The following is a 47,968-nucleotide window of genomic DNA, read 5'->3' as shown; positions in this document are numbered from 1 at the left end:
GAGGTGGCGTATATTACGCTTTCCTCTTTCAGAGTCAACCCTAATTTTCAGGATTTTTTCTCTTTCTTCCCGGCCGCTGTGTGAAGTGAATCACTTGCGCCGTGTCGATGGAGGCGCATTATAGGGAGCCGGTTCAGAATGACAAGCGATAATATGCATTTTTTATCTGACCGCTCACTATTCATTCGTAACGCCTATTAAACCCGCTTTTTGATGGCTTCAGGCAGGTCCGCCAGGCTATTTAGCACCCAATCGGCCAGCTTTTCGCCCTGCTCCGTCACCGGCTTGCCGGTACGCACCAGCACCTTGGTGCCGACGCCGGCCGCGATCGCCGCCTGCATATCTTCCGGTTTATCGCCCACCATATAAGAAGCGGCCATATCGATGTTCAATTCCTGCTGCGCTTGCAGCAGCATGCCCGGCTGCGGTTTACGGCAGTCACACACCTGACGATACTCTTCTACTACCGCCTCCGGATGGTGCGGGCAGAAATAGATGCCGTCGAAGTCAACGTCGCGATCGGCCAGCGACCAGTCCATCCACTCGGTCAGGTACATGAATTGGTCTTCGCTGAACTTGCCGCGCGCAATGCCGGACTGGTTGGTCACCATTACCAGCGCGAAGCCCATCTTTTTGAGTTCGCGACAGGCGTCAATCACGCCGTCAATAAAGTGGAAGTTGTCGATTTCATGGACATAGCCATGGTCAACGTTAATCGTACCGTCACGATCGAGAAAAATTGCTGGAACGCTTTGTGTCACCGCTTTGCTCCTGAGGGCCTGTATACGCTGACAGTATCGCATGTTTTACCCCGCACTGAGAACGCCGGAGAACGTCGCAGGCCGTTGACTTGGACGTCTAGACGCCTTAACATCTGATCCATACCTTGGTTCCACGCCGAGGTTTACTTTTATCTAGCCACGGGCAACCACGCTAAAATAAGAAGAATATGATTAAACTTTCTAACATCACTAAAGTGTTCCAGCAGGGTTCGCGCACCATTACCGCGCTCTCTGACGTGACCCTTCACGTCCCTGCCGGGCAAATCTATGGCGTCATCGGTTCCTCCGGCGCCGGTAAAAGCACGCTGATTCGCTGCGCCAACATGCTGGAGCGCCCAACGTCCGGCCAGGTGCTGGTCGATGGTCAGGATCTGACCTCGCTGTCGGAAAGCGAACTGACGCGCGCCCGTCGCCAAATCGGCATGATCTTCCAGCACTTCAACCTGCTCTCTTCCCGCACGGTGTTCGGTAACGTGGCGTTGCCGCTGGAGCTGGACAATACGCCGCGCGCCGAGATCAAAAAGCGCGTGACCGAACTGCTGGAGCTGGTCGGCCTGGCGGACAAGCACGACGCCTACCCGGCCAATCTGTCCGGCGGCCAGAAACAGCGCGTGGCGATCGCCCGCGCGCTGGCCAGCAATCCTAAAGTGCTGCTGTGCGATGAAGCCACCAGCGCGTTGGATCCGGCCACCACCCGTTCCATCCTGGAACTGCTGAAAGACATCAACCGCCGGCTGGGCCTGACCATTCTGCTGATCACCCATGAAATGGACGTGGTGAAACGCATCTGCGACCAGGTCGCGGTCATCAGCCAGGGGCAACTGATCGAAAAAGACAGCGTCAGCGAAGTATTCTCGCACCCAAAAACCCCACTGGCCCAGCAGTTCATTCAGTCCACGCTCCATCTGGATATCCCGGACGACTACGCCGCGCGCCTGTCGCCGGAGCGTCAGGGCGACCGCCAACCGCTGCTGCGCCTGGAGTTCACAGGCCAGTCGGTCGATGCGCCGCTGCTGTCTGAAGCCGCTCGCCGCTTCAACGTGAACAACAACATTATCAGCGCCCAGATGGATTATGCCGGCGGCGTGAAATTCGGCGTGATGCTGGCGGAGCTGCACGGCAGCGACGAAGACGCGCTGGCGACGATTAAGTTCCTGCAGGAAAATCAGGTAAAAGTAGAGGTTCTGGGTTATGTCTGAGGCAATGATGTGGTTGATGGCGCGTGGCGTGTGGGAAACCGTCATGATGACCTTTGTCTCCGGCTTCTTCGGTTTCGTGCTCGGCCTGCCGGTAGGCGTGCTGTTGTATGTCACCCGCCCGGGGCAGATCATCGCCAACAACTCGCTGTATAAAATCCTGTCCGGGCTGGTGAACATCTTCCGTTCTATCCCGTTCATTATCCTGCTGGTTTGGATGATTCCATTTACCCGCATGATCGTCGGCACCTCTATCGGTCTGCAGGCGGCCATCGTGCCGTTGACCGTGGGCGCCGCGCCGTTCATCGCGCGCATGGTGGAAAACGCCCTGCTGGAGATCCCGTCCGGTCTGGTGGAAGCGGCGCGCGCCATGGGCGCCACGCCGATGCAGATCATCAAGAAAGTGTTGCTGCCGGAAGCCCTGCCGGGCCTGGTCAACGCCGCGACCATCACGCTGATCACCCTGGTGGGCTACTCCGCCATGGGCGGCGCAGTCGGCGCCGGCGGTCTGGGCCAAATCGGTTACCAATACGGTTATATCGGTTATAACGCCACAGTGATGAATACCGTATTAGTATTACTGGTAGTTTTGGTTTATCTGATCCAGTTCTGCGGCGATCGCATCGTCAAAGCCGTTACCCATAAATAGTTTCACAGCATGTTAATGCGAGTCTAATGAGGAAGGGATATGTCGTTAAAATTTAAATCCATCGCGGCAATTGGCGCACTGATCGGCTCTCTGGCTCTGGCGGGCTGCGGCCAGGATGAAAAGAATCCGAACCACATCAAGGTCGGCGTGATCGTCGGCGCTGAGCAGCAAGTGGCCGAAGTGGCTCAGAAAGTGGCAAAAGAGAAATACGGTCTGGACGTTGAACTGGTCACTTTCAACGACTACGTGCTGCCTAACGAAGCGCTGAGCAAAGGCGATATCGATCTGAACGCCTTCCAGCACAAGCCATACCTGGATCAGCAGATCAAAGATCGCGGCTACAAGCTGGTGCCGGTCGGCAACACCTTTGTTTACCCGATCGCCGGTTACTCCAAGAAAATCAAATCGCTGGACGAGCTGAAAGAGGGTTCTCAGATCGCACTGCCTAACGATCCGACCAACCTGGGCCGTTCGCTGCTGCTGCTGCAGAAAGTCGGCCTGATCAAACTGAAAGACGGCGTTGGCCTGCTGCCGACCGTGTTGGACGTGACCGAGAACCCGAAAAACCTGAAGCTGGTTGAGCTGGAAGCGCCTCAGCTGCCGCGTTCTCTGGACGATCAGCAGATCGCGCTGGCGGTGATCAACACCACCTACGCCAGCCAGATCGGTCTGACGCCGGCGAAAGACGGCCTGTTCGTGGAAGATAAAGACTCGCCTTACGTCAACCTGCTGGTTGCGCGCGAAGATAACAAAGATGCGGAAAACGTGAAGAAATTCGTGCAGGCCTATCAGTCTGACGAAGTGGACGCCGCCGCCAACAAAATCTTCAACGGCGGTGCGGTGAAAGGCTGGTAAGCGCTTATTCGTCAATTTTATTCCTATAATTGCAAGACGGGCCAAGGCCCGTCTTGTTATTTCCGCCATAGATTGCTTCAATAGCGCCACTTTCATTAAGGCAGAGGAATCTCAATGCGTGTTTTACCTCTCTGTTTGTTAGCGCTCGCGCTGGCCGGATGTTCATCGCAACGTATCGCGCCGTCCTCAACAAACAGCACCAGCAAGCCGACCACTACCGCCCCGGCCAAGACCACGCCGGCCGCCCGCCCCGCTCCGGTAAAACTGTACAAAAGTGCAGAAGAGCTCGTGGGCAAGCCATTCCGCGATCTGGGTGAAGTGTCCGGCGAATCGTGCCAAACCACCGTACAAGACTCCCCACCGAATCTGGCTACCGCCCGTAAACGCATGCAGATCCGCGCGTCTTACATGAAGGCCAACGCCGTGCTGCTGCACGACTGCCAGATTGTCAGCGGCGTCGCCGGTTGTTACCAGCAGGCCGTCTGCCAGGGCTCGGCGCTTAACGTCTCGTCCAAATGACCGAATTCGTTTTCGAGCAGATCGGCGTGATCCGCTCGCCATATAAAGAAAAATTCGCCGTTCCCCGCCAGCCGGGGCTGGTCGAAGACGGTGGCGGCGAACTGCTGCTGCTGCCACCTTACAACCAGGCGGAGGCGGTACGCGGCCTCAGCGATTTCAGCCATCTGTGGGTGATGTTCATTTTCCATCAAACCCTGGAAGGCGGCTGGCGGCCGACGGTGCGCCCGCCGCGTTTAGGCGGCAATGCCCGCATGGGCGTATTCGCCACCCGCTCCACCTTCCGCCCCAACCCGCTCGGCATGTCCCTCATTGAGCTGAAAGGCGTGCGGGTGAAAAACGGCGAAGTGGTGCTGGAGCTGGGCAGCCTCGATCTGGTCGACGGCACCCCGGTGGTAGACATCAAGCCTTATCTGCCGTTCGCCGAGAGCCAACCGCAGGCCCGCGCCGGTTTTGCCCAGGCCGCGCCCGCCGGCGATATGCCGGTGCGTTTCGCGCCTCAGGCCGAGCAGCAGCTGCAGCAACATCAGGCGCGTTATCCGCAATTAAGGCGTTTTATCAGCCAGGTGCTGGCGCAAGATCCCCGTCCCGCCTATCGTAAAGGAGAGGACGTCGAACGGGATTACGCCGTCTGGCTGCTGGATTTCAACGTGCGCTGGCGCGTCGTGGACGGTCATACCGAAGTGTTGGCGCTCGACCCGCGTTAAAATTCCGCCGCCTCTCTTTTGGCGACCCGCTCGCGCTGGTAAACTAAACCACTTTTGTCACTTTTGGCCGCCACTCTGGCAGCCCGATGCAATTTGCAGTTCTAACGGAACCAAAACACCATGCGTACTAGCCAATATCTGCTCTCCACACTGAAGGAGACACCCGCCGACGCCGAAGTGATCAGCCACCAGCTGATGCTGCGCGCCGGGATGATCCGCAAGCTGGCCTCCGGTCTTTACACCTGGCTGCCGACCGGCCTGCGCGTTCTGAAAAAGGTTGAAAACATCGTTCGCGAAGAAATGAACAATGCTAACGCGATCGAAGTGTCCATGCCGGTGGTTCAGCCTGCCGATCTGTGGCAGGAAAGCGGCCGTTGGGAGCAATACGGCCCCGAGCTGCTGCGCTTCGTCGACCGCGGCGATCGTCCGTTCGTGCTGGGCCCGACGCATGAAGAAGTGATCACCGATCTGATCCGCAACGAGATCAGCTCGTACAAACAGCTGCCGCTGAACTTCTTCCAGATCCAGACCAAGTTCCGTGATGAAGTGCGCCCGCGTTTCGGCGTAATGCGTTCCCGTGAGTTCCTGATGAAGGATGCCTACTCCTTCCATACCTCGCAGGAGTCTCTGCAAGAGACTTACGACGCGATGTACGAAGCGTACAGCAAAATCTTCAGCCGCATGGGTCTGGATTTCCGCCCGGTGCAGGCCGATACCGGCTCGATCGGCGGCAGCGCCTCGCACGAATTCCAGGTGCTGGCAGACAGCGGTGAAGACGATATCGTGTTCTCCACCGGTTCCGACTTCGCCGCCAACATCGAGCTGGCGGAAGCGGTCGCGCCGGCGGCGCCTCGCGCGGCGGCCGGCGAAGAATTGCGTCTGGTGGATACGCCGAACGCCAAAACCATCGTTGAGCTGGTCGATCAGTTCCAGCTGCCGGTGGAAAAAACCGTGAAGACGCTGATGGTGCGCGCCACCGAAGAGAGCGGCCACAAGCTGGTTGCCCTGCTGGTGCGCGGCGATCACGAGCTGAACGAAGTCAAGGCCGAGAAGCTGGCGCAGGTTGCCACGCCGCTGACCTTCGCCACTGAAGAAGAAATTCGCGCCATCGTCGGCGCCGGCCCGGGTTCACTCGGCCCGGTCAACCTGCCGATGCCGGTGGTTGCCGACCGCAGCGTGGCGGCGATGAGCGACTTTGGCGCCGGCGCCAACGTCGACGGCAAACACTACTTCGGCATCAACTGGGAGCGCGATCTGCCGCTGCCGCAGGTGGCCGATATCCGTAACGTGGTGGACGGCGACGCCAGCCCGGACGGTCAGGGCACGCTGCTGATCAAACGCGGCATCGAAGTGGGCCATATCTTCCAGCTCGGCACCAAGTACTCGGAAGCGATGAAAGCGACCGTGCAGGGCGAAGACGGCCGCAACCAGGTGCTGACCATGGGTTGCTACGGCATCGGGGTCACGCGCGTCGTGGCCGCCGCCATCGAGCAGAATCACGACGAACGCGGCATCATCTGGCCGGACGCCATCGCGCCGTTCCAGGTCGCTATCCTGCCGATGAACATGCACAAGTCGTTCCGCGTGCAGGCGCTGGCCGAAGAGCTGTACAACACCCTGCGCTCCCACGGCATCGACGTGATCCTCGATGACCGCAAAGAGCGCCCGGGCGTGATGTTCGCGGATATGGAACTGATCGGCGTGCCGCACTCTATCGTTATCGGCGACCGCAATCTCGACAACGAAGAGATCGAGTACAAGAACCGCCGCGTCGGCGAGAAACAAATGATCAAAACCGGCGAAATCGTTGATTTCCTGCTGGGCCAGATCAAACGCTAAGCGACGAATACCAGAAAGTAAAAAACCCGCCTAGGCGGGTTTTTTTATATCCGAAATCGCTTATTTGCTGCTGCAGTTCTTGCTGCGGTCAAACACGATTTTGCCGTCCGGCACCAGCGCCTTCTCGGTCAGACCTTCCTCCATCGACGGCTGCACGCTGAAGTGCGCGCTGAACGTCAGGAATACCGGCTCGCCGGCGGTCTTGTATGCTTTGGCGTAACCTTGCTCCAGCGCGATGTTATTGTCCACCGGGAAGGTTTTGCCGGTAGCGCAGTCCTTGAAGACCGCCGCGTCCGCCATATAGGTGTAGCTGCCTTTCAGCGTCATCGGCGTTTTAGGCAACGGCTTCTCAACCGGATCCAGACGGTAATTCAGCTTGGACTCGATCGGCACGCCGCTGCGATCCAGCATTTCCAGGCTCTTGCCCACCGGGCGGAAATAGCGTTTTTCGCCGTTGCTGTCGGTCAGCACCAGCTTATCCGCGGTGCGCGCCCATTTGCCGTAGTCGGCAAAGGTCTGATCGCCGTCTTTGGTGCCGCGATAGGTTTCCTGCAGCACGAAGGTGCCATCCTCATCCAGGAACAGCGCCGTCTCCAGACCGCCGCAATCGGCGCAAGGCAACACCCCTTGATAGCTCTGCGGCATCGGCTGCAGCGGTTGTTCCTTCGGCTGATAATGATTGTTGCATCCCAACAACGAGAGTGCGCCTGCCGCGAGGAACAGGGCTACCGTAATTTTTTTCACAGTTATTCTCCTACTGTGTTCATGTATTCCTAAGTGCGAACCTTGCCACGCAGCGCCTTGGTGGCGCCTTTACGCGCCTTGCCTTCCAGGCGACGCAGTTTGGCCCCTTTTGTGGGCTTGGTCGCCTTGCGCGTTTTTTCCACCACCATCGCCTGCCGAATCAGCGCGGCCAGCCTGGCCAACGCCGCTTCGCGATTCAATTCCTGACTGCGATACTCTTGCGCCTTGATAATCACCACGCCATCGGCGGTAATGAGATGATGATTCAGCGCCAGCAGCCGTTCCTTATAATACTCTGGCAGGCTGGATGCCCGGATGTCAAAGCGCAAATGGATCGCCGTTGAGGTTTTGTTCACGTGCTGGCCGCCCGCGCCCTGCGCGCGGATCGCCGTCAATTCCAGCTCATTATCCGGTATGGCGACGTTTCTTGACAGTTCCAGCACCGGTCACACCTGCGCCAGCTGCCACTCGGCGAACTGGATTTCCAGACTATTCTGAGCATCGGATAGCCAAATAGTTCCCTCCTGCAACGTCGCCTGCAGCGTCATGGTGCGGCTGGCCAGCGCCGTCAGGCGCGCCAGCTGTTCGTCGTCGAGGAAACGCACGCTCAGGTTCTTGTAGCCGGCCACCTTGCCCTGCATTCCCTGCCACCACACGTGCGCGGCGCGCTCGCCGTAGGCGTACAGCACCACGCGCGGCGACTGGTTGCAGGCCTTGCGGATACGTTTTTCGTCGGGCAACCCCATCTCGATCCACATTTCCAGCCCATTGTGGTCGTTGCGCTGCCAGATCTCCGGCTCGTCGTCGGCGCTCAGCCCTTTGGTGAACACCAGCCGCTCGTCGGCATGGCAGATCCAGGCCAACAGGCGCAGCATCATGCGCTGCTCGTTTTCGGACGGGTGTTGCGCCAGCGTCAGCGTGGCGTCGTGGTAGAAGTGACGATCCATATCAGCGATATTGACCGCGGCTTTATAAATGGTTGCTTTCAGCGCCATGGGTGACCTCGTTATTATCCGGCGACAGTGTACTTGATCAGGGCCGAACGCCGCCAGCGCGGCCCGGCCGCGGCAGTGCGAAAGGCGTGCCGGGGTGCTGATAACTCCATAACAGCTGTGCTATAGTCGTCTGGGATAGGATAAAACTCCAAGAGCCTGCGCCTCATCGCGATAGTAGTCTTGATGATGCAGAGGTTCTTAAGGGAGGAAACTGTGCAACAATACTGTGAGTTAGTACGCCGTACTTACGCCGAGATTGGCAGTGGAGATCTTGGCTACGTGCCCGATGCGCTGGCTTGTGCGTTAAAGGCATTGGACGATGTCGCAGCGAACGATGCGCTACCGTCCTCCGTTAGGGAACAGGCGGCCTTTGCCGCCGCTAACTTATTGGTGAGCGACTATGTTGATGAATGATGAGTACCAACCCATCAATTGCGATGACTACGACAACCTGGAACTCGCCTGTCAGCATAAACTTATTCTGAAGCTGGAGTTACGCGACGGAGAAGTGATCGAGGCCAAGGCGATCGACCTGCTGCAAAAGAAACGCGTTGAGTATCTGACCATCGAACAGAACGGCCAGCAGCGCGACCTGCGTCTGGACCATATCAGCAGTTTCAGTCATCCGGAAATCGGTACCGTGGTCGTCAGTCTGTCGGACTGAGCAGCGGTAACCCCATCCCAACAGGGCAGCCCAACGGCTGCCCTCGTCATTTACGGCTTCAGGCTGGCGTAAAAGGCCGCCAGATCGGCGATATCGTCATCCGACAGCCCCGAGACGTAGGCCTTCATCACCTCGGCCTGGCCGCCGTTGCGCTCCCCTTTCTTGTACGCCTGCAGCGCGTGCTGCAGGTACATGGCGTTCTGCCCGGCCAGATTCGGGTACATCGGCACCGTCACCTTGCCCTGCGCGCCGTGGCACGCAGCACAGGCGGCGGCTTTCGCCTGGCCGGCCACCGCATCCCCCGCCGCCAACGCCGGCAGGCTGAACAGGCCGGCGGCCAACAGCGTGATCCCCACAAACTTCATTATTGCTCCTCTCGATTATGATTTTTTTCCCAGCGCAGCCGCCACGGACGTTCGCCTTCCGGCACCTGCCCCGCCTCACAGACGAATACGCCCAGCGCGGCGATCAGCTGCTCATCATAATAAATCAACGGGATGCGTTCACGCTGCCAGGGCGGGATCCCCAGCTCCTGCCACAATTTTTTTATCGGCCGCGAATGGGCGCGCCCCACGATGCGCACCGCGCCCTGCACGCCGCCGAAACGAATGCTGATCCGCTGCGACGGCTGCGGCGCGCGCAGCGCCAGCTCGCCCTCACCCGCGACAAGCCGCCCCAGCCCGTCCGGCAGCGCCAGCGGCTCGTCAGGCTGCCAGGGCAGATGCACATCGCGCAGCGCCGCCAGCGGCGGCAACAGGTGCAACCGGCCGCGGAAACGGCGAATCTGATAGGCGCCGAGCTGCAGCTGCGGTTCGGCATCCTCCCGGCTGAGCGCCACCTCCTCCCACAGGCGCTGAAGCTGCTCACGCGCCGGCATGGTGACGTTAAACAACGCGATCCAGCGCCGCAGCAAGGCGAAGCGCCGCACCGGCGAACAGTCCGTCAGGCCGTCGATCGCCAATGAGCGATCCGCCGCCAACAGGCTTTGCAGCGGTTCCGCCAGCAGTTCGTCCAGCAGCTGCTCCTGCTCGGCGCACAGGCCGGCGCTGCGCGCCACCGCCGAGGCGAAGTGCGGCCAGCGCTGGTTGAGCTGCGGCAACACCTGCAAGCGCAGGAAATTGCGATCGAAGCGCGTGTCCTGATTGCTGTCGTCATCTATCCAGGTTAAGGCGTGGCGTTGCGCGTAGCTTTCCAGCGTCTGGCGTGAGCAACCCAACAGCGGCCGCAACAGCAGGTGCTCGCCCAACGCCGCGCGCGCCGCCATCGCCGACAGCCCCGCCGGCCCGCTGCCGCGCTTGAGCGCCAGCAGGAAGGTTTCGCTTTGATCGTCGAGGTGTTGGGCGGTGAGCAGCGCTTCGCCCTCCGTTAGCGCGGCGCTGAAGGTGGCATAGCGCGCCGCGCGCGCCGCCGCCTCGATGCCGCCCTGGCGGGCGTCCACCTGCACGTGCGTCACCGTCAGCGGGATCTGCCAGTCGGCGCAGCGGCTGCGGCAATGCTCAACCCAGCGGTCGGCGAAGGCGCTCAGGCCGTGATGCACATGCAGCGCGCGCAGTTGCATTCCCGGACGCCGGCGGCGCAACGTCGCCAGCACATGCAGCAGTACGCTGGAATCCAGGCCGCCGCTGAACGCCACCAGCAGCCGCTGCTGCGCGCCCAACTGGTCTGCCACCCGCGTCGTTAATTGATCAGTATTCATCGGTCGGCTTTGTCACTTCTACATAGCTGCACGTTAACCCCGCCTACCGTCATCAATCAAGCATTAACCGTCCGTGCCTGGCGCCGCGTCAGCAACCACCAGCCACCCAGTACCGCGATCACCGCCAGCGCGCATCCGGCCGCTCCCCAGCCAATCTGGGCGAAAATGCGGCCATACGCCTGCATCGCCGCCCCCTCGATGTGATCCTCGGCGGTCTGATTGGCGATAATGCCCGCCAGGTAGTTGGCGATCGAGCCGGTCGCCAGCATATAGATACCGGTCAGTACGCCGGTGGCACCGGGGATATTCAGCCGGGTGATCTGCGCCATCGCCACCGGATCGATAAACAGTTCGGCGAAGCCCATCACCGCCAGGCCGGCGATCATCAGCCCCATCGATCCCGGCCCGTGCAGCCGCGTATTGAGTGCCATCAGCGTAAAGCCGACGCCGATCAACAGCAGACCGAAGGCGAACTTGCACCAGATGCGCAACGTGCGATCGCCCGCACCGTCGCCGCTCGCCAGCCATGCCAGCGCCACGCCGCCCAGCATTACCGCACAGGCGTTAACCGACTGGAACAGCGCGGTCGGCACCGTCCAACCGAACCAGCGCCGATCGACGAAGTGATCGATAAACAGGCTGATGGAGCTGCCGCCCTGCTGGGCGAAAGCCCAGAACAGCGTGCCCAGCAGCATCAGCACAACGATCTGCCACAGCCCCCGGCGCTGGCCGGCGTCCGCACGCAGCATAATGCGTGCCACCAGCACCACCGCCGCCACGCACACCAGCCCGAGCAAATAGCCGGCCCAGTCGTGCACAAACAGCAGCGTGAAGAACAGCGGCGATGCCAGCAGCGCCGCCAACAGCCAACCCCAGTGCGGCAAACCCAGGCTTTTGGCGCGCATCAGCGGTGCATTCACGCCGCGGGTATGGCGGAAGTGGCGCCCGCCGAGCAGGAAGATCGCCAGGCCGGCGAACATGCCGATCCCGGCCAACGCAAAGCCGACGTGCCAGCCATAGCGCTCGGCCGCCAACCCGCAGGCGATCGGCGCCAAAATAGATCCGACGTTGCCGGCGGCGTACAGCAGCGAGAAGCCCCCTTCGCGGCGCGAGTCGTGCGCCGGATACAGTTCGCCCAGCAGGCAGCTGATATTGGATTTGAACAGGCCGTAGCCGCAGATGATGATGGCCAGCGCCAGATAGAGCGACTGGGCGGAGACCGCGCTCAGGCCGAGCACGATATGCCCCAGCGTCATCAGCGCCGCGCCGGCGATCACTGCGACGCGATTGCCCAGCAGGCGGTCGGCGAGCCAGCCGCCCAAAATAGGAGTGACGTAAACTAACGAAGCGTAAGCGCTGTAGAGATCGATGGCGTGGCTGTCGGTATAGCCGAGTTGGTGGGTCAGATAGAGAATCAGTAACGCACGCATGCCGTAAAAGCTGAAATATTCCCAAATTTGTATGGCTACGACATAGTAAATTGCGCGCGGCTGTGAGGGTGTTTTCATGGAGGTCTCCCATCAGTCGGTGAACGGCAAAGGGGAAGCGCGAGCGCCTCCCCTGTTATTGGCTGCGGTTATTTCGCCTTCAGCACTTTCACCCGATAACGTCCGTCCGCCTGACGATAGGCGCCGTGAATGTCGGTTTCAAAGCCCGGATAATGCGCGCCGATTTCGCACAGCATCTGCAGGAACTCCAGCACCGGCCGGCTCTCCTCGGTCAGCATTTCGCCCGGCATCACCAGCGGCACGCCCGGTGGGTATGGGAGGATCATATTGGCGTTGACCTTGCCGACCATCTCTTCCAGATAAACCTCTTCCACTTCGCCGTGCAGCTCTTTCTGGAACGCCTGGTACGGGTTCATCACCATGGTTGGCAGCACTTCGAACGCGCGATACATCAGGTCCGGCAGGTTGTGTTGCTCCACCAGGCGGTGAATGTTCTGCGCCAGATCCTGAATGCGCATGTTTTCATAGAAATCAGGCGCTTCCTGATACAGCGAAGGCAGCATGTTTTTCACCCGCAGGTTCAGATCGAACGAGCGTTTGAAGTCGGTCATCGCGCGCAGCAGGCTGAGCGCCTTGGTTTTGTCGATGCCGATGCTGAACAGGAACAGCAGGTTGTACGGCCCGGTTTTCTCGACGATGATGCCGCGTTCGTCGAGGTATTTCGCCACGATGCTGGCCGGGATGCCGAACGGCTGCATCTCGCCTTCCTTGCTCATCCCCGGCGTCAGAATGGTGACCTTGATCGGGTCGAGATACATGTGTTCGTTATCGATGTTCTTGAAGCCGTGCCAGGCGCTGTCGGAGCGCAGCGGCCAGCATTCCGGCTCATCGATATGTTCCGGCTGCCAGACGTCGAAGAACCAGCCGTCGGACTCGACTTTCAGGCGTTTGATCTCTTTGCGGAACTTGATCGCGCGTTCGATGGAGCCGTTGATCAGGCGCTTGCCGGCGTTGCCTTTCATCATCGCCGCGGCGGTTTCGGTCGACGCCACGATGCCGTAGTGCGGCGAGGTGGTGGTGTGCATCATGTAGGCTTCGTTGAAGGTTTCTTCGTTGATATCGCCCTTCACGTGAATCATCGAAGCCTGCGAGAAGGCCGCCAGCAGTTTGTGGGTGGACTGGGTTTCATAGATCACCTTGCCCTCCACGCGGCCGCCGCTCATGCCGCACTTGCCTTTATAGATCGGGTGGAAGTTGGTGTAAGGCACCCAGGCGGAATCGAAGTGGATAGACTTCACGTCCAGGGTGTTCTTGATAAAGTCGGTGTTGTACAGCAGGCCGTCATAGGTGGAGTTGGTGATCACCGCGTGTACCGGCCAGGTGGCGTTCGGGGTGTCCTTCACGCGTTTGGCGATGGTGGCGCGCTGGAACTCGCTCTGCGGAATGCCGCCGAGGATGCCGTAGGCGTTGCGGGTCGGGCGGAAGTAGATCGGCGTGATGTCACTCATCATCATCAGGTGAGTCAGCGACTTGTGGCAGTTACGGTCAATCAGCACCGTGCTGCCCGCCGGCGCCGAATACATGCCGACGATCTTGTTGGCGGTGGAGGTGCCGTTGGTGACCATGTAGCTGCGTTCGGCGTTGAACACGCGGGAAATGTACTCTTCCGCCTCTTTGTGCGGGCCGGAGTGATCCAGCAGCGATCCCAGTTCGGACACCGAAATCGAGATATCCGACTTCATGGTGTTCGGGCCGAAGAAATCGTAGAACAGGCTGCCCACCGGGCTCTTCTGGAACGCGGTGCCGCCCATGTGGCCCGGCGTACAGAAGGTGTATTTGCCTTCGCGCACGTATTTGAACAGCGCCTTGGTCAACGGCGGCAGGATGGTGTCGATGTACTCGTCGGTGTTCTGTTTGATCTTGGCGGCGATGTCGGTTGCCGCGCCGAGCGCATATTCGAAGAAGCGCACCTGCATGCGCAGATCGTTCAGGCTGACGTCCAGCGTCGAATAGGTGTTGGCGAACGCATACAGCGGCATGTATTCGTTCAGCTGGCTGATCTCTTCGCACAGCTCCAGGTTGTATTTGTCCCAGTCGAAGATCACCCCGCACAAGCGGGCGTTGTTCTCGATCAGTTTCAGCAGGTCTTCGCGATCGTTAGGGTAAACGATGCGGAAATCCAGACTTTCCAGCGCCTGATGCAGTTCACGGATAGGCTCTTCTTTGAAGTAGACACCCATGTGATTCATGATGGCGATAACGTTCATATGCATTTCTCCTGGCAAAGCAAGCCCCTTCCCGTCGCGGCTGACAGGTCGGAAAGAAAGGGGCTGGGTAAATTCAGTCGGTCAGCGGACGCGAATCAGTGCGCTTTGGCCGTGGTGTTTTCATCGACCGCCGCGGCGTTGGCAGCCTGGCGGGTATTCATTTTCCGGGCGTAGAACATCAGGATAATCAGGCTGATGATAAAGGTGCCGGACAGTTCGAATGAGTTGGCGCCCATCAGCGCGATGAAGCAGAAACCGCAGCCGCACACCGAAGCGATCAGGCTCAGCAGGTTGCGCACGTTGACCCCTTCGAAGCGGATCAGGTCTACGCAGGAGTAGAAGTAAGGCAGCATGGTCAGCAGCACCGCGATGCCGGTCAGTTCGCCGAACAGGTCGGACGCTTTGCCGCCGGCGGAGCTCATCAGGGTGATCAGCACCATCAGCGCGGTCATTTTGCAGCCGGCCAGCAGCAGGCCTTTCTTCGGAATGCCGTTTTTATCCAGCTCGCCGTACACTTTCGGGAAGTTGCCGTCGTTGGCGGCGCGTACCCCGGCCTGGCCGACCAGCATCATCCACGAACCGAGCGACGTCAGGCAGGCGAAGGCAGTGAAGGCGGAAACCATCGGTGCGGCCCAGTTGCCCATAATCGCCGAGGCGCTGATGGCGAACGGCGCGCCGCTGGCGGCCATTTCAGACGCCGGGAACATACCGCTGATCACCTGAGTGGCGGCGATGTAGATAATGCCCGCCAGGCCGGTGCCAAGCATGGTCGCCAGCGGCACGGTGCGTTTCGGGTTTTTCACCATGCCGGTGCTGACCGCTGCGGATTCCACACCGATAAATGCCCACAGGCACAGCAGGATACTTTTAATCACCGCATGGCTGTCGGTGGTACCGGAGGTATTCCAGTTAGCCTGGTAGGTGGCGACGTCAAACCAGTGCCAACCGAGGGTGGCAGTCACGATCACCGGGATCAGCACCAGCACCAGGCCCAGGGTGGTCAAACGGCTGACCCAGGTTCCGCCCAGCATGTTGACGAAGGTGAAGATCCACACGATGGCGATACAGGCGATGCCGGCAGGTACCGGGTTATTCAGCGCCGGGAAGAAGGTGGAGAGATAAGAAACGGCGGTAATGCCGATGGCCAGGTTACCGATCCAGTTGGCATGGTAATAAAGCACGCCGGTCTGGAAACCGAAGGCCGGGGAAATTTCACCCGCATAAGCGATAGGGCCGCCCTGCTGCGGGTTTTTGGTGGCGAGGCGGGCATACACATAGGCCAGCGACATCGCCCCGATAATCGAGATCACCCATCCCCAAATGGCGATAGATCCGAGACTCGCCAGGTTGGCGGGCAATAAGGCAATCCCGCTCCCCATCATATTACCGGCGACGACGCCGGTGCAGGCAATAAGCCCTATTTTCTTGGGTGAAGCCATGGTCAGTTTCTCCTGATTTACGTTTCTTATAAGCCACACCCATAAATGAAAGATTTTAATGAGCCGGCTTGATAGTCAGGATGCTAACCATCGGGGGGAATAAAGTCCTAAAGATAAAGTGAGATTACGCTCATGATCATACAAATGATAACCTGAGGTTTTTCATTAACACATCAAGATAAAAAGGTAAGCTAAAGAAAAGATAAACATCATTTAAAAACAGCAAAATAGCGAGGTTAATCACGCATAACAAACGGCAAAAAAAGAGCAATATTGCGCAGAAAAATAATACATTCATGCAACATGACTTTACCAATAAATAACGCCGCCATGATCCCCGGAGAATAATGGCGGCGTGATAGCGGTTAATTATTGGCGCTGATAGTTATTTAAATAAGGCACCACGTTGGTCAACGACGTCTGGAATACGCCATTGGTGATCCAATGCAATGTGTCCTCGCCGGGGCGAAGATTGAATGCGGTAATATAAGAATCCGCCGCCAAATGATTCTGCCCCTGCATTTCATACACTTTCCCCAGCAACACATAATTCAGCCACGACATTTGCAATTCAATCCCCAGATCGATCGCCCGGTGCGCCTCGTCAATGCGCCCCTGCGTCAATGCATCTACCGCCAAAACTTGCTGCATGATTGGCGTGTTTTTCAGTTCGGGGATGGTCGCCAAATGACTGATATCGGCGCGCAGTTGCGCCAAGGCCTGGCTGTCGAACGGTTGATAAGAATTGCGCAGCAGGTCCACCAGCGCTTTTTCCGCCAGCAGGTAGTGGAAGTTCGGCGCGCTTTTAATCAACTCGCTCAACTGGGCGCTGGCGCGGGTCAACGAATCGGCGTCGCCGAGGATCAGCAACTGATGCGCCTGGTAGAAGCGCTGCAGCAGCGGCCCGTTGTCGGGCAGCAGCTGCGCCAGACGCTGCTCCAGCTGTGGCGGCCAGGGCTGCTTCAGCGCTGCGGACAGGCTGGAGAGGAAGTCAGTCTGGATCTTCAGCTGGTTATCGGCGGTAATGAAGTAACGCTTGTCCAGCATGACTGAGCTGTCGGCGTTATCCACCAGCCGCACGGACAGGAAACACTGCTGGGCGCGGTAGTGGCGCTGATTGACAAACTCGATATACAGCGACTTGCCCGAGTTGCTGGGGCCGGAATAGTTGTAGTTGGTCTGGTCGTGCACCAGGAAGGTCGAGTAGGTGTTCAGCGAATCGGTGATCAGCTCGCTGACGCCCACCACATAGGAGAGCTGCGGCATCCAGTTGCTGCAGCTCTCGCCGCCCTGGATGCGAATGTCGATATCGCGCGGGTTGAGCAGCACCGGCATGGTCGATACCGGCACGCGCTGCGACAGCGTGGCGATGCCGACAAACGCCACGCAGACGCTGAGCGCCGCCAGAAACGCCAGCCACACCCAGAAGGTTGAGCGGCGATAAAAGCGCGGCTTCTTTTCGCCGGGCGCGGCAACCGGCGCGCTTGCCCGGCGCGGCGGCACGTACGGCGTCTCGTCTTCCTCGCTGCCGTCTTCCGGTTCATGCATGATCACCGCAATCTGCGGCGCCGGTGCGGGAGCGGGTTGCGTCTCCCCCTCTTCACACCAGATCACCGACGTCGCCAGCTTATATCCGCGCTTGGGCACGGTGATAATGTATTCCGGGCTGTCGCTGTCGCCGTCTTTCAGGTATTTGCGCAGCTCCGAAATACATTGGGTCACCACGTGGTTGGTGACGATATTGCGCTTCCAGACGTTGTCGATCAGCTCGTCGCGGCTCAGCACCACGTCCGGATGGCGGGCGAAATAGCACAGCATGTCAATCAGGCGCGGTTCCAGCGTTTTTAGGCGTCCGTCGCGGCTGATGGTGTTGTCGGCAGGGGTAACCAGCCACTCCCCGACGCGAAAAGCAGGCTCTTGCATGGCGGAAATAACTCTGTAGGCATGTAGGGCAAGGGCGCGATCATAGCATAACCGCCCCCGGCTGTGGCCGCCGGGAGGCGATTAAGCCGTTAACTCTCGTATAATTCTAACGGTAAACCATCGGGATCGCTGAAAAAGGTAAAGCGGGATTGGGTGTAAGGATCGACGCGTACCGGTTCGCAGGCGACGCCGGCCGCCTGCAGATGGGCGATGGCCTGGTCAATGTCGTCAACGCTGAACGCCAAATGGCGCAGGCCGCAGGCCTCCGGGCGGCTGACGCGAGCCGGCGGCGAAGGGAAAGAAAACAGCTCGATGGCGTATTGCCCGTTGAGCGCCAGATCCGCTTTCCAGGAGTCGCGCTCCTCGCGGTAGACCTCGCTCAGCAGGGTGAATCCGAGAATGTCACAATAAAAACGCTTGCTGGCGGCGTAATCCGCGCCAATGATCGCGATATGGTGTACCTGACGTAACGCCAGCATGGCGGCCTCTCCTGTTCGGTCTGATGAGGCAAGGTATCCGGCGGCAGTGATGCCGTCAACGGTCAATCTTATCTGCTGTTCTCCCCCATTTGCGCTCTCATACAATCCCGCCGTAACATTCAAATTATTTTTGATAATTACAATACGAAATTATATTAGTATTGAATTTATTTGCCGCCTATTCACGCCATGACGGCAACAAAACTCACCTGAATAAAGGAACAGGTATGAAAATGCGCCCCGGTGTCATCGGTTCGTTAATGTGTATTTCCACTTCGGTTTGGGCAACGACGGCGCCCGTTTGCGTAAAAACAGACCGGCTCCAAATCGAGGGGTTGTTCGAGCAGTGGAATACCGCTTTACAGAGTGGAGAAGCGCGAAAAGTCGCAAATACTTATCTGGACGATGCGGTGTTGCTCCCCACGCTTTCCAACAAGATGCGGCTGACGAATGCCGAACGGGTGGATTACTTCAGACATTTTCTGGCGAAAAGACCGGTGGGCAACATTAAAAGCCGCACCATACGCCTTGGCTGCAACACCGCGATAGATACCGGCATCTATGCCTTTACGTTCGCAGACAAATCGACGGTATCGGCGCGTTATACCTTTACCTATGCCTGGGACGGTGACGAGTGGAAAATCTCCACTCATCACTCCTCCGTCATGCCGGAAAGCTGACCGCCGGAAACCGCGCTACGCCCGATATCAGGAAGGCTTCAACACCTTCACCAGATAGCGCCCGTCCTCCGTCAGCCTGGCGCCGTGGATGTCGGTTTCAAAACCGGGATAGCGCTCGCCGATCGAGCACAGCATCAGCAGAAAATCGAGCACTGCCCGGCTCTCTTCGGTAATCATTTCCCCCGGCATCACCAGCGGCACGCCCGGCGGATACGGCAGGATCATATTGGCCGCCACCTTGCCCACCAGCTGATCCAGCTCGCAGGTTTCCACGTTGCCCCGCACCTGCTCCTGGAACATCTGGTGCGGCGTCAGCTTCATTTCCGGCAGCACGTCGAACGCCCTCTGCATCAGGCGCGGCAGATCGTGCTGGCAGATCAGGCGATGAATGCCGGCGGCCAGATCCTGAATGCGCATGTTGCGATAGAAATCCGGATCCTCGGCGTACAGATCCGGCAGCATGTTCTTCACCCGCAGATTGAGATCGTAGGCGCGCTTGAAGTCGGTCAGGCCGCGCAGCAGGCTCATCGCCTTGGTTTTGTCGATGCCGATGCTGAACAGGAACAGCAGGTTGTACGGCCCGGTCTTCTCCACCACGATGCCGCGCTCGTCGAGGTACTTCGCCACCAGCGCCGCCGGGATCCCTTCCTCCTCCAGCGCACCCAGCTCGTTCATGCCCGGCGTCAGGATCGTCACCTTGATCGGATCGAGGTACATGTGATCGCGATCGGTCTGGCCGAAGCCGTGCCAGTTGTCGTCCGGATCCAATGGCCAGCATTGCGCCTCATCGATCTCTTCCGGTTGCCAAATGTCGAAGAACCAACTGTCGCTCTCCTCGCGCAGCCGCTGCACTTCACGGCGAAAATGCAGCGCGCGCTCCACCGAGCGGTTGATCAAGCGGCGCCCCGGGTTGCCGCGCAGCATGGCGGCCGCGGTCTCCATCGACGCCACGATGCCGTAGTGCGGCGAGGTGGTAGTGTGCATCATGTAGGCTTCGTTGAAGGTGCTCTCGTCGTAGTCGCCCTTGATATGAATCATCGAGGCCTGCGAGAAGGCCGCCAGCAGCTTGTGCGTAGACTGGGTTTCGTAGAAAACCTTACCGGGCACCCGCTCGCCGCTCATGCCGCTCTTGCCGTCGTAAATCGGATGGAAGTTGGTGTAAGGCACCCAGGCGGAGTCAAAGTGGATCGATGGCACCTCCAGCGTCTGCTTGATGTAGTCGGTGTTGTACAGCAGGCCGTCATAGGTGGAATTGGTGATCACCGCATGCACCGGCCAGGTGGCGTTCTCGGTCTCCTGCACCCGGGCGGCGATGCTTTCGCGGGTGAACTCGCGCTGCGGAATGCCGCCGAGGATGCCGTAGGCGTTGCGCAGCGGGCGCAGATAGATCGGCACGATATCGCTCATCATCAGCAGGTGGCACAGCGATTTGTGGCAGTTGCGGTCGATCAGCACGGTGCTGCCGGCCGGCGCCGAATACATGCCGACGATCTTGTTGGCGGTGGAGGTGCCGTTGGTGACCAGATAGCTCTGCTCGGCGTTGAAGGTGCGCGCGATATACTCTTCGGCCTCCAGGTGCGGCCCGGTGTGATCCAGCAGCGAACCGAGCTCGGTAACCGAAATCGAGATGTCGGCCTTCAGGGTATTGGCGCCGAAAAAGTCATAGAACAGGCAGCCCACCGGGCTTTTTTGAAACGCGGTGCCGGCCATGTGGCCCGGCGTGCAGAAGGTGTACTTCCCTTCGCGCACATAGTTGAACAGCGCCTTGGTCAGCGGCGGCGTAATGGTATCGATGTATTCCGCGGTGTACTGCTGGATGCGCTGCGCGATATCGTCCGTCGCATTCAGGCCATACTCGAAGAAATAGAGCACCATGCGCATTTCATGCAGGCTGACGTCGAAGGTGGAATGGGTATTGATAAAGGCGTACAGCGGCAGGTATTCGTTCAGCTCGTTGATTTCGCTGCACACCTCCAGGCTGTAGTCGTCCCAGTCGAAGATCACCCCGCAAATGCGGGCATTGGCTTCGATCAGCTTCAGCAGATCACCGCTGTTTTTGGGGTACACCAGCTGGAATCCCATGGCGGCCAGCGCCGCGTGGAGCTCGCGGATCGGCTCATCTTTGTAGTAGACGCCCGTCGGGCCCATGATGGCGATGATATTCATCGGCAGCTCCTGTCAGTTAACGGCCAAGTCTCTATAACACCACGAAAATCCGGTGGTGTGTAGCCAAAAAAAAACCGCCCGGAGGCGGTTTCTTGCAGCGAAGCACAGAACTCAGCAGTAGCCGTAATTCATCAGACGCTGGTAGCGGCGGTTGAGCAACTCTTCGTCGTTCAGGCCGTCCAGATCTTTCAGATCGGCCAGCAGCTGCGCTTTCAGCGCGGCGGCCATCGCCGGCACGTCGCGGTGCGCGGAACCCAGCGGCTCCGGGATCACCGAGTCGATCAGCTTCAGCTCTTTCAGGCGCGGCGCGGTGATGCCCATCGCTTCTGCGGCCAGCGGCGCCTTATCGGCGCTCTTCCACAGGATGGAGGCACAGCCTTCCGGCGAAATCACCGAGTAGGTGCTGTACTGCAGCATGTTCACCTTATCGCCCACGCCGATCGCCAGCGCGCCGCCGGAGCCGCCTTCGCCGATGACGGTGCAGATGACCGGCACGTTCAGGCGCGACATCTCACGCAGGTTGCGCGCGATGGCTTCGGACTGGCCGCGCTCTTCCGCGCCCACGCCCGGATAAGCGCCCGGGGTATCGATAAAGGTGATGATCGGCATCTTGAAGCGCGCGGCCATTTCCATCAGGCGCAGCGCCTTGCGGTAGCCTTCCGGCGCCGGCATGCCGAAGTTGCGGCGGATCTTCTCTTTGGTTTCACGGCCTTTCTGGTGCCCGATGATCATCACCGGGCGGCCATCCAGGCGCGCAATACCGCCGACGATCGCTTTGTCGTCGGCGTAAGCACGATCGCCCGCCAACTCTTCGAAGTCGGTAAAGATGTGTTTGATATAATCCAGGGTATAAGGACGGCGCGGGTGGCGTGCCAATTGGGCAATCTGCCAGGCCCCAAGATCGGCAAAAATCTTGCGCGTCAGCTCAACGCTCTTTTCACGCAGGCGCTGAACCTCTTCGTCCAGATTAATATCTAATTTTTCGTCTTGACGGCTGACTGCAGTCAGCGAGTCAATTTTCGCTTCCAGCTCTGCAATCGGCTGTTCAAAATCAAGAAAATTCAGACTCATAGCATTCCTATTTTAGTCAAATTCCAAGTCCACCTGCTCATTGCCTACCAACGTCCGCAAGTCGATCAACAAGCGGTCGGTGGGCGTCACGCGCCAGGTTGCGCCAAAACGCAGCTTGGCTCGCGCATCTTCCCGTTGATAGTAGAGATGCACTGGAATCGTCCCCGAGCGATGGGGTTCCAACGACTGACGGAGACGGTTCAAAAGCTGGTCATCAATTTGCCTGTCAGTCAGCGAGATAGCAAGCCCGCGAGCGTATTTTTCCCGGGCTTCACTGATGTCCATTACCTCGCGGGCCATCATTTTAAGCCCGCCGCTAAAGTCATCAAAGCTGACCTGTCCACTGGCGATAAGGATACGGTCTTTTTCCAACAAATGCTGGTATTTTTCTAACGCTTCGGTGAATAACATCACTTCCAGGCGGCCCGAACGGTCATCCAATGTACAGATGCCGATGCGGTTGCCGCGCTTGGTCACCATCACCCGCGCGGCGACCACCAGCCCGACGGCGGTGGTCATTTTGCCCCGATCCGTCGGGTGCATGTCTTTCAAACGCTGGCCACCGGCGTAACGTTCGATCTCCTTCAGGTACTGGGTGATCGGGTGGCCGGTCAGGTACAGCCCCAGCGTCTCCCGTTCACCGTCCAGCACCACCTGCTCCGGCCAGGGCGCGATATTGGCGTAGGATTGCTCCACCTGCTCCGGCGCTTCCGCCAGCACGCCAAACATATCCACCTGGCCGATCGCTTCGGCTTTCGCATGCTGATCCGCCGCTTTCAACGCGTCGCCGAGCGAATTCATCAGCGCGGCGCGGTGCGGCCCGAGGCGATCGAACGCGCCGGACATGATCAGTTTTTCCAGAATGCGGCGGTTCAGTTTCTTGATGTCTGAGCGCGCGCAGAGATCGAACAGGTCTTTGAAGTAACCCTGCTCGCCGCTGTTGCGCGCCTCGATGATGGCTTCGATCGGCCCTTCCCCCACGCCCTTGATGGCGCCTATGCCGTAAACGATCTCGCCGTCGTCGTTGACGTGGAAGTGATACAGGCCGCTGTTGATGTCCGGCGGCAGGATCTTCAGCCCCATGCGCCAGCATTCGTCCACCAGCCCCACCACCTTATCGGTGTTGTCCATATCGGCGGTCATCACCGCCGCCATAAACTCGGCCGGGTAGTGCGCTTTCAGCCACAGCGTCTGATACGACACCAGCGCATAGGCGGCGGAGTGCGATTTGTTGAAGCCGTATCCGGCGAATTTCTCCACCAGGTCGAAGATTTTCACCGACAGTTCGCCGTCGATGCCGCGCGCTTTGGCGCCATCTTCAAAGCCGCCGCGCTGCTTGGCCATCTCGACCGGGTTCTTTTTACCCATCGCACGGCGCAGCATGTCCGCGCCGCCCAGCGTATAGCCCGCCAGCACCTGGGCAATCTGCATCACCTGTTCCTGATACAGGATGATGCCATAGGTGGGTTCCAGCACCGGCTTGAGCGACTCGTGCTGCCACTGGATGTCCGGGTAGGAGATCTCTTCGCGGCCGTGCTTGCGGTCGATGAAGTTATCCACCATCCCCGACTGCAGCGGCCCCGGACGGAACAGCGCCACCAGTGCGATCATGTCTTCGAAGCAGTCGGGCTTCAGACGTTTGATCAGGTCTTTCATGCCGCGCGATTCAAGCTGGAACACCGCCGTGGTTTCCGAGCGCTGCAGCATGTCGAAGCTTTTCTTGTCGTCGAGCGGAATGGCGGCGATGTCGATCGGCTCCAGCCCGGTCTTGGCGCGCCGGGCGTTGATCATCTCCAGCGCCCAGTCGATGATGGTCAGGGTGCGCAGACCGAGGAAGTCGAACTTCACCAGCCCGGCGTATTCCACGTCGTTCTTATCGAACTGGGTCACCGGGTGCTGCCCTTCGGCGTCGCAGTACAGCGGCGCGAAGTCGGTGATTTTGGTCGGCGCTATCACCACGCCCCCGGCGTGTTTACCGGCGTTACGCGTCACCCCTTCCAGCTTGCGCGCCATGTCGATCAGCGCCTTGACCTCTTCGTCTGCCTCGTAAATTTCCGGCAGCTGCGGTTCGGCAGCGAAGGCTTTTTCCAGCGTCATGCCCGGATCCGGCGGCACCAGCTTGGAGATGCGATCGACGAAGCCGTACGGGTGCCCCAGCACGCGGCCCACGTCGCGGATAACCGCTTTCGCCGCCATGGTGCCGAAGGTGATGATCTGCGATACCGCTTCGCGGCCGTACATCTCCGCCACGTGCTCAATTACCTGATCGCGCTTCTCCATGCAGAAGTCGACGTCGAAGTCGGGCATCGAGACACGTTCCGGGTTCAGGAAACGTTCGAACAGCAGGTCGAACTCCAGCGGATCGAGGTCGGTGATTTTCAACGCATAGGCCACCAGCGAACCGGCGCCGGAACCGCGCCCCGGGCCCACCGGCACGTTGTTGTCCTTCGACCACTGGATAAACTCCATCACGATCAGGAAGTAGCCGGGGAACCCCATCTGGTTGATCACCTTCAGCTCGACGTCCAGACGCTCGTCGTATTCCGGGCGGCGCTGCGCGCGCACTTCAGGATCGGGGAACAGGAACTCGAGACGCTCTTCCAGCCCCTCTTTCGATTTGAGTACCAGGAAGTCCTCGGTGCTCATGTCGCCGGTCGGGAACTGCGGCAGGAAGTATTCGCCGAGGCGAATGGTGACGTTGCAGCGCTTGGCGATTTCGACGCTGTTCAGCAGCGCTTCGGGGATGTCGGCGAATAGCTCGCACATCTCGTCTTCGCTGCGCATGTATTGCTGCGGGCTGTAGTTGCGCGGCCGCTTGGGATCGTCCAGCGTAAAGCCGTCGTGGATGGCGACGCGAATTTCATGGGCGTCGAAGTCATCTTCCACCAGGAAGCGCACGTCGTTGGTGGCCACCACCGGCAAACCGCGCTCGGTGGCCAGCGCCACCGCCGCATGCAGGTAGTTCTCTTCGTCCGGGCGGCCGGTGCGGATCAGTTCCAGGTAGTAACAGTCCGGGAAGTGCTGCTGGTAGAAGTCCAGACACTGATCCACCTGCGCCTGGTTGCCGCGCAGCAGAAACTTGCCGACGTCGCCCTGACGCGCGCCGGAGAGCAGAATCAGCCCTTCGCGATGTTCAATCAGCCAGTCGCGATCGATGATCGGGCCGGCGGCGCCGTAGCCGCGCTGATAGGCGCGGGAAATCAGCAGCGTCAGGTTCTGGTAGCCTTCGTTGTTGCTGGCCAGCACCGTCAGCTGAGCCAGCTCGTCGCCCAGCTCTTCGCTTTGCACATGGAAATCCGCGCCGATGATCGGTTTGATCCCGGCGCCGTGCGCGCTGCCGTAGAACTTCACCAGCCCGCACAGGTTGGTGAAATCGGTGATTGCCAGAGCAGGCATGGCTAACGCGGCGGCTCTTTTCACCAGCGGCGCCGTCTTGGCCAATCCATCAATCATGGAATAGTCACTGTGGACGCGCAGGTGAATAAAACGAGGTTCGGCCATCTCCAGATACCTGATTGAAGGGGCTCAGCAGGCTGAACCCGGGTTAATGCTATCGTCGGGCCTGGTCAACCAGGCCCGCAGGCTACAGCGCCAGCGCCCTTTTCACCGGCGCGAAGCTGCGGCGGTGATGCTCGGTGGCGCCCAGCGCGGCCAGCCGCTCCAGGTGGAAGGCGGTCGGGTAACCCTTATGCTGCGCGAAACCGTAGTCCGGGAACTCGCTGTCCAGCGCGGCCATTTCACGATCGCGCGTGACCTTCGCCAGAATGGACGCCGCGCTGATCTCCGCCACGCGGCTGTCGCCCTTCACCACCGCCTGCGAACGCATCGGCAGGTTCGGGCAACGGTTACCGTCGATTAAAACCATGTCCGGCGCGATATGCAACCCGGCCACCGCCCGCTGCATCGCCAGCATGGTGGCGTGCAAAATGTTCAGCTGGTCGATTTCCGCCGGCTCGGCGCGCCCCAGGCTCCAGGAGAGCGCCTTGGCGACGATTTCGTCATACAGCGCCAGGCGGCGTTTTTCACTGAGTTTCTTGGAATCCGCCAGCCCGACGATCGGCTGCGCCGGATCGAGGATCACGGCGGCGGTAACCACCGCGCCGACCAACGGCCCGCGGCCCACTTCGTCCACGCCGGCAATCAGCGTGGCAGCGGGATAGATAAAGGGTTCAATCATGCTTTCGCCAGCTCCAACACAGCCTGAGCAGCCTGTTCGTCCGCACCGCAACGGATGCTTTGGTGCAAGGTAAGGAAAGTCTGTTTCAGCGCTTCGGTTTGCGGGCTCTCTTCCAGCAGCGGCATCACGGCGGCGGCCAGTTTGTCCGGCACGCAGTCATGCTGCAGCAGCTCGGTAACGATCTCGCGCCCCGCCAGCAGATTCGGCAGCGAAACGTAAGGCGTTTTCACCAGCTTCTGCGCCAGCCAGAAAGTGAACGGCTTCATGCGATAGCCCACCACCATCGGGCACTTGGCCAGCATGCACTCCAGCGCCGCCGTGCCGGATGCCAGCAGCGCCGCGTCGCTGGCGATCATCGCCTCGCGCCCCTGACCGTTCAGCAGGTGTACGGTCAGATCCGGCGCCACTTCCGCCTTGATGCGCTCAAACTGCTCGCGCCGTTTGGCGTTGACCAGCGGCACCACCACTTCCAGCTCGGGATAACGGGTGCGCAGCAGCTGCGCGGTCTTGAGGAAGTCGGCGCTCAGCATCTCGACTTCGGCGCCGCGGCTGCCCGGCAGCAACGCCAGGCAGCGCGCCTGCGGATCGATGCCAAGCTGAGCGCGCGCCGCCAGCCGATCGGGCTGCAACGGCATGGCGTCCGCCATGGTGTGGCCGATAAACCGGCAGGGCACGTTGAAACGATCGTAAAACGCTTTTTCGAAAGGGAGAAAGGCCAGCACCAGATCGGTGGCTTTGCCAATTTTGAAAACGCGCTTTTGCCGCCAGGCCCACACGGAAGGGCTGACGTAGTGAATAGTGCGGATACCGCGCTGCTTGAGGCGGCCTTCCAGCGTGATGTTGAAGTCTGGCGCGTCGATGCCGACAAACACATCCGGCCGCAGCTCGCCGAAGCGGCGGGTAAGATCCTTGCGGATCTTCAACAGGCGTGGCAAACGCTCGAGCACTTCCACCACGCCCATTACCGCCAGCTCTTCCATTTCGTACCAGGCTTCACATCCTTCGGCCTGCATCAGCGGGCCGGCGACGCCAACAAAACGCGCGTCGGGGATCTGCGCCTTGAGCGCGCGGATCAAACCGGCGCCGAGAATGTCACCGGAGGTTTCTCCGGCGACCAATCCGATAGTCAATGGACGATTCGACATAACTCAGCGAATAATACCGCGGGTGGAACGGGTAAAGAAATCGAGGTATTGCTGCACCACCGGCTGTTCTTTGGCCAGGGCTTCGATTTCCGCTTTCGCTTCATCCAGCGTTTTCTCGCTGCGATACAGGATCTTGTAGGCGTTGCGGATCGCCTGCATTTCATCCTTGTCAAAACCGCGACGCTTCAGGCCGACCGCGTTGACGCCGAACGGCGTCGCGTGGTTACCCTGAGCGATGACGAATGGAGGCACGTCCTGAGCGACGCCGGAACAACCGCCTACCATCACATGCGCGCCGATAATGCAGAACTGGTGGATCGCCGTCATGCCGCCGATGATGGCGTGATCGTCGATTTCCACATGCCCCGCCAGCGTGGCGTTGTTGGCCAGCACACAAGCGTTGCCGACCACGCAGTCGTGGGCAACGTGCACGTTGACCATCAGCAGGTTGTCATTGCCCACTTTGGTCAGGCCGGTGCCCTGCGCGGTGCCGCGGTGAATGGTCACGCTTTCGCGGATGCGGTTGCGATCGCCCACTTCAACGCGCGTCGGTTCGCCCGCGTATTTCAGATCCTGGTTCACTTCACCGATGGAAGCGAACTGATAAATCTGGTTATCGCAGCCAATCTTGGTAATGCCGTTCACCACCACGTGGGATTTCAGCACCGTGCCGGCGCCGATTTCCACCTGGGAGCCGACGTAGCAGAAAGGGCCGATATGCACGTTGGCGCCGATCACGGCGCCTTCTTCGACTATCGCGCTAGGATGGATAAAGGCGGTTTGGTCAATCACGGATTAAGCCTCCCGGCTGCGGGCACACATCATGGTTGCTTCGCAGACAATTTTACCGTCAACGGTCGCCACGCCTTTGAAGCGAGTCAGGCCGCGGCGAGTTTTCTCGAAGGTGACTTCCATGACCATCTGATCGCCTGGCACCACAGGGCGTTTGAAGCGTGCTTCGTCGATACCGGCGAAGTAATACAGCTCGCCCGGCTCCAGTTTGCCGACGCTTTTAAACGCCAGGATACCGGTGGCCTGCGCCATGGCTTCCAGAATCAATACGCCTGGGAAAATCGGTTTGCCAGGGAAGTGGCCCTGGAAAAACGGTTCGTTCACCGATACGTTCTTCACCGCACGCAGATATTTGTGCTCTTCAAACTCGAGGACGCGGTCGACCAGCAAGAACGGGTAACGGTGAGGAAGCAGATCCAAAATTTCTGCAATATCCAGAGTATGAGTGTCAGTAGTCAAAATACTCTTCCTGTCTCTAAAAACTGATGGCATCAACAACACGGCCTGCGCTGACCCCAAAAGGAGATCATCATGCAGGCCGCAAATTAACATCTCTTTGCGCTTTTGGTCTCACGACCAACGCGTTTCGTTTTGTACCCGCGAAGGCGGGCGGCAATGATTAGTCTTTTCCGACTTTACGTTCGACAGCTTTCAAGCGTTTGCTGATCTCATCGATATTCATCACCAACGCAGCGGTTTTACGCCAAACCTTGTTAGGCTGCAACGGAATGCCCGAAGAGTATACCCCAGGTTCGGTGATTGGTCGCATAACCATTCCCATTCCGGTAACAACAACCTTGTCGGCAATTTCCATGTGACCGTTGATCACGCTGGCACCGCCGATCTGGCAGTAGCGGCCGATTTTCAGGCTGCCGGCCATGATCACACCGCCGGCGACGGCGGTATTGTCGCCAATCACGACGTTATGTGCAATCTGGCATTGGTTGTCGATGATAACACCATTCCCGATTTGGGTGTTATCCAAAGCGCCGCGGTCGATGGTGGTGCAGGCGCCGATTTCGACGCGATCGCCGATAATCACCGTGCCCAACTGAGGGATTTTGATCCACTCGCCGCGCTCGTTCGCATAGCCGAAACCGTCCGCGCCGATCACGGTGCCGGACTGGATCAGGCAGCGCTGGCCGATTTCAACCGCATGATAAATCGTGACGTTCGCCCACAGACGCGTTCCCGCGCCGATGCGTGCGTGTTTGCCGATGAAGCAGCCCGGGCCGATAACCACGTTATCGCCAAGCACCGCACCCGACTCAATCACCGCGTTCGCCCCAATGGCGACGTTCTGCCCCAGTTGCGCTTCAGGCGAGACAACCGCGCTTGGCGCGATATCCTGCGCCGGCGCCGGCGTGGTGTCCATCAGCTGCGCCATTCGCGCGTAGGTCAGGTAAGGGTTTTTAACCACCAGCGCCGCAGTACGGCAGTGTGGTAAATCCGCTTCGGTAAGCACCACGGCGCTTGCCTGGCAGGAAGACAGCTGCTCTTGATAGCGGCTGTTTGACAAAAACGTGATTTGGCCAGGCTGTGCCGAATGCATAGAAGCAATGCCGGTGATGACGAGATCGCCATCACCGTGCAATTGTGCATCCAACTGCTGCGCTAAATCAGCCAGTCGAATTGAAAGCATGTGTTATTTAACCTGTTTCAGCACGTCAGCAGTGATATCTTTGGAAGAATCTGCATAGGCAACGGCGTTGGCGTCGATCACCACGTCATAACCGCCTTTGCTGGCGACAGATTTCACCGCGTCCTGAATGCGGCTCAGGATCTTGTTACGCTCTTCCATCTGGCGACGACGGTTGTCCTGCTCGAAAGCCTGGGCTTTCTGAGAGAACTGCTCGCGCTGCGCCATCACGTCTTTTTCCAACTTGCTGCGATCGCTGGCTTTCATGGTAGCGCCGTCACGCTGCAGACGTTGCATTTTGGTCTGCAGGCTACGTTCCATGTTCTGGAGTTCGCTTGCACGGCCTTTAAACTCGTTTTCCAGCTGTTTAGCGACCGCTTCGCGGGCCGGCAGCTGTTGGAAAATGCTGGAGACGTTAACGACAGCGATCTTATCTGCTGCCTGAACGCCAGCTGAAGCAGCCATTGCTAAACCGAGGCCTGCGGCACACAACCACTTTTTCACTATAAACTCCTTACCATCACCCATTTGTGTCATATGACACTGAAGTACACAATTTGCCAGACTTATCCCACCAAACAATGAGAATCATCTCCCTCTGCCGGCGGGCGCCTGGCCATTGCGATTCTTAATAACTTTTATGCCCAGAGGCGAGACCCGTTACCAGGTCTTACCGATGTTAAACTGGAACTGTTCGGACTTGTCGCCTTCGTATTTCTTGATCGGGTTGGCGTAAGAGAACACCAATGGCCCCAGCGGCGACATCCACTGCAGCGCGATACCGGCGGAAGAACGAATATTGCTGGCCTTGCTGTAGTCCGGCACGCCGTACATCAGCGTTTCGTCGGTATTCTTCCACTTGGTATCCCACACGGTACCGGCATCGATGAACAGCGACGTCCGCACTGAGTTGGCGTATTTCTCGCTGATGAACGGCGTCGGGGTGATCAGCTCCAGGCTGGCGACCGCCATGGCGTTACCGCCCACCGCGTCATCCGAGCTACAGATGTTCTGACGCGTGGTCGTGCTGCCGGCGTTGAACTGACACTGGTACGAGTTGGAATTGTAGTACACCGCCTTCGGACCAATGGTGTTGGACTGGAAGCCACGCACGGTGCTCGAACCACCGGCGTAGAAGTTCTCGTAGAACGGCATTTCCTTGCCGCCCAAGCCATCCGCGTAACCCAGACGGCCACGGCCCAACAGCACCCAGGTGCGATCGTCGTTGATCGGCACGTACTGTACGCTGTCCAGCGTCACCTTGTAGTATTCGTTGTCCGAGCCCGGAATGGTGACCTTGCCGTTCAACGTAGTGCGGTTACCCGACGTCGGGAAGTAGCCGCGGTCCAGGTTGTTGTAGGTCCAACCCAGGTTCAACGTAAAGTCGTCCGTCGAGTAGCTGGCGCGGTCGGTCTTGTTCGCATCCACGCCCATCGAGTCGAGGTAACGCCACATGGCGATCTGCGGCTGCATGTTCGACAGGCCGTTGTGGACGTAGCCCAGGCCGGTACGCAACGAGTTGTTTTCGTTGATCGGGAAGCCCAGCGTGCCGTCGATACCGTAACTCTTGTTGGTATAGTCCGACAGATCCGCGTCATCCGCTTTAAAGTCGTTGTAGAAGATGCGGCCGCCCAAGCTCACACCGTCAACGGTGAAGTACGGGTTGGTGACCGACAGTTCGGTATAGGTCTGGTAGTCGTTCTTGGTGCCGCTGATGCCCACCGAGTAGCCGGTACCCAACCAGTTATCCTGCTGCACGCCCGCCTGGAAGCTGACGCCGCTCTCGGTGCCGTAACCGACGCCGAAGTTGAAGGTACCGGTGTTGCGCTCTTTCACCTTGTAGGTGACGTCGACCTGATCGGCGGTGCCCGGCACGCGCTGGGTTTCCACGTCAACCGTTTCGAAGTAGCCCAGACGGTTCAGACGCTCCTTGCCCTGCTCGACCTGCTCGTTGCCGAGCCAGGCGCCTTCCATCTGGCGCATTTCGCGACGCAGTACGGAATCCTTGCTGGTGTCGTTGCCTTCGAACTTGATGCGACGCACGTAGAAGCGGTTGCCCGCGTCGACGTTGACGTGCAGTTTGACGGTTTTATCCGCGTCGTTGATCTCAGGCTGAGTGCCGACGCGCGGGTAGGCGTAACCATAACGGCCCAACATCGTTTTGATGTTGTCTTCCATTTTGGTCACCTTGCTGCCGTTGTACAGCTCGCCCGGTTCGATTTTGGTGATCTGAGCGACTTCCGCCGAGTGGCCGGCCAGGTTGCCGTTCACGACAACATCGGAAAGCTTGTACTGATCGCCTTCGGTGATGTTGATGGTGATGTAGATGCCTTTTTTATCCGGCGTCAGGCTCACCTGGGTAGAATCGATGTTGAAGCGGGCATAGCCGCGATCCAGATAGAAGCTGCGCAGGGTTTCGAGATCGCCCGCCAGTTTCTGCTTCTGGTATTTGCGATCGCCGACCAGGTTCCACCACGGCACTTCGTCACGCAGCTGGAAGCGCGAGATCAGTTCGTCGTTGGTGAAGGCATGGTTGCCGACGATGTTGATTTGTTGAATCTTGGCGGAGACCCCTTCCGTGAACACCAGTTTCAGGTCGACACGGTTGCGCGGCAGCGGCGTGACTACGGCTTTCACCGAGGCGCTGTATTTACCGACGCTGTAGTAGAAGTCTTCCAGCCCTTTTTCAATGCTGGAGATCGTGGTGCGGTCGAGCGCCTCGCCCACCCGGACGCCGGAGGCTTCCAGGTTCTGCTTGAGCATGTCATCCTTCACCGACTTGTTGCCGGAGAAAGTGATGCTGGCGATGGTAGGACGTTCCTTCACCTGCACGATCAAGGTATTACCATCGCGCAGTACGCGCACGTCCTCGAAGTTGCCGGTGGCAAACAAGGCACGGATGGTATTACTGATGTCATCGTCAGTGACGGTATCGCCGACGCGAACCGGCATGTTGAGTAACGCCGCACCGACGGCGACTCGCTGCAGGCCTTCGAAATGAATATCTTTCACTACGAACCCGTCTGCACCGTATACGGTGGCGCTGCCAAACAGCAGCGACGCTATGAGCAACTTTTTCATCGCCATCGTTGTTATGCGTTCTTCCTAACCTATCCCCGCCCCTAGAGGCGGGAAAAATCATTGAAAAGTGCAAGACCCATCAACAACACCAGCACGATCGAACCTATGCGGTAGCTGTAGTCCTGTACTCGCTCGGAAACCGGCCCACCCTTCAGCTTTTCTATCGCCAGGAAGAGGAGATGCCCACCATCTAACACCGGTAATGGGAACAGGTTGATGATACCCAGGTTGACGCTAATCAACGCCAGGAACATCAGATAATACACGAACCCGACTCCGGCTGACGCCCCTGCTCCCTGTGCAATCGAGATCGGGCCACTCAGGTTGTTCAGCTTTACATCACCGGTTATTAATTTGCCCAGCATGTTGACCGTCAGCCGCATCAGCTGCCAGGTCTTGTCGCCGGCCTGATACAGCGCCGGGAACGGTCCATACTGGCGAATCGTTTTATACTCGTCCGGCAGCGGCAGCACCTTTGGAATGATGCCTGCAAACCCCACCGATTTGTCTTTTCCCACCGGCTTTGTATCCGGTATCAGCGTCAAAGACAAGGGGGCGCCGTTTCTTTCAATCTCCAAAGCCAGCGGTTGCCCCGGGCCATCGTGGATACGCTTCACCAGCGTCTGCCAACGACCCAACGGCTGACCATCGACTTTAACGATCCTGTCCCCCGCTTGTAAACCCGCCTTTTGCGCCGCCGAGTTAGGCTGCACTTCCGCCAACACGGATTCTATCTGCGGGCCGCGCGGCATAATGCCCAACGCGACAACGGGATCCTGCTTGTCCGGTTCAAAGTTCCACTGGCGCAAATCCAGGGTTTTGGTCACCACCTGCGAAGAGCCGAACGGCGCGACGCCGACTTCGGTTTGCGCATCGCCAATCTTCGCCACCAGCGCCAGACGAACTGATTCCCAATCAGGCGTTTCGATGCCGTCAACCGACTTTAGTTCCATGCCAGACGAAATTTCAGCCTTGGCGGCAATGGATTGCGGCGCGATTTCGCCGATCACCGGACGGAAACTCGGCACGCCGATGATGAACACCAGCCAATAGGCAAGGATAGCAAACAGGAAGTTGGCGATGGGGCCGGCGCTGATGATGGCCGCGCGCTGCCAGACGGTTTTGTTGTTGAAGGCCTGATGGCGCATTTCCGGCGCCACCGACTCCACGCGCTCGTCCAGCATCTTCACGTAGCCGCCGAGCGGAATCAAGGCGATGACGTACTCGGTGCCCTGGCGATCGGTGCGGCGCCACAGCGCCCGGCCGAAGCCGATGGAGAAGCGTTCAACGCGCACGCCGCAACGGCGGGCAACCCAAAAGTGTCCGAACTCGTGCACGGTGATCAAAATACCGAGCGCAATCAGAAACGCCACCAGGTTCCAAAGCACGCTGACCATCATCCCTCACTTTCCGTCATCGACGGATTAAAACACCAACAGCACCAGGCAGGCAAACACCGGCACCGCCGCGGTCAGGCTGTCGATACGATCCAGTATGCCACCGTGACCGGGGATCAAGTGACCGCTGTCCTTGATGCCCGCTTCGCGTTTGAACATGCTTTCGGTCAAATCGCCCAGCACCGAAGCCAGCGCGGCGATCACCGAACAGGCTAACAGCGTGGCCGGCACCACGTTCAGCGGCGCGTAGCGGCCGAACAGCCAGGAAATGACCGCCGACGTCAGCAGCCCGCCAATCAGCCCTTCCCAGGTTTTACCCGGAGAGACCTTCGGCGCCAGCTTATGCTTGCCGAACAGCTTGCCGAACATATAGGCGCCGGAATCCGCGCCCCACACCAGCAGCATCACGTACAGCAGCCACCAGGCGCCGGTAAACGGGTTTTGCTCGTAGCCGAACTGGCGCAGCGCCAGCATGCCCCAGAAGAACGGCACGATGGTCAGCAGGCCGAACAGCAGGCGCAGCGGGCGCGAGTTGCGCCAGATGGCGGCCGAGCCGGGGTAGAACAGCACCAGCAGCAGCGCCGCCAGCCACCAGGCCAGCGACAGCCACAGCGAGCCGCTCACCTGCGGCACGGATTGATGGTACGCGGGAACGCTGAGCATCATCAGCGCCAGCAGAAAACCGCACAGTATCGCCAGCCAGATGCGCTGCGAACGGGAGGTAAAACCGGCCAGTTGGCCCCACTCCCAGGCTGCTAACATGCACACGACGAGCGTTACCAGAGCAAAGGCCAGCGGCGGCAACAGGAACAGCGCCGCGATAACGATCGGGATTAAAATCAGAGCAGTTATGAGGCGATACTTCAGCAAAAGTTCTCCCTAGGACGCATCGGCGCCGATAGGTGTTGTTCCCCCGAAGCGGCGCTCACGTTGTGCAAATGCATTCAGCGCACCTTCAAAGACAAGTTCATCGAAATCAGGCCAGAGCACATCAGTAAAGTAAAGTTCAGCGTAGGCGATTTGCCACAGCAGGAAGTTACTGATGCGATGCTCGCCACCGGTGCGGATAACCAGATCCACCGGCGCCAGGTCGCTCATGCAAACCCGCTCGTTCAATAATTCCTCGCTGATCTGATCCGGGTGCAACTCCCCCACCCGTACCCGTTCGGCCAGTTCCCTTACTCCCTGAATGATATCCCAACGGCCACCGTAGTTGGCAGCGATATTGAGCGTCAGGCCATCGTTATTTTCCGTCAGTGCTTCAGAGCGGCGGATCCGCTCCTGCAAACGCGAGCTGAAGCGGCTGATATCGCCGATCACCCGCAGCCTGACGTTATGTTTATGCAGGCTTTTTACTTCACTATCCAGAGCACGGACAAAAAGCTCCATCAGGGCGGAGACTTCCTGCACCGGACGGTTCCAGTTTTCGCTGCTGAAGGCATAAAGCGTGAGCGCATCTAAATGGTGGCTGGCGGCAAAACTGACCGCGCGGCGAACCGATTTCACCCCTGCTTTATGACCGAAGACACGTAACTTGCCCTGACGTTTGGCCCAGCGTCCGTTACCGTCCATGATAATGGCGACATGGCGCGGCCCCGGGGAAGATGGATTAGCCTCTTGTTGGTTTGCGGACGACATAACTCGTACTTATTTCCTCAATAGAAATATAACTGCCTTTCCGGAACATCAGGCCCTTACGCGCAAAAAAAGCCGTGTGCCCGACACGGCTTTCAGCCAGCCCTCGCGATGCCCGGCGCAGCCGGGCCGCCATTGGCGCACAAAGCGCCAATCAGGCCATAATTCAACGGTATAACCGCTGACAGGTGGCGCAGACTATACCACCTCAGCGGGGCATGAACAAACGGCCCCGCTGCGGCACGCGTGAATTACGAGCAAAATCGGATAATCGCCGTCCTCAACCGCGCAACGCGCGAACGCGCTCCTCGGCGGCGGCGCGCGCCTGGCGGTCAATGTCTAAGACCGCTTCGATGCTGGTCGGTTCCTGCAGCGCAAGGCGCTCCACCACCTGGCGGTTGACCGCCGCAATGTCGGTAAAGCGAATCTGCTGCTGCAAAAATGCCGCCACGGCGATTTCGTTGGCCGCGTTCAGCGCAGTGGTCGCCGCCTGGCCGGCATCGAACGCTTCAATCGCCAAATACAGGCAAGGATAACGCTCGCACTCCGGTTCGGCGAAGGTCAACGAACCGATGCGACAGAAGTCCAGCGCCTCCACGCCGGAGTTCACGCGCTGCGGATACGCCATCGCGTGGGCGATCGGCGTGCGCATATCCGGCGTACCCAGCTGCGCCAGCACGCTGCCGTCGGCATAGCGCACCATCGAGTGAATCACCGACTGCGGATGCAGGATCACTTCCATTTGCTCGGCCGAGGCGTTAAACAGCCAGCGGGCCTCAATGTATTCCAGACCTTTGTTCATCATGGTGGCGGAATCCACCGAGATCTTGCGCCCCATCGACCAGTTCGGGTGGGCGCAGGCTTGATCCGGGGTCATCGCGGCGAACTGCTCCAGCGGCGTGGTGCGGAACGGGCCGCCGGAGCCGGTAAGCACGATGCGCGAAACACCATGACTGTCCAGGGAAGAGTATCCCAACTGACGCTGAATGCTCTCAGGCAAACTCTGAAAAATCGCGTTGTGCTCGCTGTCGAGCGGCAGCAACTGCGCCTGGCTTTGGCGCACCGCATCCATAAACAGACGGCCGCAGGTGACCAGCGACTCTTTGTTGGCCAGCAGCACCTGCTTGCCTGCGCGGATCGCCGCCAGCGTCGGCAACAGCCCCGCGGCGCCGACGATGGCCGCCGTCACTTGATCGACGTCGTCCAACGCCGCCAGTTCGCAGGCCGCTTGCTCCCCGGCCAATACCTCGGTAGCGACGCCGTTTTCCGCCAGAATGGCGCGCAGCTCGCGCGCGGCGCTTTCATCCGCCATCGCGGCGAAGGCGGGCCGAAATTCCATGCATTGCTGCGCCATGACCGCGACGTTGCGGCCGGCCACCAGCGCTTTGATCGCAAAAAGGTCGGGATTTGCCCTGACCACGGCCAGGGTGCTGGTCCCTACCGAGCCGGTCGAGCCAAGAATGGTCAGTTGCTTCATGAGTTCACTCTGAATAACTGTCTGATAAGATCGGAGGTGTTCCAGTGTGGAACCTTGGACACCGCTTGTCCATGATCTTTCAGTACGATGAAACGGGATCTGCGCCACAAAAAACAAAGCGCCGCCCAGGCGACGCTTTTTTTCTGCGCGATGCTGATTAGAAATCCATCAGCTCTTTTTCTTTCTCCGCCAGCGCGGCGTCGACCAGCTTGATGTAAGCGTCGGTCATTTTCTGAATCTCGTCTTGTGAACGACGTTCTTCGTCTTCGCTGATCTCTTTGTCTTTCAGCAGCGCCTTGACCTTGTCGTTGGCGTCGCGACGCACGTTACGCACCGCTACTCGGCCCTGCTCGGCTTCGCCACGCACGATCTTGATCAGATCCTTACGACGTTCTTCGGTCAGCGGAGGCAGCGGAACGCGAATGTCAGAACCGGCAGAAGACGGGTTGAGGCCCAGATCGGAGCTCATGATCGCTTTCTCAACGGCCTGGCTCAGGCTGCGGTCGAATACGTTGATTTTCAGCGTGCGGGAGTCTTCCACGGTCACGTTGGCCAGCTGGCGCAGCGGCGTAGCGGCGCCGTAGTATTCCACCATGATGCCGTCCAGAATGCTTGGAGAAGCGCGGCCGGTGCGGATCTTGCTGATTTGGTTTTTGAATGCTTCTACGCTTTTTTCCATGCGTGAATCAGCATCTTTTCTGATTTCATTAGTCACGTTGCAAACCCTTGGAAGCTGGTTACTTGGCAGGCGATACTCAAGTATAGCCCGTAATCGTACTCGGAGAGCGCGCGGCGTCTGGCGTCACGCGCACCGAAAAAGGGGTGTGAACAGCCTTATTTGCTGATCAGCGTACCTTCATTCTCACCCATCACCACGCGGCGCAGCGCGCCCGGCTTGTTCATGTTGAACACGCGGATCGGCAGACCGTGATCGCGGGCCAGCGTAAACGCCGCCAGATCCATCACTTTCAGCTCGCGCTCCAGCACGTCCTGATAGGTTAATTGTTCATACAGCGTCGCATCCGGGTTTTTCACCGGATCGGCGGAGTATACGCCATCCACTTTGGTGGCTTTCAGCACCACGTCCGCTTCGATCTCGATGCCGCGCAGGCAAGCGGCGGAATCGGTGGTGAAGAACGGGTTGCCGGTACCGGCGGAGAAGATCACCACGCGGTTGTTGCGCAGCAGGCTGATCGCCTCTGCCCAGCTGTAATTGTCACACACGCCGTTCAGCGGGATCGCCGACATCAGGCGGGCGTTCACATAGGCACGGTGCAGTGCATCACGCATAGCCAGGCCGTTCATCACGGTAGCCAGCATTCCCATGTGGTCGCCCACTACGCGGTTCATGCCGGCTTGCGCCAGGCCCGCGCCGCGGAACAGGTTCCCGCCGCCAATAACTACACCGACCTGAATTCCCAGTTCGACCAGCTCTTTCACTTCCTGAGCCATGCGATCCAAAACGCTGGCGTCGATACCAAAACCTTCTGCACCTTGCAGGGCTTCGCCACTCAGTTTAAGCAGAATACGCTGATATACGGGTTTTGCATTGGTTGCCATGGTGTTCTGTCCTAAGAAGCAGTATTAGTATTGGGGATTTCAGCCGATGAAACGCGCCTGAGGTGAGCATCACGCTGCAGGGCCTGCCACCGGTGTAATTCTGGCTGGATAGTATGGAACCGCCAGACGGCGGTTCCATCGACAGTCATTAAGACTGTTTGCTCATCGCGGCAACTTCAGCAGCGAAGTCGGTCTCGACTTTCTCGATGCCTTCGCCCACTTCGAAGCGAATGAAGTTGGTCACGTCAGCGTTGTGCTCTTTCAGCACCTGAGCAACGGATTTGCTCGGATCAATAACGAAAGGCTGACCGGTCAGAGAAACTTCGCCGGTGAATTTCTTCATGCGGCCTTCAACCATTTTCTCTGCGATTTCTTTCGGCTTGCCGGACTGCATGGCGATGTCCAACTGAACCTGGTACTCTTTTTCTACCACTTCAGCAGACACGTCTTCCGGCTTCACGAACTCTGGCTTGCTTGCCGCAATGTGCATTGCGATTTGCTTAACCAGCTCTTCGTCAGCGCCTTTAGCCGCAACCAGAACGCCGATACGCGCGCCGTGCAGGTAGCTGCCCAGCACTTCGCCTTCCAGGGAAGCAACGCGACGAATGTTGATGTTTTCGCCGATTTTTGCCACCAGCGCTACGCGCTCTTCTTCGAACTGTGCTTTCAGCACGTCAACGTCAGTGATTTTGCCGGCCATGGCCGCATCCAGCACTTTGTCGGCGAACGCCTGGAAACCGGCGTCTTTCGCTACGAAGTCAGTCTGGCAGTTAACTTCCAGAATGATGCCGTAGTTGCCTTCGATCTTGGTTTTGATCACGCCGTCAGCAGCTACGTTGCCTGCTTTTTTAGCGGCTTTGATCGCACCGGACTTACGCATGTTTTCGATTGCCAGTTCGATGTCGCCGTTGGATTCAACCAGCGCCTTCTTGCAATCCATCATGCCAGCGCCGGTACGCTCGCGCAGTTCTTTTACCAGGGCAGCGGTAATATCAGCCATTTATTTTTCCTCGGTTATCTCGCGTGGAGACAGTTCTCATTCAGATAAGCAAAGGGGGCCTTAACAGGCCCCCCTAACCAACATATGTCAATACCTGGTTAATAAGGGCTCAGTGACGAGCTTGCCTTATTATTCAGCTTCTACGAAGCCTTCTTCCGCCTGAACGGCCAGATCTTGAGAACGACCTTCACGCACAGCGGCAGCAACGGCAGTCAGGTACAGGTTTACTGCACGGATTGCGTCGTCGTTACCAGGGATGATGAAGTCAACGCCGTCTGGGTTGGAGTTGGTATCAACGATAGAGAATACCGGGATACCCAGGTTGTTGGCTTCTTTGATCGCGATGTGCTCGTGATCGGCATCGATAACGAACAGTGCGTCTGGCAGACCGCCCATATCTTTGATACCGCCCAGGGAGTTTTCCAGCTTGGCCAGTTCACGAGTGCGCATCAGCGCTTCTTTCTTGGTCAGCTTGTCCAGGGTGCCGTCTTGAGACTGGATTTCCAGATCTTTCAAACGCTTGATGGACTGACGAACGGTTTTCCAGTTAGTCAGCATGCCGCCCAACCAGCGGTGGTTCACGAAGAACTGGTCACAGCTGTTAGCAGCGTCTTTTACCGCTTCGCTTGCTGCGCGCTTGGTACCTACGAACAGGATCTTGCCTTTACGGGAAGAGATCTTGCTCAGTTCAGCCAGAGCGGCGTTGAACATTGGTACGGTCTGCTCCAGGTTGATGATGTGAACCTTGTTACGAGCGCCGAAGATGAAAGGCTTCATTTTCGGGTTCCAGTAACGGGTCTGGTGACCGAAGTGAACACCAGCCTTGAGCATGTCGCGCATGGAAACAGTTGCCATGATTAAACCTCTATAGATTAATTGGGGTTATGCCTCCACGTATCCCATAACGCCGACCCTGGCGGCGACAAGTCACCTCAGGGCACCCCGGCGGATGTGCCGATACGTGTGTGTTATTTACACAAAATGAGTGCAGTTAAAGTATTTTCGGCCAATTCCTGCCAGGTCACAAGAACCAAGTCGCGGATCGCCGGCGCGCTTTATACCATAAACCCGCCGCCGACACCAACTTTTGTTGCTTTGCGCCGGGCATCGGGAAATGAAATTTGGCAGCCCCCGGCCGGGCTGATACCATAAGTCACTGCTTCTTATTGTCGACGATAACGACACCTGCGGACGAATTTCATGGCAATCTCAATTAAAACACCTGATGACATCCAAAAAATGCGCGTGGCCGGCCGCCTGGCCGCCGAAGTGCTGGAAATCATCGAGCCGCACGTCAAACCTGGCGTGACCACCGGCGAGCTGGACCGTATCTGTCACGAGTACATCACCAACGAGCAGCAGGCTATTTCCGCCTGCCTCGGCTATCACGGCTTCCCGAAATCCGTGTGCATCTCGGTGAACGAAGTGGTGTGCCACGGCATCCCGAGCGACGACAAAACGCTGAAAGACGGCGACATCGTCAATATCGACGTGACCGTGATTAAAGACGGCTTCCACGGCGACACCTCAAAGATGTTCATCGTCGGCAAACCGACCATTCTGGGCGAGCGCCTGTGCCGCGTCACTCAGGAAAGCCTGTATCTGGCGCTGAAGATGGTCAAGCCGGGCATCCGCCTGCGCACCCTGGGCAAGGCTATCCAGCAATTCGTCGAGGCCGAGAAATTCTCCGTGGTGCGCGAGTACTGCGGCCACGGCATCGGTGAAGTGTTCCACGAAGAGCCGCAGGTGCTGCACTATGATGCCGATGACGGCGGCGTGGTGCTGCAGGCGGGCATGGCCTTCACCATCGAACCGATGGTCAACGCCGGCGACTACCGCATCCGCACCATGAAAGACGGCTGGACGGTAAAAACCAAAGATCGCAGCTTGTCGGCGCAGTATGAGCATACTATTGTGGTCACTGATAACGGCTGCGAGATAATGACGTTGCGCAAGGATGACACCATCCCCAACATCATTACGCACGAGATGTAAGCACCGCGGCGCACGCCGCGTGCAGAATATCACCAGGCCGGCTTTTGCCGGCCTTTTTTATGGGCTGCGCACTATGTCTGACAATCTCCTTCAACAAGCGGCCCCGGCCGTGCCGATGCCGCCCGCCTCCCCCAGCACCTACGGCGACGAAGAGCTCACCTGCCCGATGCTGAAACAGCGGCTGGAGCAGTTCCAGCTGTGGCTGGCGGCGGCGTTCGATGCCGGCTCCAGCGCCGAAAGCCTGGTGGCGGCGCGCAGCGACTTTATCGATCGCCTGCTGCGCCGGCTGTGGACGTTCTACGGTTTCGAAGATATCCCGGAAACGGCGCTGGTGGCGGTCGGCGGCTACGGCCGCGGCGAACTGCACCCGCTGTCGGACATCGACGTGCTGGTACTCAGCCAGCGCCGGCTGACGGAACAGCAGTCGCAGCGGGTCGGCGAATTCATCACCCTGCTGTGGGATCTCAAGCTGGAAGTGGGCCATAGCGTGCGCACTCTGGAAGAGTGCCTGCTGGAAGGGTTGGCGGATCTGACCGTGGCCACCAACCTGATCGAATCGCGTATGATCTGCGGCGACGTCGCGCTGTTCCTGCAGATGCAAAAACATATCTTCAGCGACGGCTTCTGGCCTTCGCCGCAGTTTTTCCACGCCAAGATCAACGAGCAGCAGGAGCGCCATCAGCGCTACCACGGCACCAGCTATAACCTGGAGCCGGATATCAAAAGCAGCCCCGGCGGCCTGCGCGATATTCACACGCTGCTGTGGGTGGCGCGGCGCCACTTCGGCGCCACTTCGCTGGACGAAATGGTCGGCTTCGGTTTCCTCACCCAGGCCGAGCGCAACGAGCTGAACGAGTGCCAGAGCTTCCTGTGGCGCATCCGCTTCGCGCTGCACCTGGTGCTGCCGCGTTACGACAACCGCCTGCTGTTCGATCGCCAGCTCAGCGTGGCGCAGCTGCTGCGCTATGAAGGCGAAGGCAACGAGCCGGTCGAGCGCATGATGAAAGACTTCTACCGCATGACGCGGCGCGTCAGCGAACTGAACCACATGCTGCTGCAGCTGTTCGACGAGGCCATTCTGGCGCTGGACGCCACCGAGAAGCCGCGCCCGCTGAACGACGATTTCCAGCTGCGCGGCGATCTGATCGACCTGCGCGACGAAACGCTGTTTATCCGCGAGCCGCAGGCCATCATGCGCATGTTCTACCTGATGGTGCGCAACCGCGAGATCAAGGGCATTTATTCCACCACCGTTCGCCAACTGCGTCACGCGCGCCGCCACCTGAAGCAGCCGCTGTGCACCATTCCGGAAGCGCGCGATCTGTTTATGGCCATCCTGCGCCATCCCGGCGCGGTGTCGCGCGCGCTGGTGCCGATGCACCGTCACAGCGTGCTGTGGGCCTATATGCCGCAGTGGGGCAAGATCGTCGGGCAGATGCAGTTCGACCTGTTCCACGCCTATACCGTCGATGAACACACCATCCGCGTGCTGCAGAAGCTGGAGAGTTTCGCCGACGACCAGACTCGGCCGCGCCATCCGCTGTGCGTGGAGCTGTATCCGCGCCTGCCGCACCCGGAACTGCTGCTGCTGGCGGCGTTGTTCCACGATATCGCCAAAGGGCGCGGCGGCGACCACTCGATCCTCGGCGCGGAAGACGTGGTGGAGTTCGCCGAACTTCACGGCCTCAACTCGCGTGAAACCCAGCTGGTGGCCTGGCTGGTGCGCTGCCACCTGCTGATGTCGGTCACCGCGCAGCGCCGCGATATCCAGGATCCGACGGTGATCCAGCAGTTCAGCAGCGAAGTGCAGAGCGAAACCCGCCTGCGCTATCTGGTATGCCTGACGGTGGCCGACATCTGCGCCACCAACGAAACCCTGTGGAACAGCTGGAAGCAGAGCCTGCTGCGCGAGCTGTATTTCGCCACCGAGAAGCAGCTGCGCCGCGGCATGCAAAACAGCCCGGATCTGCGCGAACGCGTGCGCCATCACCGCCTGCAGGCGCTGGCGCTGCTGCGCATGGACAACATCGACGAAGAGGCGCTGCACCGCATCTGGAGCCGCTGCCGCGCCGACTATTTCCTGCGCCACTCGCCGAATCAGCTGGCCTGGCACGCCCGCCACCTGCTGGCCCACGATTCCACCCAGCCGCTGGTGCTGGTCAGCCGCCAGGCGACGCGCGGCGGCACCGAGATCTTTATCTGGAGCCCGGACCGCCCCTACCTGTTCGCCGCCGTCGCCGGGGAGATGGATCGCCGCAACCTGAGCGTGCACGACGCCCAGATCTTCACCAACCGCGACGGCATGGCGATGGACACCTTTATCGTGCTGGAGCCGGACGGCAGCCCGCTGGCGCAGGATCGCCACGCGGCGATCCGCCAGGCGCTGCTGCAGGCCATCACCCAGCGGGAGTATCAGCCGCCGCGCGTGCGCCGGCCCTCTTCCAAGCTGCGCCATTTCAGCGTGCCGACCGAGGTCACTTTCCTGCCGACCCATACCGATCGCCGCAGCTACCTGGAGCTGACCGCACTCGACCAGCCCGGCCTGCTGGCGCGGGTGGGCGAAGTGTTCGCAGACCTGGGGCTGTCGCTGCACGGCGCGCGCATTTCCACCATCGGCGAGCGGGTCGAGGACTTGTTTATCCTGGCCGACGGCGAGCGGCGCGCGCTCGACCAGGAAACGCGCAGAAAGTTGGAGCAACGGTTGACAGAGGCCCTCACCCCAAACGATAAAATGTGATACAAGTAACTTTTTACCGACAACATCAGGAAAGAGAACAGCATGCAGCAATTACAGAACGTTATTGAAAGCGCCTTCGAGCGCCGTGCGGACATCACCCCGGCGAACGTAGACACCGTAACGCGCGAAGCGGTAAACCAGGTGATCGGCCTGCTAGACAGCGGCGCCCTGCGCGTCGCCGAGAAGATCGACGGTCAATGGGTCACCCATCAGTGGCTGAAGAAAGCCGTGCTGCTCTCTTTCCGCATCAACGACAACAAGGTGATGGACGGCGCGGAAACCCGCTACTACGACAAGGTGCCGATGAAGTTCGCCGACTACGACGAAGCGCGCTTCCAGAAGGAAGGTTTCCGCGTCGTGCCGCCGGCCACCGTGCGCCAGGGCGCGTTCATCGCGCGCAACACCGTGCTGATGCCGTCTTACGTTAACATCGGCGCCTACGTCGACGAAGGCACCATGGTCGACACCTGGGCCACCGTCGGTTCTTGCGCGCAGATCGGCAAAAACGTTCACCTGTCCGGCGGCGTCGGCATCGGCGGCGTGCTGGAGCCGCTGCAGGCCAACCCGACCATCATCGAAGACAACTGCTTCATCGGCGCGCGCTCCGAAGTGGTGGAAGGCGTGATCGTGGAAGAAGGCTCGGTGATTTCGATGGGCGTGTACCTCGGCCAGAGCACCCGCATTTATGACCGCGAGACCGGCGAAATCCATTACGGCCGCGTGCCGGCGGGTTCGGTGGTGGTTTCCGGCAACCTGCCGTCGAAAGACGGTTCCTACAGCCTATACTGCGCGGTGATCGTCAAGAAAGTCGACGCCAAAACGCGCGGTAAAGTCGGCATTAATGAGTTATTGCGCACTATCGACTAAATTGAAATAGCGGGTGATTCACCCGCTATTTTTTTGTCTGCGTTTCGCTGGCAGTCACAGTCGCAGACCTCGCTTTCCGCCATAATCGCAGTCGTGGAATATAACGATCACATCTAAAGAGGGCGCAGTATGTACGATAACTTGAAGAGTTTGGGCATCAATCAACCGGAAGACGTCGATCGCTATAGCCTGCGTCAAGAGGCCAACAACGACATCCTCAAGATCTATTTCCGCAAGGACAAGGGCGAGTTCTTCGCTAAAAGCGTGAAGTTCAAGTACCCGCGCCAGCGTAAAACCGTGGTGGCGGACAACGCCGGCCAGGGCTACAAGGAAATTCACGAGATCAACCCGAACCTGCGTTACGTGATCGACGAACTGGATCAGCTGTGCCAACGCGATCAGGTGGAAGTGGATCTGAAGCGTAAAATCCTCGACGACCTGCGCCATCTCGAAGGCGTGGTGTCGCACAAGATTGCCGAGATCGAAGCCGATCTGGAAAAACTCACCCGCGGCAAGTAATGCGGATCGGTTGATCCGCATCATCGCCAAGGCGCCCTTTCGCGGCGCCTTTTTACTTTACGATTGCAGCAGCGTGCCCCACTGCTCGACCCACGGGCAGGCGGCCACTTCCGGCTCCGGCTGTTCCATCGCATCGATCTCCAGCACTTCGCCAACGCGGGTGGCGCCCTGCTCCTGCAGCAGCGCGTCGAACACGCGCCCGGCGCCGCAGAAGTTGTCATAGCTGCTGTCGCCGAGGGCGATCAGCCCATAGCGCAGCTCCGGCTGGTAGCCGACCTGATCGCGAATGGCGTGGAACAGCGGCGCGATGCTGTCCGGCAGATCGCCCTGCCCGGTGGTGGAGGTAATCACCAACGCGTAGTGCTGACGATAATACTGCCAGGCCTCCAGCGTGCCCTCTTCGAACAGTTTGACCTCATGGCCCTGTTCGCTGAGGATGTTTTGCGCCTCTTCCGCCACCAGCAGCGAATTGCCGTAGACCGTTCCCACGAAGATACCAACCTGAGCCATGGCTCCTACTCCCTTCATTACCTTTAAAAATTGTCAGCTATCCTGACCGTTAGCCGCGCTAAACTCAACCCCGGCAAGTTCAGGGAATACTCCCGCCCAGCCGAACTGCGTCATCACCCCTTGCCAGTCTTCGTCCCAGCGCGCCGTCACCCGCAGCGGCTCACCGGTCACAGGGTGCGTCAGCTGCAGATAGCTGGCGTGCAGCATCAGGCGCGGGCAGCCGAAATGCTGCGCCATGCCGCGGTTCTGCCGCAGATCGCCGTGCTTGCTGTCGCCGATGATCGGATGGCGAAGATGCGCCATGTGGCGCCGCAGCTGGTGCTTGCGGCCGGTTTCCGGCTGCAGCTCCACCAGGCTGTAGCGCGCGCTGTCGTAGCGGCCGACGGCCACCGGCATCTCTACCTGCGCCAGCGGCCGGTAGTGCGTCACCGCCGGCTGCGGCCCTTTATCGGCATCGGCATGTTTATCGGCGATTTTGTCCAGCTCCGCCGTCAGCGGGTAGTCGAGGGTCGCCCCCTCCTGCACGTAGCCGCGCACCACCGCATGGTAGGTTTTCTGCACCTGATGCTGCTCGAACTGCAGCGACAGCAGACGCGCCACCTCGCTGGAGAGCGCCATCAGCAGCACGCCGGACGTCGGGCGATCGAGACGGTGCACGGTAAAGACGTGCTGCCCGAGCTGATCGCGCACCGTCTGCATCATAAAGCGGGTCTCATGACGATCCAGCCAACTGCGGTGCACCAACCAACCCGACGGCTTGTTCACCGCCACCAGGTGTTCATCCTGATACAAAATCTCAATCACATCGCTTTCCCAGGTAAATAGCCGTTTCGGGCGCGAGTATAACAGGCGTGCGGCTCAGCGCTAGTTCACCCATTCGATGGTCACCAGCCGCGTATCGGCGCGGCCGCGATCGTCCACCGCCCGAATGCGGTAGCGCCCGTTGTCGATCGGCCGCCAATCGATCGGCTTTTTGCTGGCGCTGCTGCCGAGATAGATATCGTCGACGAACCAGTACACCGTCTTGCTGTCGGCGTCCGTCACCGCGTTGAAGGCGATTTTATCTCGCCCCTGCTGCGACTGGCGCAGGGTATAGGTGGTATTTTTCAGCGGCGAAGTGATGCGCGGCGCGTTGCCGCCGACGGCGATGCCGTTGTCTTTGCAGCGGTTGACCGGCGGCGCCCGCTTCGGCAGCCCGGCCTGGGCGAACACGTTGGCCAGATCGGAAGGCCAGAACTCAAAGATTTCGGTACGGGTCTGCGCCGCGTCATACGGCGGGCAAACGACCTCGCCGCTGTGAATATCCAGCACCACCGGCCGA

Annotated in this window: 45 protein-coding genes (1 of these 45 only partly in view); 13 read left to right on the top strand and 32 right to left on the bottom strand. The window is 59.3% G+C overall.

The genetic code is table 11. The features are described 5' to 3' along the window. Nucleotides 1-197: 197 nt before the first annotated feature. Nucleotides 198-761: a D-glycero-beta-D-manno-heptose 1,7-bisphosphate 7-phosphatase gene (gmhB, locus tag ABTW55_RS03065; RefSeq protein WP_033635715.1), complete on the bottom strand. Its 564-nt coding sequence runs from the start codon at nt 759-761 to the stop codon at nt 198-200. Nucleotides 762-949: 188 nt separating this feature from the next. On the opposite strand from gmhB, the gene metN reads away from it, so the two are divergent. The 6 genes from metN (at nt 950) to proS (ending at nt 6,544) form a co-directional block, all read left to right on the top strand. After that, nucleotides 950-1,981 carry a methionine ABC transporter ATP-binding protein MetN gene (metN, locus tag ABTW55_RS03060; protein WP_004932012.1) on the top strand — a complete coding sequence of 344 codons (1,032 nt, stop codon included), beginning with the start codon at nt 950-952 and terminating at the stop codon, nt 1,979-1,981. Then, nucleotides 1,974-2,627, top strand: a complete 654-nt coding sequence (locus ABTW55_RS03055) for a methionine ABC transporter permease MetI (RefSeq protein WP_004932010.1) — start codon at nt 1,974-1,976, stop codon at nt 2,625-2,627. Before metN ends, ABTW55_RS03055 begins: the two co-directional genes overlap by 8 nt. 39 nt (nt 2,628-2,666) lie before the next feature. Next, complete coding sequence (locus tag ABTW55_RS03050; RefSeq protein WP_033635716.1) at nt 2,667-3,482, top strand: MetQ/NlpA family lipoprotein; 816 nt, start codon at nt 2,667-2,669, stop codon at nt 3,480-3,482. A gap of 114 nt (nt 3,483-3,596) precedes the next feature. Then, nucleotides 3,597-4,001 carry an Rcs stress response system protein RcsF gene (rcsF, locus tag ABTW55_RS03045; RefSeq protein WP_025304011.1) on the top strand — a complete coding sequence of 135 codons (405 nt, stop codon included), beginning with the start codon at nt 3,597-3,599 and terminating at the stop codon, nt 3,999-4,001. Further along, entirely contained in the window at nt 3,998-4,705 is a 708-nt protein-coding gene (gene tsaA, locus ABTW55_RS03040; RefSeq protein WP_049195423.1) for a tRNA (N6-threonylcarbamoyladenosine(37)-N6)-methyltransferase TrmO, read from the top strand. Before rcsF ends, tsaA begins: the two co-directional genes overlap by 4 nt. A gap of 120 nt (nt 4,706-4,825) precedes the next feature. Further along, on the top strand, nt 4,826-6,544 hold the full coding sequence (gene proS, locus ABTW55_RS03035; RefSeq protein ID WP_033655309.1) for a proline--tRNA ligase: 1,719 nt from the start codon (nt 4,826-4,828) through the stop codon (nt 6,542-6,544). 60 nt (nt 6,545-6,604) lie between these two features. Here the strand turns inward: proS and nlpE are convergent, their stop codons facing one another. The 3 genes from nlpE to ABTW55_RS03020 are packed head-to-tail and all read right to left on the bottom strand — an operon-like array spanning nt 6,605 to nt 8,283. Beyond that, the gene (gene nlpE / locus ABTW55_RS03030; protein ID WP_033655310.1) at nt 6,605-7,288 is read right to left on the bottom strand and encodes an envelope stress response activation lipoprotein NlpE; all 684 of its coding nucleotides are present in this window, start codon (nt 7,286-7,288) and stop codon (nt 6,605-6,607) included. A gap of 29 nt (nt 7,289-7,317) precedes the next feature. Further along, a complete protein-coding gene (gene arfB / locus ABTW55_RS03025) occupies nt 7,318-7,731 on the bottom strand; it encodes an alternative ribosome rescue aminoacyl-tRNA hydrolase ArfB (RefSeq protein ID WP_028127523.1) in 414 nt (137 codons plus the stop codon). A gap of 3 nt (nt 7,732-7,734) precedes the next feature. After that, nucleotides 7,735-8,283 (bottom strand): YaeQ family protein, encoded by a 549-nt coding sequence (locus ABTW55_RS03020; RefSeq protein ID WP_033635720.1) that lies wholly within the window; start codon nt 8,281-8,283, stop codon nt 7,735-7,737. A 213-nt stretch (nt 8,284-8,496) separates the two neighbouring features. On the opposite strand from ABTW55_RS03020, the gene ABTW55_RS03015 reads away from it, so the two are divergent. Both ABTW55_RS03015 and rof read left to right on the top strand, forming a co-directional pair. Further along, entirely contained in the window at nt 8,497-8,697 is a 201-nt protein-coding gene (locus tag ABTW55_RS03015) for a YaeP family protein (RefSeq protein ID WP_004931993.1), read from the top strand. Next, on the top strand, nt 8,684-8,947 hold the full coding sequence (gene rof / locus ABTW55_RS03010) for a Rho-binding antiterminator (RefSeq protein WP_004931991.1): 264 nt from the start codon (nt 8,684-8,686) through the stop codon (nt 8,945-8,947). The genes ABTW55_RS03015 and rof overlap by 14 nt, the downstream gene beginning before the upstream one ends. 50 nt (nt 8,948-8,997) lie before the next feature. On the opposite strand, the gene ABTW55_RS03005 is transcribed toward rof, so the two are convergent. From ABTW55_RS03005 to ABTW55_RS02975, 7 genes are all read right to left on the bottom strand, one after another. Continuing rightward, nucleotides 8,998-9,312 (bottom strand): c-type cytochrome, encoded by a 315-nt coding sequence (locus ABTW55_RS03005; RefSeq protein WP_049233540.1) that lies wholly within the window; start codon nt 9,310-9,312, stop codon nt 8,998-9,000. After that, a complete protein-coding gene (gene tilS / locus ABTW55_RS03000; RefSeq protein ID WP_049233539.1) occupies nt 9,312-10,643 on the bottom strand; it encodes a tRNA lysidine(34) synthetase TilS in 1,332 nt (443 codons plus the stop codon). The genes ABTW55_RS03005 and tilS overlap by 1 nt, the downstream gene beginning before the upstream one ends. Before the next feature lie 56 nt (nt 10,644-10,699). Further along, nucleotides 10,700-12,151, bottom strand: coding sequence for a dipeptide permease DtpD (gene dtpD / locus ABTW55_RS02995; protein WP_049233536.1), 1,452 nt, complete (start codon nt 12,149-12,151; stop codon nt 10,700-10,702). A gap of 68 nt (nt 12,152-12,219) precedes the next feature. Beyond that, nucleotides 12,220-14,358 carry a lysine decarboxylase CadA gene (gene cadA / locus ABTW55_RS02990; protein WP_038878804.1) on the bottom strand — a complete coding sequence of 713 codons (2,139 nt, stop codon included), beginning with the start codon at nt 14,356-14,358 and terminating at the stop codon, nt 12,220-12,222. Between the two features lie 95 nt (nt 14,359-14,453). Continuing rightward, nucleotides 14,454-15,797, bottom strand: coding sequence for a cadaverine/lysine antiporter (gene cadB, locus ABTW55_RS02985; RefSeq protein ID WP_041036471.1), 1,344 nt, complete (start codon nt 15,795-15,797; stop codon nt 14,454-14,456). Nucleotides 15,798-16,166: 369 nt separating this feature from the next. Next, on the bottom strand, nt 16,167-17,720 hold the full coding sequence (gene cadC / locus ABTW55_RS02980; protein WP_060422219.1) for a lysine decarboxylation/transport transcriptional activator CadC: 1,554 nt from the start codon (nt 17,718-17,720) through the stop codon (nt 16,167-16,169). 89 nt (nt 17,721-17,809) lie between these two features. Then, entirely contained in the window at nt 17,810-18,199 is a 390-nt protein-coding gene (locus tag ABTW55_RS02975) for a VOC family protein (protein WP_033655316.1), read from the bottom strand. 227 nt (nt 18,200-18,426) lie between these two features. Between ABTW55_RS02975 and ABTW55_RS02970 the strand changes: the two genes are divergently transcribed. Further along, nucleotides 18,427-18,879: an SgcJ/EcaC family oxidoreductase gene (locus ABTW55_RS02970; protein WP_197803296.1), complete on the top strand. Its 453-nt coding sequence runs from the start codon at nt 18,427-18,429 to the stop codon at nt 18,877-18,879. Between the two features lie 27 nt (nt 18,880-18,906). Here the strand turns inward: ABTW55_RS02970 and ABTW55_RS02965 are convergent, their stop codons facing one another. The 18 genes from ABTW55_RS02965 to rpsB form a co-directional block, all read right to left on the bottom strand. Then, nucleotides 18,907-21,045 (bottom strand): lysine decarboxylase LdcC, encoded by a 2,139-nt coding sequence (locus ABTW55_RS02965; protein ID WP_060422216.1) that lies wholly within the window; start codon nt 21,043-21,045, stop codon nt 18,907-18,909. Between the two features lie 111 nt (nt 21,046-21,156). Continuing rightward, nucleotides 21,157-22,116, bottom strand: coding sequence for an acetyl-CoA carboxylase carboxyl transferase subunit alpha (gene accA / locus ABTW55_RS02960; protein WP_004931972.1), 960 nt, complete (start codon nt 22,114-22,116; stop codon nt 21,157-21,159). 12 nt (nt 22,117-22,128) lie between these two features. Next, nucleotides 22,129-25,617, bottom strand: coding sequence for a DNA polymerase III subunit alpha (gene dnaE, locus ABTW55_RS02955; RefSeq protein WP_048321892.1), 3,489 nt, complete (start codon nt 25,615-25,617; stop codon nt 22,129-22,131). Nucleotides 25,618-25,699: 82 nt separating this feature from the next. Further along, a complete protein-coding gene (gene rnhB / locus ABTW55_RS02950) occupies nt 25,700-26,293 on the bottom strand; it encodes a ribonuclease HII (RefSeq protein WP_033635733.1) in 594 nt (197 codons plus the stop codon). Then, nucleotides 26,290-27,438 carry a lipid-A-disaccharide synthase gene (gene lpxB / locus ABTW55_RS02945; protein WP_033635734.1) on the bottom strand — a complete coding sequence of 383 codons (1,149 nt, stop codon included), beginning with the start codon at nt 27,436-27,438 and terminating at the stop codon, nt 26,290-26,292. Before lpxB ends, rnhB begins: the two co-directional genes overlap by 4 nt. A 3-nt stretch (nt 27,439-27,441) precedes the next feature. Further along, nucleotides 27,442-28,230 carry an acyl-ACP--UDP-N-acetylglucosamine O-acyltransferase gene (gene lpxA, locus ABTW55_RS02940; RefSeq protein WP_004931964.1) on the bottom strand — a complete coding sequence of 263 codons (789 nt, stop codon included), beginning with the start codon at nt 28,228-28,230 and terminating at the stop codon, nt 27,442-27,444. A gap of 3 nt (nt 28,231-28,233) precedes the next feature. Then, nucleotides 28,234-28,689 (bottom strand): 3-hydroxyacyl-ACP dehydratase FabZ, encoded by a 456-nt coding sequence (gene fabZ, locus ABTW55_RS02935; RefSeq protein WP_004931962.1) that lies wholly within the window; start codon nt 28,687-28,689, stop codon nt 28,234-28,236. Nucleotides 28,690-28,849: 160 nt separating this feature from the next. Further along, on the bottom strand, nt 28,850-29,872 hold the full coding sequence (gene lpxD, locus ABTW55_RS02930) for a UDP-3-O-(3-hydroxymyristoyl)glucosamine N-acyltransferase (protein WP_033635735.1): 1,023 nt from the start codon (nt 29,870-29,872) through the stop codon (nt 28,850-28,852). Nucleotides 29,873-29,875: 3 nt separating this feature from the next. Beyond that, the gene (gene skp / locus ABTW55_RS02925) at nt 29,876-30,373 is read right to left on the bottom strand and encodes a molecular chaperone Skp (RefSeq protein WP_004931958.1); all 498 of its coding nucleotides are present in this window, start codon (nt 30,371-30,373) and stop codon (nt 29,876-29,878) included. Between the two features lie 156 nt (nt 30,374-30,529). Then, on the bottom strand, nt 30,530-32,956 hold the full coding sequence (bamA, locus tag ABTW55_RS02920; RefSeq protein ID WP_033649807.1) for an outer membrane protein assembly factor BamA: 2,427 nt from the start codon (nt 32,954-32,956) through the stop codon (nt 30,530-30,532). 35 nt (nt 32,957-32,991) lie between these two features. Beyond that, on the bottom strand, nt 32,992-34,347 hold the full coding sequence (rseP, locus tag ABTW55_RS02915) for a sigma E protease regulator RseP (RefSeq protein ID WP_004931952.1): 1,356 nt from the start codon (nt 34,345-34,347) through the stop codon (nt 32,992-32,994). Between the two features lie 27 nt (nt 34,348-34,374). Next, on the bottom strand, nt 34,375-35,217 hold the full coding sequence (gene cdsA, locus ABTW55_RS02910) for a phosphatidate cytidylyltransferase (RefSeq protein ID WP_060422213.1): 843 nt from the start codon (nt 35,215-35,217) through the stop codon (nt 34,375-34,377). Between the two features lie 9 nt (nt 35,218-35,226). After that, nucleotides 35,227-35,985 carry a (2E,6E)-farnesyl-diphosphate-specific ditrans,polycis-undecaprenyl-diphosphate synthase gene (gene ispU, locus ABTW55_RS02905; protein ID WP_033635737.1) on the bottom strand — a complete coding sequence of 253 codons (759 nt, stop codon included), beginning with the start codon at nt 35,983-35,985 and terminating at the stop codon, nt 35,227-35,229. 277 nt (nt 35,986-36,262) lie between these two features. Further along, on the bottom strand, nt 36,263-37,459 hold the full coding sequence (gene ispC, locus ABTW55_RS02900) for a 1-deoxy-D-xylulose-5-phosphate reductoisomerase (protein WP_048321893.1): 1,197 nt from the start codon (nt 37,457-37,459) through the stop codon (nt 36,263-36,265). Between the two features lie 157 nt (nt 37,460-37,616). Further along, nucleotides 37,617-38,174, bottom strand: a complete 558-nt coding sequence (gene frr / locus ABTW55_RS02895; protein ID WP_004931943.1) for a ribosome recycling factor — start codon at nt 38,172-38,174, stop codon at nt 37,617-37,619. A gap of 119 nt (nt 38,175-38,293) precedes the next feature. Next, nucleotides 38,294-39,019, bottom strand: coding sequence for a UMP kinase (pyrH, locus tag ABTW55_RS02890; protein WP_004931940.1), 726 nt, complete (start codon nt 39,017-39,019; stop codon nt 38,294-38,296). 148 nt (nt 39,020-39,167) lie between these two features. After that, on the bottom strand, nt 39,168-40,019 hold the full coding sequence (gene tsf / locus ABTW55_RS02885) for a translation elongation factor Ts (protein WP_033654122.1): 852 nt from the start codon (nt 40,017-40,019) through the stop codon (nt 39,168-39,170). 129 nt (nt 40,020-40,148) lie between these two features. After that, a complete protein-coding gene (gene rpsB / locus ABTW55_RS02880; protein ID WP_016929891.1) occupies nt 40,149-40,874 on the bottom strand; it encodes a 30S ribosomal protein S2 in 726 nt (241 codons plus the stop codon). 345 nt (nt 40,875-41,219) lie between these two features. Between rpsB and map the strand changes: the two genes are divergently transcribed. The 4 genes from map to ABTW55_RS02860 all read left to right on the top strand — a co-directional run bounded on the left by map (nt 41,220) and on the right by ABTW55_RS02860 (nt 46,137). Next, nucleotides 41,220-42,014 carry a type I methionyl aminopeptidase gene (gene map / locus ABTW55_RS02875; protein ID WP_004931936.1) on the top strand — a complete coding sequence of 265 codons (795 nt, stop codon included), beginning with the start codon at nt 41,220-41,222 and terminating at the stop codon, nt 42,012-42,014. Between the two features lie 73 nt (nt 42,015-42,087). Continuing rightward, nucleotides 42,088-44,751 carry a bifunctional uridylyltransferase/uridylyl-removing protein GlnD gene (gene glnD, locus ABTW55_RS02870; RefSeq protein WP_033649826.1) on the top strand — a complete coding sequence of 888 codons (2,664 nt, stop codon included), beginning with the start codon at nt 42,088-42,090 and terminating at the stop codon, nt 44,749-44,751. A 42-nt stretch (nt 44,752-44,793) separates the two neighbouring features. Beyond that, a complete protein-coding gene (gene dapD / locus ABTW55_RS02865; RefSeq protein WP_004931932.1) occupies nt 44,794-45,618 on the top strand; it encodes a 2,3,4,5-tetrahydropyridine-2,6-dicarboxylate N-succinyltransferase in 825 nt (274 codons plus the stop codon). 129 nt (nt 45,619-45,747) lie between these two features. After that, nucleotides 45,748-46,137 (top strand): DUF3461 family protein, encoded by a 390-nt coding sequence (locus tag ABTW55_RS02860; RefSeq protein WP_004931929.1) that lies wholly within the window; start codon nt 45,748-45,750, stop codon nt 46,135-46,137. 57 nt (nt 46,138-46,194) lie between these two features. Here ABTW55_RS02860 and ABTW55_RS02855 read toward each other — a convergent pair whose 3' ends face one another. The 3 genes in view from ABTW55_RS02855 to pbpC are tightly spaced (at most 60 nt apart) and all read right to left on the bottom strand, a layout consistent with a single transcriptional unit that may run on beyond the window. Beyond that, complete coding sequence (locus ABTW55_RS02855; protein WP_060422210.1) at nt 46,195-46,647, bottom strand: flavodoxin; 453 nt, start codon at nt 46,645-46,647, stop codon at nt 46,195-46,197. 33 nt (nt 46,648-46,680) lie between these two features. Further along, a complete protein-coding gene (truC, locus tag ABTW55_RS02850; protein ID WP_060422207.1) occupies nt 46,681-47,451 on the bottom strand; it encodes a tRNA pseudouridine(65) synthase TruC in 771 nt (256 codons plus the stop codon). Between the two features lie 60 nt (nt 47,452-47,511). Then, a protein-coding gene (gene pbpC / locus ABTW55_RS02845; RefSeq protein WP_047570726.1) for a penicillin-binding protein 1C crosses the window boundary here: on the bottom strand, nt 47,512-47,968 show its 3' end. Its footprint extends 1,892 nt past the window's final position; 457 of the gene's 2,349 nt are visible here — the last part of the coding sequence; the start codon falls outside the window, past its right edge; its stop codon occupies nt 47,512-47,514.

The organism is Serratia sp. SM04, from assembly GCF_040280225.1.
Classification (GTDB): Bacteria; Pseudomonadota; Gammaproteobacteria; order Enterobacterales; family Enterobacteriaceae; genus Serratia; species Serratia sarumanii.
This window is presented reverse-complemented; position numbering and strand designations above follow the sequence as displayed.

Coding starts and splice junctions, on each gene's coding strand:
- metN (WP_004932012.1), top strand. CDS start 950: ATGATTAAACTTTCTAACATCACTAAAGTGTTCCAGCAGGGTTCGCGC.
- ABTW55_RS03055 (WP_004932010.1), top strand. CDS start 1,974: ATGTCTGAGGCAATGATGTGGTTGATGGCGCGTGGCGTGTGGGAAACC.
- ABTW55_RS03050 (WP_033635716.1), top strand. CDS start 2,667: ATGTCGTTAAAATTTAAATCCATCGCGGCAATTGGCGCACTGATCGGC.
- rcsF (WP_025304011.1), top strand. CDS start 3,597: ATGCGTGTTTTACCTCTCTGTTTGTTAGCGCTCGCGCTGGCCGGATGT.
- tsaA (WP_049195423.1), top strand. CDS start 3,998: ATGACCGAATTCGTTTTCGAGCAGATCGGCGTGATCCGCTCGCCATAT.
- proS (WP_033655309.1), top strand. CDS start 4,826: ATGCGTACTAGCCAATATCTGCTCTCCACACTGAAGGAGACACCCGCC.
- ABTW55_RS03020 (WP_033635720.1), bottom strand. CDS start 8,283: ATGGCGCTGAAAGCAACCATTTATAAAGCCGCGGTCAATATCGCTGAT.
- rof (WP_004931991.1), top strand. CDS start 8,684: ATGTTGATGAATGATGAGTACCAACCCATCAATTGCGATGACTACGAC.
- ABTW55_RS03005 (WP_049233540.1), bottom strand. CDS start 9,312: ATGAAGTTTGTGGGGATCACGCTGTTGGCCGCCGGCCTGTTCAGCCTG.
- tilS (WP_049233539.1), bottom strand. CDS start 10,643: ATGAATACTGATCAATTAACGACGCGGGTGGCAGACCAGTTGGGCGCG.
- dtpD (WP_049233536.1), bottom strand. CDS start 12,151: ATGAAAACACCCTCACAGCCGCGCGCAATTTACTATGTCGTAGCCATA.
- cadA (WP_038878804.1), bottom strand. CDS start 14,358: ATGAACGTTATCGCCATCATGAATCACATGGGTGTCTACTTCAAAGAA.
- cadB (WP_041036471.1), bottom strand. CDS start 15,797: ATGGCTTCACCCAAGAAAATAGGGCTTATTGCCTGCACCGGCGTCGTC.
- cadC (WP_060422219.1), bottom strand. CDS start 17,720: ATGCAAGAGCCTGCTTTTCGCGTCGGGGAGTGGCTGGTTACCCCTGCC.
- ABTW55_RS02975 (WP_033655316.1), bottom strand. CDS start 18,199: ATGCTGGCGTTACGTCAGGTACACCATATCGCGATCATTGGCGCGGAT.
- ABTW55_RS02970 (WP_197803296.1), top strand. CDS start 18,427: ATGAAAATGCGCCCCGGTGTCATCGGTTCGTTAATGTGTATTTCCACT.
- ABTW55_RS02965 (WP_060422216.1), bottom strand. CDS start 21,045: ATGAATATCATCGCCATCATGGGCCCGACGGGCGTCTACTACAAAGAT.
- accA (WP_004931972.1), bottom strand. CDS start 22,116: ATGAGTCTGAATTTTCTTGATTTTGAACAGCCGATTGCAGAGCTGGAA.
- dnaE (WP_048321892.1), bottom strand. CDS start 25,617: ATGGCCGAACCTCGTTTTATTCACCTGCGCGTCCACAGTGACTATTCC.
- rnhB (WP_033635733.1), bottom strand. CDS start 26,293: ATGATTGAACCCTTTATCTATCCCGCTGCCACGCTGATTGCCGGCGTG.
- lpxB (WP_033635734.1), bottom strand. CDS start 27,438: ATGTCGAATCGTCCATTGACTATCGGATTGGTCGCCGGAGAAACCTCC.
- lpxD (WP_033635735.1), bottom strand. CDS start 29,872: ATGCTTTCAATTCGACTGGCTGATTTAGCGCAGCAGTTGGATGCACAA.
- bamA (WP_033649807.1), bottom strand. CDS start 32,956: ATGGCGATGAAAAAGTTGCTCATAGCGTCGCTGCTGTTTGGCAGCGCC.
- rseP (WP_004931952.1), bottom strand. CDS start 34,347: ATGGTCAGCGTGCTTTGGAACCTGGTGGCGTTTCTGATTGCGCTCGGT.
- ispU (WP_033635737.1), bottom strand. CDS start 35,985: ATGTCGTCCGCAAACCAACAAGAGGCTAATCCATCTTCCCCGGGGCCG.
- ispC (WP_048321893.1), bottom strand. CDS start 37,459: ATGAAGCAACTGACCATTCTTGGCTCGACCGGCTCGGTAGGGACCAGC.
- pyrH (WP_004931940.1), bottom strand. CDS start 39,019: ATGGCAACCAATGCAAAACCCGTATATCAGCGTATTCTGCTTAAACTG.
- tsf (WP_033654122.1), bottom strand. CDS start 40,019: ATGGCTGATATTACCGCTGCCCTGGTAAAAGAACTGCGCGAGCGTACC.
- rpsB (WP_016929891.1), bottom strand. CDS start 40,874: ATGGCAACTGTTTCCATGCGCGACATGCTCAAGGCTGGTGTTCACTTC.
- map (WP_004931936.1), top strand. CDS start 41,220: ATGGCAATCTCAATTAAAACACCTGATGACATCCAAAAAATGCGCGTG.
- glnD (WP_033649826.1), top strand. CDS start 42,088: ATGTCTGACAATCTCCTTCAACAAGCGGCCCCGGCCGTGCCGATGCCG.
- dapD (WP_004931932.1), top strand. CDS start 44,794: ATGCAGCAATTACAGAACGTTATTGAAAGCGCCTTCGAGCGCCGTGCG.
- ABTW55_RS02860 (WP_004931929.1), top strand. CDS start 45,748: ATGTACGATAACTTGAAGAGTTTGGGCATCAATCAACCGGAAGACGTC.
- ABTW55_RS02855 (WP_060422210.1), bottom strand. CDS start 46,647: ATGGCTCAGGTTGGTATCTTCGTGGGAACGGTCTACGGCAATTCGCTG.